The organism is Streptomyces sp. NPDC057287 (genome assembly GCF_042667905.1).
Taxonomy (GTDB): Bacteria; Actinomycetota; Actinomycetes; order Streptomycetales; family Streptomycetaceae; genus Streptomyces.
Genome location: NZ_JBHUYV010000007.1, coordinates 279,275 through 321,616, shown reverse-complemented (window position 1 = coordinate 321,616; position 42,342 = coordinate 279,275). Strand labels below are relative to the sequence as shown.

Annotated in this window: 39 protein-coding genes and 1 riboswitch (1 of these 40 running past the window's edge); of the genes, 14 read left to right on the top strand and 25 right to left on the bottom strand. The window is 71.7% G+C overall.

The window, feature by feature from the left end:
• Positions 1–121 precede the first annotated feature (121 nt).
• The 16 genes from ACFUNE_RS16635 to rsmH all read right to left on the bottom strand — a co-directional run bounded on the left by ACFUNE_RS16635 (position 122) and on the right by rsmH (position 18,114).
• Positions 122–1,276, bottom strand: a complete 1,155-nt coding sequence (locus ACFUNE_RS16635) for a DivIVA domain-containing protein (protein WP_383567588.1) — start codon at positions 1,274–1,276, stop codon at positions 122–124.
• A 49-nt stretch (positions 1,277–1,325) separates the two neighbouring features.
• A complete protein-coding gene (locus tag ACFUNE_RS16630; protein ID WP_014156754.1) occupies positions 1,326–1,622 on the bottom strand; it encodes a YggT family protein in 297 nt (98 codons plus the stop codon).
• 69 nt (positions 1,623–1,691) lie between these two features.
• Entirely contained in the window at positions 1,692–2,303 is a 612-nt protein-coding gene (locus ACFUNE_RS16625; protein ID WP_033303289.1) for a cell division protein SepF, read from the bottom strand.
• Between the two features lie 127 nt (positions 2,304–2,430).
• Complete coding sequence (locus ACFUNE_RS16620; protein ID WP_383567584.1) at positions 2,431–3,150, bottom strand: YggS family pyridoxal phosphate-dependent enzyme; 720 nt, start codon at positions 3,148–3,150, stop codon at positions 2,431–2,433.
• A 6-nt stretch (positions 3,151–3,156) separates the two neighbouring features.
• Positions 3,157–3,918: a peptidoglycan editing factor PgeF gene (pgeF, locus tag ACFUNE_RS16615; protein WP_383567581.1), complete on the bottom strand. Its 762-nt coding sequence runs from the start codon at positions 3,916–3,918 to the stop codon at positions 3,157–3,159.
• Positions 3,915–5,129, bottom strand: coding sequence for a cell division protein FtsZ (gene ftsZ, locus ACFUNE_RS16610; protein WP_383567578.1), 1,215 nt, complete (start codon positions 5,127–5,129; stop codon positions 3,915–3,917). The genes pgeF and ftsZ overlap by 4 nt, the downstream gene beginning before the upstream one ends.
• A gap of 276 nt (positions 5,130–5,405) precedes the next feature.
• The gene (locus ACFUNE_RS16605) at positions 5,406–6,200 is read right to left on the bottom strand and encodes a cell division protein FtsQ/DivIB (protein WP_383567575.1); all 795 of its coding nucleotides are present in this window, start codon (positions 6,198–6,200) and stop codon (positions 5,406–5,408) included.
• A 49-nt stretch (positions 6,201–6,249) separates the two neighbouring features.
• Positions 6,250–7,344 carry an undecaprenyldiphospho-muramoylpentapeptide beta-N-acetylglucosaminyltransferase gene (murG, locus tag ACFUNE_RS16600; RefSeq protein ID WP_383567572.1) on the bottom strand — a complete coding sequence of 365 codons (1,095 nt, stop codon included), beginning with the start codon at positions 7,342–7,344 and terminating at the stop codon, positions 6,250–6,252.
• Between the two features lie 6 nt (positions 7,345–7,350).
• Positions 7,351–8,811 carry a putative lipid II flippase FtsW gene (gene ftsW / locus ACFUNE_RS16595; protein WP_383567569.1) on the bottom strand — a complete coding sequence of 487 codons (1,461 nt, stop codon included), beginning with the start codon at positions 8,809–8,811 and terminating at the stop codon, positions 7,351–7,353.
• 130 nt (positions 8,812–8,941) lie between these two features.
• Positions 8,942–10,375, bottom strand: coding sequence for a UDP-N-acetylmuramoyl-L-alanine--D-glutamate ligase (gene murD / locus ACFUNE_RS16590; RefSeq protein ID WP_383567566.1), 1,434 nt, complete (start codon positions 10,373–10,375; stop codon positions 8,942–8,944).
• Positions 10,357–11,427 (bottom strand): phospho-N-acetylmuramoyl-pentapeptide-transferase, encoded by a 1,071-nt coding sequence (gene mraY, locus ACFUNE_RS16585; protein WP_383567563.1) that lies wholly within the window; start codon positions 11,425–11,427, stop codon positions 10,357–10,359. Before mraY ends, murD begins: the two co-directional genes overlap by 19 nt.
• On the bottom strand, positions 11,424–12,842 hold the full coding sequence (gene murF, locus ACFUNE_RS16580; RefSeq protein ID WP_383567560.1) for a UDP-N-acetylmuramoyl-tripeptide--D-alanyl-D-alanine ligase: 1,419 nt from the start codon (positions 12,840–12,842) through the stop codon (positions 11,424–11,426). Before murF ends, mraY begins: the two co-directional genes overlap by 4 nt.
• A 4-nt stretch (positions 12,843–12,846) precedes the next feature.
• Positions 12,847–14,574 carry a UDP-N-acetylmuramoyl-L-alanyl-D-glutamate--2,6-diaminopimelate ligase gene (locus ACFUNE_RS16575; protein WP_383567556.1) on the bottom strand — a complete coding sequence of 576 codons (1,728 nt, stop codon included), beginning with the start codon at positions 14,572–14,574 and terminating at the stop codon, positions 12,847–12,849.
• A gap of 16 nt (positions 14,575–14,590) precedes the next feature.
• A complete protein-coding gene (locus ACFUNE_RS16570; RefSeq protein ID WP_383567552.1) occupies positions 14,591–16,582 on the bottom strand; it encodes a peptidoglycan D,D-transpeptidase FtsI family protein in 1,992 nt (663 codons plus the stop codon).
• A gap of 4 nt (positions 16,583–16,586) precedes the next feature.
• Positions 16,587–17,099: a cell division protein FtsL gene (locus tag ACFUNE_RS16565; protein WP_383567549.1), complete on the bottom strand. Its 513-nt coding sequence runs from the start codon at positions 17,097–17,099 to the stop codon at positions 16,587–16,589.
• 49 nt (positions 17,100–17,148) lie between these two features.
• The gene (rsmH, locus tag ACFUNE_RS16560; RefSeq protein ID WP_383567546.1) at positions 17,149–18,114 is read right to left on the bottom strand and encodes a 16S rRNA (cytosine(1402)-N(4))-methyltransferase RsmH; all 966 of its coding nucleotides are present in this window, start codon (positions 18,112–18,114) and stop codon (positions 17,149–17,151) included.
• A gap of 411 nt (positions 18,115–18,525) precedes the next feature.
• On the opposite strand from rsmH, the gene ACFUNE_RS16555 reads away from it, so the two are divergent.
• The 4 genes from ACFUNE_RS16555 (at position 18,526) to ACFUNE_RS16540 (ending at position 24,110) form a co-directional block, all read left to right on the top strand.
• Complete coding sequence (locus tag ACFUNE_RS16555) at positions 18,526–19,089, top strand: beta-class carbonic anhydrase (protein ID WP_383567543.1); 564 nt, start codon at positions 18,526–18,528, stop codon at positions 19,087–19,089.
• Between the two features lie 190 nt (positions 19,090–19,279).
• Positions 19,280–20,323: an AAA family ATPase gene (locus tag ACFUNE_RS16550; protein ID WP_383567540.1), complete on the top strand. Its 1,044-nt coding sequence runs from the start codon at positions 19,280–19,282 to the stop codon at positions 20,321–20,323.
• A complete protein-coding gene (locus ACFUNE_RS16545) occupies positions 20,323–21,696 on the top strand; it encodes a DUF58 domain-containing protein (protein WP_383567537.1) in 1,374 nt (457 codons plus the stop codon). Before ACFUNE_RS16550 ends, ACFUNE_RS16545 begins: the two co-directional genes overlap by 1 nt.
• Positions 21,693–24,110, top strand: coding sequence for a DUF3488 and DUF4129 domain-containing transglutaminase family protein (locus ACFUNE_RS16540; protein ID WP_383567534.1), 2,418 nt, complete (start codon positions 21,693–21,695; stop codon positions 24,108–24,110). Before ACFUNE_RS16545 ends, ACFUNE_RS16540 begins: the two co-directional genes overlap by 4 nt.
• Before the next feature lie 305 nt (positions 24,111–24,415).
• Here ACFUNE_RS16540 and ACFUNE_RS16535 read toward each other — a convergent pair whose 3' ends face one another.
• The 3 genes from ACFUNE_RS16535 to ACFUNE_RS16525 form a co-directional block, all read right to left on the bottom strand.
• Complete coding sequence (locus ACFUNE_RS16535) at positions 24,416–24,820, bottom strand: DUF3040 domain-containing protein (protein ID WP_033303312.1); 405 nt, start codon at positions 24,818–24,820, stop codon at positions 24,416–24,418.
• A 301-nt stretch (positions 24,821–25,121) separates the two neighbouring features.
• Complete coding sequence (locus ACFUNE_RS16530; protein ID WP_383567531.1) at positions 25,122–25,880, bottom strand: methyltransferase; 759 nt, start codon at positions 25,878–25,880, stop codon at positions 25,122–25,124.
• A 102-nt stretch (positions 25,881–25,982) separates the two neighbouring features.
• Positions 25,983–26,522: an SAV_6107 family HEPN domain-containing protein gene (locus ACFUNE_RS16525; protein ID WP_383567528.1), complete on the bottom strand. Its 540-nt coding sequence runs from the start codon at positions 26,520–26,522 to the stop codon at positions 25,983–25,985.
• Between the two features lie 170 nt (positions 26,523–26,692).
• Between ACFUNE_RS16525 and ACFUNE_RS16520 the strand changes: the two genes are divergently transcribed.
• The 5 genes from ACFUNE_RS16520 (at position 26,693) to ACFUNE_RS16500 (ending at position 32,747) form a co-directional block, all read left to right on the top strand.
• Positions 26,693–27,541: an ATP-binding cassette domain-containing protein gene (locus ACFUNE_RS16520; protein WP_383567525.1), complete on the top strand. Its 849-nt coding sequence runs from the start codon at positions 26,693–26,695 to the stop codon at positions 27,539–27,541.
• Complete coding sequence (locus tag ACFUNE_RS16515) at positions 27,513–29,600, top strand: YhgE/Pip family protein (RefSeq protein ID WP_383567522.1); 2,088 nt, start codon at positions 27,513–27,515, stop codon at positions 29,598–29,600. Before ACFUNE_RS16520 ends, ACFUNE_RS16515 begins: the two co-directional genes overlap by 29 nt.
• A 29-nt stretch (positions 29,601–29,629) precedes the next feature.
• Positions 29,630–30,241, top strand: coding sequence for a TetR/AcrR family transcriptional regulator (locus tag ACFUNE_RS16510; RefSeq protein WP_329227821.1), 612 nt, complete (start codon positions 29,630–29,632; stop codon positions 30,239–30,241).
• Positions 30,242–30,598: 357 nt separating this feature from the next.
• A complete protein-coding gene (locus tag ACFUNE_RS16505) occupies positions 30,599–31,216 on the top strand; it encodes a DUF4126 domain-containing protein (protein ID WP_383567519.1) in 618 nt (205 codons plus the stop codon).
• A 31-nt stretch (positions 31,217–31,247) separates the two neighbouring features.
• Positions 31,248–32,747, top strand: a complete 1,500-nt coding sequence (locus ACFUNE_RS16500; RefSeq protein ID WP_383567517.1) for a phytoene desaturase family protein — start codon at positions 31,248–31,250, stop codon at positions 32,745–32,747.
• A gap of 69 nt (positions 32,748–32,816) precedes the next feature.
• Here the strand turns inward: ACFUNE_RS16500 and ACFUNE_RS16495 are convergent, their stop codons facing one another.
• The 6 genes from ACFUNE_RS16495 to ACFUNE_RS16470 all read right to left on the bottom strand — a co-directional run bounded on the left by ACFUNE_RS16495 (position 32,817) and on the right by ACFUNE_RS16470 (position 37,726).
• Positions 32,817–33,791 carry a hypothetical protein gene (locus tag ACFUNE_RS16495; protein ID WP_383567515.1) on the bottom strand — a complete coding sequence of 325 codons (975 nt, stop codon included), beginning with the start codon at positions 33,789–33,791 and terminating at the stop codon, positions 32,817–32,819.
• A 50-nt stretch (positions 33,792–33,841) separates the two neighbouring features.
• On the bottom strand, positions 33,842–34,759 hold the full coding sequence (gene metF / locus ACFUNE_RS16490; protein WP_383567512.1) for a methylenetetrahydrofolate reductase [NAD(P)H]: 918 nt from the start codon (positions 34,757–34,759) through the stop codon (positions 33,842–33,844).
• Positions 34,760–34,875: 116 nt separating this feature from the next.
• A complete protein-coding gene (thiE, locus tag ACFUNE_RS16485) occupies positions 34,876–35,526 on the bottom strand; it encodes a thiamine phosphate synthase (protein ID WP_383567509.1) in 651 nt (216 codons plus the stop codon).
• A gap of 163 nt (positions 35,527–35,689) precedes the next feature.
• Positions 35,690–36,055: an Rv2175c family DNA-binding protein gene (locus ACFUNE_RS16480; RefSeq protein WP_383567507.1), complete on the bottom strand. Its 366-nt coding sequence runs from the start codon at positions 36,053–36,055 to the stop codon at positions 35,690–35,692.
• 68 nt (positions 36,056–36,123) lie between these two features.
• On the bottom strand, positions 36,124–37,356 hold the full coding sequence (locus tag ACFUNE_RS16475; protein WP_383567504.1) for an NAD(P)/FAD-dependent oxidoreductase: 1,233 nt from the start codon (positions 37,354–37,356) through the stop codon (positions 36,124–36,126).
• A gap of 28 nt (positions 37,357–37,384) precedes the next feature.
• On the bottom strand, positions 37,385–37,726 hold the full coding sequence (locus ACFUNE_RS16470; RefSeq protein ID WP_383567501.1) for a hypothetical protein: 342 nt from the start codon (positions 37,724–37,726) through the stop codon (positions 37,385–37,387).
• Positions 37,727–37,777: 51 nt separating this feature from the next.
• A riboswitch (TPP riboswitch) is annotated at positions 37,778–37,890 on the top strand.
• Between ACFUNE_RS16470 and thiO the strand changes: the two genes are divergently transcribed.
• From thiO to ACFUNE_RS16445, 5 genes are all read left to right on the top strand, one after another.
• Positions 37,888–39,108 carry a glycine oxidase ThiO gene (gene thiO, locus ACFUNE_RS16465; RefSeq protein ID WP_383567498.1) on the top strand — a complete coding sequence of 407 codons (1,221 nt, stop codon included), beginning with the start codon at positions 37,888–37,890 and terminating at the stop codon, positions 39,106–39,108. It overlaps the preceding riboswitch by 3 nt.
• A complete protein-coding gene (thiS, locus tag ACFUNE_RS16460) occupies positions 39,105–39,335 on the top strand; it encodes a sulfur carrier protein ThiS (RefSeq protein WP_383567495.1) in 231 nt (76 codons plus the stop codon). The genes thiO and thiS overlap by 4 nt, the downstream gene beginning before the upstream one ends.
• 2 nt (positions 39,336–39,337) lie before the next feature.
• Entirely contained in the window at positions 39,338–40,132 is a 795-nt protein-coding gene (locus ACFUNE_RS16455) for a thiazole synthase (RefSeq protein ID WP_383567492.1), read from the top strand.
• 204 nt (positions 40,133–40,336) lie between these two features.
• Entirely contained in the window at positions 40,337–42,259 is a 1,923-nt protein-coding gene (gene pknB, locus ACFUNE_RS16450; protein ID WP_383567489.1) for a Stk1 family PASTA domain-containing Ser/Thr kinase, read from the top strand.
• A gap of 22 nt (positions 42,260–42,281) precedes the next feature.
• Positions 42,282–42,342 carry the 5' end (the start) of a deoxyribonuclease IV gene (locus tag ACFUNE_RS16445; RefSeq protein WP_383567486.1) on the top strand. It continues 797 nt past the right edge of the window, so 61 of the gene's 858 nt are visible here — the first part of the coding sequence; its start codon is at positions 42,282–42,284; the stop codon falls past the right edge of the window.

Sequence of the window (42,342 nt, the reverse complement as noted above, 5' to 3'; positions counted from 1 at the left end):
CCGGCCAAACCCCCACGCCCCCCCCGCCAACCGGCAACCACCGCGGGCGGGGCCCCGGGCACACCCCGGGGCCCCGGCCCTCTGCCTGCCGACGGCTACGCGCTCAGCGAGCGCGAAGCGATCAGTTGTCGTCCTCGTCGATCAGGAACCCGCGCATCGGCGACGGCGCCTGCTGCATCGGCTGCGGCGCCTGCGGCCGCACCGGTGCCATCGGCTGCGTCATCGCGGGCGACATCTGCTGCTGGCCGCCACCGTACGACGGGCCACCGCCCATCGACTGGTTGCCGCCGCCCATCTGCTGGTTGCCGTGGCCGCCGTGGTTGCCGCCCATGGTGTGCCCCATCGCACCCGCACCGGCCGGAGCCAGCGAGGGCGACGGCGGCAGCGAGGCCGCGGCGGGGGTACGCGGCGGAGCCAGCGAGTCGTCGGCCTGGGTCTCCAGCTGACGCAGCTGGCTCTCCAGGTAGGACTTCAGACGGGTCCGGTACTCGCGCTCGAAGCCACGCAGGTCCTCGACCTTGCGTTCCAGCGTCGCGCGGGCCGACTCCAGCGAGCCCATCGCCACGCGGTGCTTCTCCTGCGCGTCCCGCTCGAGGGCGTCCGCCTTGGCGCGGGCGTCACGCTCGAGACCCTCGGCACGGCTGCGCGCCTCGCCGACGATCTTGTTGGCCTCGGAACGGGCCTCCGCGATCGCCTGGTCGGCGGTCTGCTGAGCAAGGGAGAGGACACGGGCGGCACTGTCGCCGCCGGGGCCCTGACCGGGCTGCTGCATCTGCTGCTGCTGCTGCATCTGCTGCATCTGCTGCTGCTGGGGGGCGTGACCGCCCATGGGGCCGCCCATCGGGCCACCCATGGGACCGCCCTGCATCGGGCCGGGGCCGTGCGGGCCCTGCGGACCGGGACCGTGGCCACCCTGGGGGCCATGGCCGCTGGGACCGGCAGGCAGCTGGGGAGCGCCACCGGGCAGCTGGGGGGGACCCATCTGCGGGGGCTGCTGCTGCTGTACCGGTGGACCAGATATGGCGGCGGGCACCGGGGCCCCTGGCCGTTCCTGCTGCTCCGGCGGTTTACGCATTCCCTGCTGCTGCTGGTTCTGCGCGGCCGCACGCGTGGCGGCGGCCAGCTTGGCGCGCAGGTCCTCGTTCTCGCGGAGCAGGCGCGTCAGTTCCGATTCGACCTCGTCGAGGAAGGCATCGACCTCGTCCTCGTCATAGCCTTCTCGGAGGCGGACCGTCGTGAACTGCTTGTTCCGCACGTCCTCGGGGGTCAGCGGCATCTCTTCTTCACCTCTACGTAGTCGTCGGCAGTCGGCAAGACCGTATCGTTCACACGCTGCTCGCAAGCTTGCCCACAAGGCTGAGCAGAATGTAGACGATGATCATCAGAACGAAGAAGGACAGGTCAAGTGCCACGCCCCCGAGACGCAACGGCGGTATGAACCGCCGCAGAAGCTTCAGTGGTGGATCCGTGACAGTGTAAGTGCCCTCGAGAACGACCACCATCGCCTTGCCTGGCTGCCATGAACGTGCGAACTGGAAGACATAGTCCATGACCAGCCGGAAGATCAGCACGATGAGGAAACACATCAGCGCGATATAGACCACATCCAGTGCGACGCCCATGTCCCGCGCTTCCCTCTCCCCTGGCTCTCGTAGCCCCCGGCCTCCCGGCCGGGCTTGTTCCCGGTGTTCTCAGCTCTGGTTGAAGAACCCGCCCTCTGCGATGCGGGCCTTGTCCTCCGCCGTGACATCGACGTTAGCAGGCGACAACAGGAACACCTTCTGCGTCACACGCTCAATGCTGCCATGGAGACCGAAGACGAGTCCCGCGGCAAAGTCGACAAGTCGCTTCGCATCCGTGTCGTCCATCTCCGTGAGATTCATGATCACCGGAGTGCCCTCACGGAAGTGTTCCCCGATGGTACGGGCCTCGTTATAGGTCCTGGGGTGCAGCGTGGTGATCCGGTAGGGCTCCCGCTCGGACACGACCTTGGGCATGATCACCGGTGCGTTCTTCTCCATGTTCGGGCGGTCAGGTGTGATGGATGCCACGGGTGCGATTCGGGCGGGTCGTCCGCTTTCCGCCGGGAGCTGAACCGGCTCCCGCGGAGCGGGGGGCTGCACCGCTCGTACCGGTTCGTCCCGTTCCCGCTCGACCGGATGCGCGGGCTGATGCCGCCGCCGGTCGCGCTCGGGCTCCGGCTCGGGTTCGAATTCGTCGTCGGGGTCGAACCCCGGACCGTCGTACCCATCGTCCTCCACGAGGCCGAGGTAGACCGCCATCTTGCGCATCGCGCCGGCCATGCTCCGAGTCCTCCGCTCTGTGGTGGATCGGCATTCGTGTCACCAAGTGCCCGAGATCCACTCCGGCCCACCCGCATCAAGCGGGAATGACCATATTTTCTGCTGTGGTCCGACTTGCTTCGCGACGTTACCCGAGCCGGGGTCGGACTCCGAGTACCGCCGTACCGACGCGTACATGTGTCGCTCCGGCCGCGACCGCGTCCTCGAGATCCGCGCTCATCCCAGCAGAGACCATGTTCGCAGCCGGATGGTTCCTGCGCAGGCGGGATGAGAATTCCATCAGGCGGTCGAACGCGGCCCGTTGCCGTCCGGCGTAAGGGCCGGCGAGCGGGGCGACCGTCATCAGGCCGTCCAGCCTGAGCCCTTCGGCCGATGCGACCGACGCGGCCAACTCCTCGATCGCGTCCGGCGCGACGCCGCCCCGGTCTCCGCGTTCGCCGCTCTCCGCGTCCAGGGCGACCTGGATGAGGCAGCCGAGCTCACGCGCGTCCCTGACGGCCGCCGCGGACAGGGCGGTGACGAGCTTCACCCGGTCGACGGACTGCACCACGTCGGAATATCCGGCCACGGAACGGACCTTGTTGGTCTGCAACTGTCCGACAAAGTGCCATGTGAGAGACAGATCCGCACATGCCGCGGCTTTTGGCGCCGCGTCCTGGTCACGGTTCTCCGCGACATGGCGCACACCGAGTCCGTGCAGAATGCGCACGTCACTCGCGGGGTAGGTCTTGGTGACCACGATGAGGGTCACTTCTTCCCGCTTGCGGCCGGCCGAGAGACAGGCGGAGGCAATGCGTTCCTCCACCTGCGCCAGGTTCGCCGCGAGTTCAGTCCTGCGATCCGTCATGCCCTATCAGTCCAACCAGACATATCCGGCGAGCCGACCCGTGGTGCGGTCGCGACGGTAGGAGAAGTGGTCGCCGGATTCCAGGGTGCAGGACGGCGAGCTGTGCCGGTCCGTGACGCCGAGCTCGTCGAGCTGGGCGTGGACTCCGGCCGTGACGTCCACCGCCGGGGTGCCCCAGCTGGTCTCCGACCACGATGCCGGGACCACCTCGGCGACCTCCGCGCGCATCCGCTCCGGGACCTCGTAGCACCGCCCGCACACGGCGGGTCCGGTGTGGGCGACGATCCGGGACGGTTCGGCACCGAGCGTGATCATGGCCTCGACCGCGGCGGGAACGATCCCGGCGACCAGGCCGGGCCGCCCCGCATGGGCGGCGGCGACCACACCCGCCACCGGGTCGGCGAGCAGTACGGGGGTGCAGTCCGCGGTGAGCACAGCGAGCGGGAGTCCCCGCCGCGTCGTCACCACGGCGTCCACGGCGGGAATGCCCGAGGTGGCGGAGGCATCGGCCCAGGGGCCGTCGACCACGGCCACGTCCCGCCCGTGCACCTGGTTCATCCAGACCACGCGGTCCGGGTCGAGGCCGAGGGAACGGGCCGCACGCGCACGGTTCGTGCCGACGGCGGCGGGGTCGTCGCCGACCGCACCGCCGAGGTTGAGCTCCTCGTACGGAACGGCGCTCACTCCGCCCCACCTGTCGGTGAAGGCGAAGTGGGCGCCGCCCGCCGAAGACTCCGCGGCTTTCGCCGCGTGCTGCGGACCTATCACTTCAAGAAGTCCGGTACGTCCAGCTCTTCGGCCTGGTTGTCCTGGTAGGGACGGGCCGTCGGGACGTGCGGCGGGGAGACCTGCGGCAGCGAGGTCTCGTTGGCCACCGGCGTCGGCTCGGCCGGCGCCTGGGACTCCTCACGCGGAGGCACGGAGCCCAGTCCGCCGGACTGGCGCGCCGGCTCGGCGGTCCGGGCCGGCGGAGCCGGCTCCTCACGCTTGCCGGAGCTCGCCCCGAGGACGGTCTCCCGGCGGGCCGGCGGCTGTCCCCCGTCGAAGCCCGCGGCGATGACGGTGACCCGCACCTCGTCGCCCAGGGCGTCGTCGATGACCGCGCCGAAGATGATGTTCGCCTCCGGGTGGGCCGCCTCGCTCACCAGCTGTGCGGCCTCGTTGATCTCGAAGAGACCGAGGTCGCTGCCGCCGGAGATGGAGAGCAGGACACCGCGGGCGCCGTCGATGGACGCCTCCAGGAGCGGCGAGGAGATCGCCATCTCCGCGGCGGCCACCGCGCGGTCGTCGCCGCGGGCGGAGCCGATGCCCATGAGCGCCGATCCGGCCTCGGACATGACCGACTTGACGTCGGCGAAGTCGAGGTTGATCAGGCCGGGTGTGGTGATGAGGTCGGTGATGCCCTGGACGCCCGAGAGCAGCACCTGGTCGGCCGACTTGAACGCGTCGAGCACGCTGACCTGGCGGTCCGAGATGGACAGCAGCCGGTCGTTGGGAATGACGATGAGGGTGTCGACCTCTTCGCGGAGCTCGGCGATGCCGTCCTCCGCCTGGTTCGCGCGTCGCCGGCCCTCGAAGGTGAACGGGCGGGTGACCACACCGATCGTCAGGGCGCCCAGTGAGCGCGCGATGTTGGCGACGACGGGTGCGCCGCCGGTGCCGGTGCCGCCGCCTTCTCCGGCGGTGACGAAGACCATGTCGGCCCCCTTGAGGACCTCCTCGATCTCCTCACGGTGGTCCTCTGCCGCCTTACGACCGACGGCCGGGTTCGCCCCGGCGCCGAGGCCACGGGTGAGTTCACGGCCGACGTCGAGCTTGACGTCGGCGTCGCTCATCAACAGTGCTTGCGCATCGGTGTTGATCGCGATGAACTCGACGCCCTTGAGACCGACCTCGATCATTCGGTTGATGGCATTGACACCACCGCCGCCGACACCGATGACCTTGATGACTGCGAGGTAGTTCTGCGGTGCTGCCACGTCGAAGGCCTCTCGCCTCGAGTTACGTGTCGTCGCTTCGCGGTAGTCCCGCCGCGACGACGGATGCCGATTGGGTCGGTCCGGACGCCGACCCAAACCCTAACGTTGAAGTTTAGGGTTACCAGTGTGTCTGCTTCTTTGACTCTTCCGAACAGGACACTAAGTCGACAAGTGGCGCACGTTCAACGAACACGCCGAACCTCCCGTTTTTCTTTTCACCCTATGTGATCACCCGTAGCGCTGACCAACCAGGGGGCTGGCCAGGCCAAACGTGCGTCAACTCTTCGACACCGCAGGGGCGGTGGGGGCACTCACGTCGAAGTGTCCCGCTTTGGGAGACGCTTTCATGAGAGCGGTGAGCACCCGCGCCTTCACGGACCCCTCCTCACTGCTGCCCCACATCACCGTTCGCCCACCTGTCAGTTCCAGGACGGTGGAGTCGTACGAGGTGGTCCGCACGACCCTGGTCTCCCCGGCGATCCGTGCCGGGAGGTCCCCCGCGACGCGGACCGCCTCCCGCACCAGGCGGTCGCTGCCGAAGCGACGCAGGCTCGCCGACCGGTCGGGCGTCAGCTCCAGCAGGGGCACATGCGGGGGCGCTTTGTCCACGGTCGCGAATCGCACGCCCTTCGCGTCCACTTCGACGAACCTCTTGCCCTTCTCCACCAGCAGGACCGGCTTGCGTTCGGTCACTTCGAGGCCGACACCGTGCGGCCACGACCGTACGACGTCCACGGAGTCGATACGGGGCAGCTTGCGGCGCAGCCGGTCCGCGATCGCGTCGGTGTCCACCGAGATCAGCGGGGATCCGACCGGGGCCGCCGCCGCGGCCTCCACCTCGCTCCGGGTCAGGACGCCGGTACCGGTGGTCGTCACCCGCTCCAGCCTCAGCCAGGACGATCCGTAGAGGACCCAGACCGTGGCGGACGCGATCAGGACCAGGCCAAGCGCGGCCAGTACCAGTCGTGTACGGCCCGTCAGCCGTGGCCCCTCGGGGCCGATGTGCGGCGGGCGGGCCGGGGTGTCGGCCCGCCCGGCCTCGCCGCGCTGGGCGGTCGTCGGTCCGGCCACGCTCGCTCCTTCGCCGGACCCGGGGCGCACGCCCCGGGTCCGCACCGCCTCACGCCTGGCGGCGTGCGGCAATCGCCTCGTACACCATGCCGACGAGCAGGTCGTCGGCGTCCCGTCGCCCGAACTCCGCGGCGGCACGGGACATCTCGTACAGCCGGTGCGGATCCGAGAGCACCGGCAGGACGTTGCCCTGCACCCATTCCGGGGTGAGCGCCGCGTCGTCGACCAGCAGACCGCCGCCGGCGTTGACCACCGGCTGGGCGTTGAGCCGCTGTTCGCCGTTGCCGATCGGCAACGGGACGTACGCGGCGGGCAGCCCGACGGCGGTCAGTTCGGCGACGGTCATCGCGCCCGCACGGCAGAGCATCATGTCGGCCGCGGCGTACGCGAGGTCCATCCGGTCCACGTACGGTACCGGGATGTAGGGCGGCATCCCGGGCATGTTGTCGATACGCGGCAATTCGTTCTTCGGGCCGACCACGTGGAGGATCTGGATTCCGGACCGCTGCAGCAGCGGCGCGATCCGTGTGACGACCTCGTTGAGGTGGCGGGCGCCCTGCGAGCCGCCGGAGACCAGCAGCGTCGGCAGGTTGGGGTCGAGGCCGAAGGCGGCACGCGCCTCCGGGCGGACCCGGGCCCGGTCCAGGGTGGCGATGGTGCGGCGCAGCGGGATGCCGATGTAGCGGGCGCCGCGCAGCTTGCTGTCCGGGGTGGAGACGGCGACCCCGTGGGCGTACCGCGAACCGATCTTGTTGGCCAGTCCCGGCCTCGCGTTGGCCTCATGGACGACGATCGGGACACCGGCGCGCTTGGCCGCCAGATAGCCGGGCAGGGCCACGTAGCCCCCGAAGCCGACCACGCAGTCCGCCTTGGTGCGCTCCAGGATCTGCTCGGCCGCCTTGATGGTGCCGCGCAGCCGCCCCGGGACGGTGATCAGCTCGGGCGTGGGCTTGCGCGGCAGCGGTACGGCAGGGATCAGGGCCAGGTCGTACCCCCGCTCGGGTACGAGCCTGGTCTCGAGTCCGCGCTCCGTGCCGAGGGCAGTGATTCCCACGGCCGGGTCCTGCCTCCGCAGGGCGTCTGCGAGGGCAAGCGCGGGCTCGATGTGCCCGGCGGTCCCCCCGCCGGCGAGTACGACATGCACCGAAATTCACCGCTCTCCGGACGGACGCTTCATGACGCGCCGTCTCATCGTCTTCCATCTGACCCCGGGCCTCCGCATGGCCAGGGCAGCTCTCGCCGCAGGGTCCTCACGCGCGAAGGCGATCATGAGCCCGACAGCGAACATGGTCGGCAGCAGGGCCGACCCCCCGTAGGAGAACAGCGGCAGCGGGACACCGGCGATCGGCAACAGGCCGAGCACCGCACCGATGTTGATCACGGCCTGCGCCGTGATCCAGGTGGTCACGCCTCCCGCTGCGTACCTGACGAAGGGGTCCTCCGTGCGTCCGGCCACGCGGATACCCGCATAGCCTAGAGCCGCGAACAGGGCCAGTACCGACAGCGTCCCCGCCAGGCCCAGTTCCTCCCCGGTGATGGCGAAGATGAAGTCGGTGTGGGGTTCGGGAAGTTGACCCCATTTTTCCACACTCGCACCGAGCCCGGAACCGAACCATCCGCCGGATGCCAGGGCGTAGATTCCGTGCACCGCCTGCCAGCACGAGTCACCGGGGCCGGGCTCCGACGCGCCGATGCAGCCGAGCCGGGACATGCGGTTCGGACTGGTCTTGATGAGCACGAACCCGATGAGGCCGGCGAAGGCGAGCACGCCGGCGAAGAGCCGGGTCGGTGCGCCGGCCAGCCAGAGCAGCCCGAAGAGGATGGCCGTGAGAATGATCGCGGTGCCCATGTCGCCGCCGAGCATGATCAGTCCGAGCAGCATGAACGCCACCGGGACGAGCGGGACGAGCATGTGCTTCCACTGGGCCAGCAGCCGTTTGTCCTGTTTGCGGGCGAGCAGGTCCGCGCCCCAGAGGATGAGGGCGAGCTTGCCGAACTCGCTGGGCTGGAGCTGGAAGGGGCCCCCGAGATAGATCCAGTTCTGGTTGCCGTTGACCGACATCCCTATCCCCGGCACCTGGACCAGGACCATCAGGAAGACCGTGCCCGCCAGCAGCGGGTAGGCCAGCGCCCGGTGGAGCTTGAGGGGCATCCTGGAGGCCAGCAGCATCAGTCCGGCCCCGATCACGGCCGCCAGGAACTGCTTGCGGAAGAAGTACGTTCCGGGCCGCGCCAGCTCCAGTGCCTTGATCATCGAGGCGGAGTAGACCATGACGAGGCCGAGCACGGTGATCAGCAGGCTCGATCCGAGGATCAGGTAGTACGCGGTCAGGGGGCGGTCCCAGGCCCGTCGCGCCTGCTCGTACATCCGCCGCACCCCGGCGCCCCTGCGCGGCCCTGGCGGCGTACCGGTGCCCCCGGCGCCGCCACGGGGCGCGGGGGGCCGCCGGGAGCCGGTCGCGGGCCGGCTCCGCAGGACGAGTCCAGCGAGGGGGCCGGGGCCCGTCGGCAGCGGTCCTGCGGGCAGGGGCGGGGTGAGCGCCCGGCTGATCGCCGCTGCCGCCCGTGCGCGGTCGCCTCCGCGCGCGGCTGAGCTCTCGTCGGCCGGCATTGTCGCTGTCCCCTCCACTGCTCGTGCCCGGGGCTGCCGCCGGGCGCGGGGGCCCGCGGCGGTGCTGCTCGCGACCGGGCCCCGGACGGTTCCGGTCCTCCGGGACGGTACGACGCGGGGACCGGGCCCGTCAGGCGCTCTCGTCGGCGAGTTGGCGGACCGCGTCCGCGAACGCCTCGCCACGCTTGTTGTAGTTGACGAACATGTCCATCGAGGCGCAGGCCGGGGCCAGCAGGACGGTGTCACCCGGCAGGGCCAGCCGTGCCGCTTCGCGGACCGCTGCGGACATCGCCCCAGTGTCGGTCCGGTCGAGGTCGACCACCGGTACCTCGGGGGCGTGTCGCGCCAGGGCTTCGCGGATCAGCGCCCGGTCGGCGCCCATCAGCACGACACCCCTCAGCCGCTTCGCGGCCCCGCCCGCCAGCTCGTCGAAGCTGGCGCCCTTGGCGAGGCCGCCGGCGATCCACACGATCGGGTCGTAGGCCGCGAGGGAGGCCTCGGCGGCATGCGTGTTGGTGGCCTTGGAGTCGTCGATGTACGTGACACCGGCCACGTCGGCGACGTGCTCGATGCGGTGGGCGTCGGGGCGGAAGGCCCGCAGCCCGTCGCGGACGGCGGCGGGCTCCACGCCGAAGGCGCGGGCCAGTGCGGCCGCCGCGAGGGCGTTGGCGATGTTGTGGGGAGCCGGCGGGTTCACGTCGCCGACCTCGGCGAGCTCCTGCGCCTGCTTCTGCCGGTTCGCGACGAAGGCGCGGTCGACGAGGATGCCGTCGACCACCCCGAGCTGCGAGGGGCCCGGTGTACCGAGGGTGAAGCCGATGGCCCGGCAGCCCTCCTCCACGTCGGCCTCGCGCACGAGGTCCTCCGTCGCGCCGTCCTGCGCGTTGTAGACGCAGGCGACGGTGTTGCCCTCGTAGATCCGGCCCTTGTCGGCGGCGTAGGCGGCCATGGAGCCGTGCCAGTCGAGGTGGTCGGGGGCCAGGTTGAGCACGGCCCCGGAGTGGGCGCGCAGCGAGGGCGCCCAGTGGAGCTGGTAGCTGGAGAGCTCGACGGCGAGGACGTCGTACGTCTCCTCGCCGAGCACCGCGTCCAGCAGGGAGACACCGATGTTGCCGACGGCCGCGGTGCGCAGGCCCGCCGCTTCGAGGATCGAGGCGAGCATCCGGACGGTCGTGGTCTTGCCGTTGGTGCCGGTGACCGCGAGCCAGGGTGCGGCATCGGGCCCCCGCAGCCGCCAGGCGAGTTCGACGTCGCCCCAGACGGGGACGTCCGCCTCGGCGGCTGCCTGGAAGAGCGGCTTGCCGGGCTTCCAGCCGGGGGCCGTGACGACGAGCTCGGTGGACGGGGGCAGGGTGTCGCCGTCGCCGAGGCGCACGGTGATGCCGAGCGCCTCCAGTTCGGCCGCCTGGGCGCGGGAGCGCTCGTCGTCGCCGTCGTTGACGACGGTGACGAGGGCCCCCCGCTCGTGCAGGGCACGGGCGGCGGGGAGACCGCTGACGCCGAGCCCGGCGACCGTGACGTGCTTGCCCTGCCAGTCCACGTTGCTCACTTCTTGGCTGCCCATCCCGCGTAGAAGAGGCCGAGGCCGACGATCACGCACATGCCCTGGATGATCCAGAAGCGGACCACGACAAGGACTTCGGACCACCCCTTGAGTTCGAAGTGGTGCTGGAGCGGGGCCATGCGGAAGACCCGCTTGCCGGTCATCTTGAAGGAACCGACCTGGATGACCACGGACATGGTGATCATCACGAAGAGGCCGCCGAGGATGGCCATCAGGAACTCGGTGCGGGAGCAGATCGCGAGGCCGGCGAGCGCACCGCCGAGGGCGAGCGAGCCGGTGTCACCCATGAAGATCTTCGCGGGCGAGGTGTTCCACCACAGGAAGCCGAAGCAGGAGCCCATGAGGGCGGACGCGACGACCGCGAGATCGAGTGGATCACGCACCTCGAAGCAGGCACTGGGGTTGGTGAGGGTGGTGGCGTTGGCGCAGGACTCCTGGAACTGCCACAGCCCGATGAAGGTGTAGGCGCCGAAGACCATCACCGACGCGCCGGTGGCCAGGCCGTCCAGACCGTCCGTCAGGTTCACGCCGTTGGACATGGCGAGAATCATGAACAGTGCCCAGACACAGAACAGCACCGGGCCGATGGACCAGCCGAAGTCCTCGACGAACGAGAGCCGGGTGGAGGCGGGGGTGTTGCCGCGGAGGTCGGCGAACTGGAGCGAGAGCACCGCGAAGGCGATGCCGACGATCAGCTGGCCGGCCATCTTCGCCTTGGCCCGCAGACCCAGCGAGCGCTGCTTCACGATCTTGATGTAGTCGTCGAGGAAGCCGACGAGGCCCATCCCGGCCATCAGGAACAGGACGAGGACACCGGAGAAGCGCATCTCCTCGCCGGTGATCACCTTCGCCAGGACGTACGCGATGATCGTCGCCAGGATGAAGGCGATGCCACCCATGGTGGGCGTGCCCTTTTTACTGCCGTGGGTACGCGGGCCGTCGTCCCGGATGAACTGCCCGTAGCCCTTGCGGGCCAGAAGTTTGATCAGCAGCGGAGTGCCGACCAGGGTCAGGAAGAGCCCTATGGCTCCCGCGAAGAGGATCTGCCTCATCGGACGGCGACCTCGCCCTCGGTCGTCTCCAGCAGTGCCAGGGCGACCTTCTCCAGGCCGACCGACCGGGACGCCTTCACCAGCACGACGTCTCCCGGGCGCAGTTCACTGCGCAACAGGTCGACGGCCGCCTGTGCGTCGGACACGTGCACCGACTCCTCACCCCACGAACCCTCGTTATATGCGCCCAGTTGCAGCCAGGAGGCTTCTTGTCCTCCGACAGCGACGAGCTTGCTGACGTTGAGCCGGACGGCGAGCCGTCCGACGGCGTCGTGTTCGGCGAGCGACGTGTCACCGAGCTCGGCCATCTGACCGAGCACCGCCCACGTGCGCCCCCCTCCCGCCTGTCGGGCCTTGCCCATGGCGGCCAGCGCACGGAGTGCGGCCTTCATGGATTCGGGGTTCGCGTTGTAGGCGTCATTGACGACCGTCACACCGTCCGGACGCTCGGTGACCTCCATGCGCCAGCGGGAGAGGGTGCCCGCCTCGGAGAGCGCCTCGGCGATCTCGGTGACGGACATGCCCAACTCATGGGCGACGGCGGCCGCGGCGAGCGCGTTCGACACGTGGTGCTCACCGTACAGGCGCAAGGTCACGTCGCTGCACCCGGTGGGTGTGTGGAGCGCGAAAGCGGGGCGGCCGTCGTCGGTGAGCCGCACGTTCTCTCCCCGTACGTCCGCATCCGGGGCCTCGCCGAAGAGGAGCACCCGGGCTTTTGTGCGGGACGCCATCGCCCGCACGAGCGGGTCGTCGGCGTTGAGGACGGCGGTGCCGTCCTCCGGGAGGACCTCCACGAGCTCGCCCTTGGCCTGGGCGATCGCCTCGCGGCTGCCGAACTCTCCGATGTGGGCGCTGCCCACGTTCAGGACCAGACCGATCTTCGGTGGTGTCAGGTCGGCGAGGTAGTGGATGTGGCCGACACCCCTCGCCCCCATCTCCAGTACGAGGTGGCGGGTCTCCGCGGTCGCGCGCAGCGCGGTGAGCGGCAGACCGATCTCGTTGTTGAGGGAGCCGGGCGTCCAGACGGTGGGGGCCTTGCGCTCCAGCAGCTGGGCGATCAGGTCCTTCGTGGACGTCTTGCCCGCGGATCCGGTCAGCGCGACGACGGTGGTGCCGAGGCGTTCGACGGCGGCGCGGGCGAGGGCGCCGAGCGCTCCCACGACGTCGTCGACGACGATCGCCGGGACGCCGACGGGGCGGGCGGCGAGCACGGCCACAGCGCCGGCCTCGACGGCACGGCGCGCGAAGTCGTGGCCGTCCACCCGCTCGCCCGCGAACGCTGCGAACAGGGAGCCCTGGCGCACCTCCCGGGAGTCGATGACGACGGGTCCGGTGACGACGGCGGACGGGTCCGGCACGTCGTGCGGCTGCCCGCCGACGATTCCGGCGATCTCGGCGAGGGAAAGGGCGATCACTTGGTCATCCCTGACTGTTGTTCTGGGTGTGTACGAGGTCCTCGGGGGCGCGCCCGGCGCTCGCGCTCCCCAAGGAGCGCTCGATGGCCTCGCGAAGGACCTGGCGGTCGTCGAAGGGACGTACCACTCCGTGGATGTCCTGGCCCTGCTCGTGTCCCTTTCCGGCCACCAGCACGGTGTCGCCGGGCTCGGCCCTGGCGACCGCGGCGGCGATGGCGGCTGCCCTGTCGGCCTCCACGATCACCTCGCCGCGCTCATGGACGGGCACCTCGGCCGCACCGATGAGCATGGCGGCGAGGATCGCGAGAGGGTCCTCGGAGCGTGGGTTGTCGGAGGTCAGCACGGCGGTGTCGGCGAGCCGTGCGGCCGTGGCGCCCATGGGACCGCGCTTCGTCGTGTCGCGGTCGCCGCCGCAGCCGAGCACGATGTGCACCCGGCCCTCGGTGACCTTCTGCAGGGAGCGCAGGACCGAATCGACGGCATCGGTCTTGTGCGCGTAGTCGACGACGGCGAGATACGGCTGTCCGGCGTCGATGCGTTCCAGCCGGCCCGGGACGCCGGGGACGGCCGCGACGCCGTCTGCGGCGGTCTGCGGGTCGACGCCCGCGACGGCCAGGGTGACGATCGCGGCGAGGGTGTTGGCGACGTTGAACGGGCCGGGCAGCGGTGCCCGGGCGGTGATGCGCTCGCCCTTGGGGCCGATCACGGTGAAGGTGCTGTCCTGCGGGCCGACCTCCACGTCCTCGGCCCTCCACTCGGCGTCCGGGTGGCCCTCCGCGGAGAAGGTGACGACCGGGACGGACGCCTCCTCCACGAGCCTGCGGCCGTACTCGTCGTCGAAGTTGACGACACCGAGCTTGCTGCGCTGCGGGGTGAACAGCTGCGCCTTGGCCTGGAAGTAGTCCTCCATCCCGGAGTGGAACTCCATGTGCTCCGGGCTGAGGTTGTTGAACACGGCGACGTCGAAGACGCAGCCGTCGACCCGGCCGAGCACCAGGGCGTGGCTGGAGACCTCCATGGCCACCGCCTCGACACCGCGTTCGCGCATGACGGCGAACAGGGCCTGCAGGTCGGTGGCTTCCGGGGTGGTGCGCTCCGACTTGATGCGCTCGTCGCCGATCCTCATCTCGACGGTGCCGATGAGTCCGGTGCTGCGTCCGGCGCCGCGCAGCCCGCCCTCGACGAGGTAGGCCGTGGTGGTCTTGCCGGATGTTCCGGTGATCCCGATCTGGAGGAGGCCGACACCCGGCCGTCCGTAGATCTCGGCGGCGATCTCGCCCATCCGGCCGCGCGGATTGCCGGTGACGAGGACCGGGAGGCCGGTGGCGGCGGCGCGCTCGGCGCCCGACGGGTCGGTGAGGATCGCCGCGGCTCCGAGGCCGGCGGCCTGGGCGGCGAAGTCGGCGCCGTGGAAGCGGGCACCGGGCAGGGCCGCGTACACGTCCCCCGGGCGCACGGCCCGGGAGTCGTGGGTGATGCCGGTGACCTCACCGGAATCCTGCGGTCCGGCACCGAGCCGGGCTGCCAGCTCTCCGAGGGACGTCGGCCTGAGCCGGTCCGGTCGGGGCGCTCCCGGGTAGTTCACAGGCGCGTCCTTCTGAGTGGTTTGGCACTGATCAGCGTGGGGCACGGCGGTGAGCGTACCGGGCGGACCCGGCCTCTCGCGAAGTGAGGGGCCGGGGTTGCGGTACTTCTCGTTCCGTTTCCCGGGATCAGGGGTGATGGTCGTCACTGAGGGTTCCCCCGAGTTACTCGCCGGGCTTGAAGGACACCGGCAGCCTGGCTGGATCGCTGCCGGAGGGAGGTGTCTGGAGTGTCTTCAGGGCGAACTCCATGACCTTCTTGTAGATCGGGCCGCAGATCTGGCCGCCGAAGTAGCTGCCCTTGGTGGGGTTCTGGATGGCGCAGTAGACGGTGATCTGCGGATCGTCGGCAGGGGCGAAGCCCGCGAAGGACGCGGTGTACCCCTTGTAGACGCCGCGTACGGGGTCGACGCGGTTGGCCGTGCCGGTCTTGCCCGCCACCCGGTAGCCCTGGATGTGGGCCTTGGTCCCGGTGCCCTCCCTGTCGTCCACCACGGACTCCAGCATCTTCGCCAGGGTCCCGGCCGTCTTCTCGCTGACCACCCGGGTGCGCTCGGGCGCCTCGGACGCCGCGTAGCGGCCCCCGGCTTCCCTGGTGCCCCGGACCAGGGTCGGCTCGACCCGGACCCCGCCGTTGGCGATGGTCGAGTAGACGGATGCCGCCTGCATGGCGTTGAGCGAGAGTCCCTGTCCGAACGGGATCGTGTACTGCTGCGAGGTCGACCAGTCCTGGGGCTTGGCGACGATGCCGGGCGACTCGCCCGGGTAGTCGAGCCCCGTGGTGCTGCCGAGGCCGAATTTCCGCAGGTAGGAGTAGAGGACCTTGTTGGCCTCGGCCTGGGTCTTCCCCAGCTGTCCGGTGGCCAGGATGGTGCCGATGTTGCTCGATTTGGCGAGTACGCCGTTGAGCGTGAGGTACCAGGTGGGGTGGTCGATGTCGTCCCTGAAGAGCCGGTCGCCCCGGTGCAGCCTGTTGGGCACCGTGACGTGCGTTCCGGGCGTGGCGGCTCCCTCCTCCAGCACGGCGGCCATGGACATGACCTTGCTGGTGGATCCGGGTTCGTACACGTCCTGGAGGGCCGCGTTGCCCAGGGCGGCCGAGTTGCTCTGCGCGAGGTCGTTGGGGTCGTAGCCGGGGGCGTTGGCCATGGCGAGCACCTCGCCGGTCTTCGTGTTCTGGACGATCACGTAGCCGCGGTCCGCGTCGGACTGCTCGACCTGGTCGGCGATGGCGCGCTGGGCCGCCCACTGGATGTCGCGGTCGATCGTCAGCTCGACGTCGGTGCCGGCGACGGCCGGGATCTCCGTGGAGCCGGCGGTCGGCACGGGACGCCCGCCGGCCTGGGCGTAGCGGATCTTGCCGTCCTCGCCCTGGAGCTGCTTGTTCAGCTGTGCTTCCAGGCCGCCGCCGCCCTTGCCCTCGGCGTTCACGAAGCCCAGTATCCCGGCGGCCAGGTCACCGTTGGGGTACACGCGCCTGGTGGTGGGTTCCTGGAGGACTCCGGCCAGCACGTCGGCTCCGGGCCCGCCGTTCGCCCTGTCCTCGGCGGCCTTCTCCGCGAAGACGGACTTGAGGTCCTTGATCTGCTTCCAGACCTGCGGGGTCTGCCGCCGTGCGAGCACCGTGTAGCGGCTCTTGGGGGTCGCGAGCTTCTTCGCCAGCTCCGCCTCCTCCTTGCCGAGGATCGGGGCGAGGAGGGCGGCCGCCTGCTGAGGGGCGTCCGGGGCCTTGCTGTCCTCGGGTGTGAACAGCTTCGGGTCGGCCGTGATGTCGTGCGCGTCGACGCTCGTGGCCAGGGCGATGCCGCCGCGGTCGGTGATCTCCCCGCGTTCGGCGGCGATCGTGTACTCCAGGTAGCGGTTCTTCTCGGCCTTGGCGGCGTAGGTGCTCGCGTCGACCGCCTGGACCTGGAGGAGCCGCACGACGAACGCCAGCATGACGAGGGTCAGGCAGAGGCTGATCAGGCGCAGCCGGGGGCGCGGGCTGCCGAGGCGGATGGACTGCGGGGAGCCGCCGCGCCGCTTCCCGGCCGCCGGGCGCCGGGGGCGGCGCCCTTCGGGTCGGGCGGTGGGGCGGGGGCGCCCCGATCCGCCGGCCGCGTTGCGGGGACGCGCGGGGCCGGGTACGCGGCGGCGCGGCGGTTCCTTGGACGGCACTGCGTCACCTGCCGGAGCTCGTCGGAAGCGGTGTGGTCGGAGTCGTGGACGGCGTCCCGGGGAGTGCGGACGGCGAGGAGGATCCGGACGGCGAAGCCGGCCCGGCCGCGCTCGCCCCCGGTTCGGGGGCCGCGACGGGGGGCGGCTGGGCGGTGGCCCTTTCGGGCACTCCGCGCACCGTGCCGTCCGGGTCCAGGAAGGCGGGGCTGCCGCCGGGCACCATGCCGAGCTCTCTGGCACGGCGCTCCAGGGCGTCGGGTTCGGCGTAGCCGTCGACGTCCCGCTGCAGTGCCTGCTGCTCGTCGGTGAGCTCGGTGGTCTCCCTCTTGAGCTTGCTCAGCCTGAACGATCCTTCATTGAGTGCCGAGTTCAGCAGCAGCAGCGAGATCAGGCCACCGGTGAGCAGCAGCACGACCAGCAGGACGAAGGGGGTACGGGCGGCGGTGCTCGGCCCCGACGGCATCAGCCGGGCGAGCCGGCCGGCTCGCCCCTTCATCGGCTCGGCCGTTCCGGTCACCTCGGTGCCACCGTCCCGCTCTGCGTCCGGCCGGTCCGGCGGGGCCCGCTCATCGCTCCTCCTCGCGGATCCGCTGGGCGCCTCGCAGCCTGGCGGGGGCGGCCCGCCTGTTCTCGGCGACCTCTTCCTCCGTGGGCAGTTCGGCTCCGCGGGTCAGCAGCTTGAGCCGCGGCTGGTAACGCTCGGGGACGACGGGCAGTCCGGGCGGCGCGGTGTTGGCCGCGCCCGCCGCGAAGACCTGCTTGACGAGCCGGTCCTCCAGGGAGTGGTACGAGAGGACGGCGATCCGGCCACCGACCGCGAGGCTCGCCACCGCGGCCGGAACGGCACGCTCCAGGACGGTGAGTTCACCGTTGACCTCGATGCGCAGCGCCTGGAAGGTGCGCTTGGCCGGGTTGCCGCCGGTGCGCTTGGCGGCCTGGGGCAGGGAGTCGCGGATCAGCTCGACCAGGCGGGCACTGTTGCTGAAGGGTTCCTTCTCGCGTTCGCGCACGACGGCCGAGACGATGCGCTTGGCCTGCTTCTCCTCGCCGTACGCGCGCAGGATCCGCACCAGTTCGCCCGGCGGGTACGTGTTGAGCACCTCGGCCGCGCCGATGCCGGTCGTCTGGTCCATGCGCATGTCGAGCGGCGCGTCCTGCGCGTAGGCGAAGCCGCGGTCGGCCTCGTCCAGTTGCATGGAGGAGACGCCGAGGTCGAACAGGACGCCCTGGACCTTGGGGATTCCCAGGCGGTCCAGCACCTCGGGCAGTTCGTCGTAGACGGCGTGCACCAGCGTGGCGCGGTCGCCGTAGGGGGCGAGGCGCTCGCCCGAGAGCCGCAGCGCTTCCTTGTCGCGGTCGAGAGCGACCAGCCGGGCCGCGGGGAAGGCGGCGAGGAGGGCCTCGCTGTGTCCGCCGAGCCCGAGGGTGCAGTCGACGACGACCGGTGGCTGAGGCCCTGTCGCCTCCAGAGCCGGGGCCAACAGGTCCAGGCATCGCTGGAGCATCACCGGGACGTGTCGGGTCTGGCTCAAAGCGCCCTCTCAGGCTCTGCCCCGTGTGGCCGCACGTGCGGTCCGGTCCCCGCCCGCCCGGAAGGGGAGGTCCGCCGGCGCCGGAGAAAGGAGGCGTCGGCCGACCGGCGAGCGGGAGAGGGCCGGGCCGCACGTACGCCGCACATCACGGGGGAAATCGAAATGTATAAAAATATGCAGAATGCGCTGGCGTGTCGGTAACTTCGCGTCACTTTAGTCCACCCTGCCATTCGATCCATTCCCGATCAACGAACCGCGCAGCGCGTCGCAGCGCCGCAGCGGTGCGACGCGCTCACTCGACCGGACGCCGGGACGTGAGGCTTGTGGGGTACCTCACAACAAGCCTCGTTGGCGTTCTTTGTCCCCTTCCACAGCACGCCGGGAGCGGTTGTGACGGCTAACGTCGTATCCATGTCGACTTCTGCGCAGCCTTCCGCCGAGACCGATTCCGCCATCACCTCCGAAGCCGGTTCCGGAGGATCAGTCACCGACCGGCTGGTCGACCTGAACACGCGTTACGCGGAGGCGTTCAGCGACCCGGGCATGGGCGCGCGTCCCGTGCTGAAGGTCGCCGTGGTCGCCTGCATGGACGCCCGCCTCGACCTCCACCGGGCACTCGGGCTCGAGCTCGGCGACTGCCACACCATCCGCAACGCGGGCGGCGTGGTCACCGACGACGTCATCCGGTCGCTGACCATCAGCCAGCGGGCGCTCGGCACCCGGAGCGTCATCCTCATCCACCACACGAACTGCGGCATGGAGTCGCTCACCGAGGACTTCCGGCAGGACCTGGAGCGAGAGGTCGGGCAGCGCCCGGCCTGGGCGGTCGAGTCCTACTCCGACGCCGACCAGGACGTGCGGCAGTCGATGCAGCGCGTGCGCACCTCGCCGTTCCTCCTGCACAAGGACGACGTCCGCGGTTTCGTCTTCGACGTGAAGACGGGCAAGCTGCGCGAGATCCTTCCCGCCTCCTGAACTCCTCCCGACATACGGCCCGCATCCGGCATTTCACTCCCACTTGTCCACAGCCGAGTGACACGAAGCGGTAACGGCAACAAGAATGCGGGTGTGACATCTCTCCGGGTCCTCCGGAGAGTGTCCGTATTTCGGGGCGGGCAGGGCGCTTTGTGCGCCGGCCCGTGTACAAGGGGCCGAGGAGGGCCGGGTGACGACCTATGACGATCGAGCGAGCCTCACGGATCTGACCACCACAGCTGAGCGGGTGCGCAGGTCGATCGAGGGTGTGATCGAGGGCAAGCCCGAGGTCGTACGGCTTTCGCTGACCGTGCTGCTCGCCGAGGGGCACCTCCTCATCGAGGATGTGCCCGGCGTCGGCAAGACGATGCTGGCCAAGGCGCTGGCGCGGTCCATCGACTGTTCGGTGCGGCGCATCCAGTTCACGCCGGACCTGCTGCCCTCGGACATCACCGGTGTCTCCATCTTCGACCAGCAGCGCCGGGACTTCGAGTTCAAGCCGGGCGCGATCTTCGCCCAGATCGTGATCGGCGACGAGATCAACCGCGCGTCGCCCAAGACCCAGTCGGCGCTGCTGGAGTCGATGGAGGAACGCCAGGTCACGATCGACGGCCAGACCTACGAGCTGCCCGATCCCTTCATGGTCGTGGCCACCCAGAACCCGGTGGAGATGGAGGGGACCTATCCCCTCCCCGAGGCGCAGCGCGACCGCTTCATGGCCCGTGTGTCGATCGGGTACCCCAGCGCCGAGGCCGAGCTCCAGATGCTCGACGTGCACGGCGGGGCCTCGCCGCTGGACGACCTGCAGCCGGTGGCGCACGCCCACGACATCGTGAAGCTGATCGACGCGGTGCGGAAGGTCCATGTGGCCGAGGCCGTCCGCCGGTACGCCGTGGAGCTGGTGGCCGCCACCCGTCAGCACCCCGATCTCAGACTCGGGGCCTCACCGCGCGCCACGCTGCACCTGCTGCGGGCCTCCAAGGCGTCGGCCGCGCTGGCAGGGCGGGACTACGCCCTGCCGGACGACGTCCAGGCCCTCGCGGTCGCGGTGCTCGCCCACCGGCTGCTGCCGACGGCGCAGGCGCAGCTCAACCGCCGCACGGCCGAACAGGTCGTACTGGACATCCTGCAGCGGACACCGGTGCCGACGTCGGGCGGAGCGGCCGCCCCCGCCCAGCAGCAGCGGCCCGGCAGCCCGGTGTACGGCCGTCAACCCGGCGTCCGGCGCCTGTGATGGCGGCCGGGGCACCCGGCCCCGTGGACCACAGCGACAACAAGGGCGGCCTGCGGGCGGCTCTGGGCGGACTGACGACGCGGGGGCGGTCCTTCCTCGCCGCCGGCCTGGCGGCGGCGGTCTGCGCCTACGTGCTGGGGCAGGGCGACCTGCTCCGCGTCGGGCTGCTGCTCGCGGTGCTGCCGCTGGTCTGCGTCACCGTGCTCCACCGCACCCGCTACCGGGTGGCCGGCAGCCGGCGGCTGTCGCCCTCCCGGGTCCCGGCGGGCTCGGAGGCGCGGGTCCACCTGCGCATGGACAACGTGTCCCGGCTGCACACCGGCCTGCTCATGCTCCAGGACCGCGTTCCCTACGTTCTCGGCCCCCGGCCCCGGTTCGTGCTCGACCGGGTCGAACCGGGGGGCGTGCGGGAGGTGTCCTACCGGGTCCGGTCCGATCTGCGGGGGCGCTATCCGCTGGGGCCGCTGCAGCTTCAGCTGAGCGATCCGTTCGGGATGTGCGAGCTGACCCGGTCCTTCAGCGCCTACGACACCCTCGTCGTCATCCCGCGCACCGAGCCGCTCCCGGCGCTGCGGCTGGCCGGGGAGGCTTCCGGATACGGCGACGGCAGGCAGCGTTCGCTGGCGCTGGCCGGTGACGACGACATCATTCCGCGCGGCTACCGCCACGGGGACGACCTGCGACGCGTGCACTGGCGCTCCACCGCGCGGTACGGCGAGCTGATGGTGCGCCGGGAGGAACAGCCGCAGCGCGCCAGGTGCACGGTGCTGCTGGACACCCGGCGCATCGCCTACCAGGGTGCCGGACCCGAATCCGCCTTCGAGTGGGCGGTGTCGGGGGCGGCGTCCGCCCTGGCCCACATGCTGGAGCGCGGCTTCGCCGTCCGGCTGCTCACCGACGAGGGGAGCGCCGTACCGGGCGAGACCGCCGACGGCTTCGCCGGCTCGGCCCAGGAGTCCGCGGAGTCGACGGGCCTGATGATGGACACCCTCGCGGTCGTCGACCACTCGGACGGCGGCGGCCTCTCCCGCGCCCACGACGTGCTGCGCGGGAGCAACGAGGGCCTTCTGGTGGCGTTCTTCGGCGATCTCGACGAGGAGCAGACAGCGGTGGCAGCCAGGATGCGGCAGCGGAGCAGCGGGGCCGTCGCCTTCGTACTGGACGGCGAGGACTGGGCTCGCGGTGGCGAGACCGTGTCGCCCGCGCCCGCCTCCGACCGTCTGCGGCTGCTCCGCGAGGCGGGCTGGACGGCGATGGCGGTGCGGCCCGGTGCGGAGCTCGCCCGGCTGTGGCAACAGGCCGGCACGGAGGGCTCCGGTGCGCAGTCCTCCGTGGCCGGAACGACGACGGGGCTCTCCGGGGGATGGTCATGAGCGGGCGCAGCCGACTGGCGCTGTGCGCCTTCGCGGCCACGATGCTGGCGGCGGGGGCCCTGCTTCCCCTGGTCGAGACGTCGAAGTGGGTTCTGCAGGCCGCGTTCCTGCTGGCGATCCAGAGCGGTGTGGGGGTGCTGGCCCGCCGGATGCGCCTGGCACGGGTCCTGACGGTCGCCCTCCAGGTGGCCGTCACCCTGCTGACGCTGACCGTGGCGTTCGCCAGGGAGTACGCCCTGTTCGGTGCGGCGCCCGGCCCCCAGGCGGTCCAGCGGCTCGCCGAGCTGCTGACCGCGGGCGCCGACGACGTGGGCAGGTACGCCATCCCCGCGCCGGCGACGGACGGCATCCGGCTGATGCTGATCGGCGGTGTGCTGCTGATCGGGCTCGCCGTGGACGTCCTGGCGGTGACCTTCCGCGCGGCGGCTCCGGCCGGTCTGCCGCTGCTCGCGCTCTACTCGGTCGCGGCAGGACTCTCCGACGGCGGGGCGGGGTGGATCTGGTTCCTGCTCGCGGCCTGCGGTTACCTCCTTCTCCTGCTGGCCGAGGGCCGGGACCGGCTGGCCCGGTGGGGCCGGGTCTTCGGTGGTGTGTCCCGGACGTCGGGCGGCCTCACGGCCGGCCTGGACGGTTCAGGGCACCCCGTGGCGTCGGTCCGTACGGGGCGGCGCATCGGCGTGATGGCGCTGGGCATCGCACTGGCCGTGCCCGCCGCCCTTCCGGCACTGGACGGCGGAATGCTGGGCGGCACGGGCGGGTCGGGCAGCGGCAGCGGCGGGGGCACCATCTCCGCGGTGAACCCACTGGTCTCGCTGCAGAACGATCTGAACCAGCCGGAGAACCGGGAGGTGATGTCGTACCGCACCAACTCCGGTGACCCGCAGGGCTTCTACCTGCGCATCCAGGCCCTGGACCAGTTCAACGGCAGCGAGTGGCGTCCGTCGACCCGCCGTCTGAGCGATGTCCCGGACAGGCTGCCGCAGCCGGCCGGACTCGCCGGCGACGTCGCCGTCACCGAGATCCGGACGAACATCTCGGCCTCGCGCTCCTACCAGCAGACGTACCTGCCGCTCCCCTACCCGGCGAGCGAGGTGGACATCCAGGGCCGCTGGCGCTACGAACCCGAGGGCCGCACCCTCGTCGGCGACGACGGCCAGACGACGCGCGGTGCCCGGTACGAGGTCAGCAGTCTGGTGGTGGAGCCGACGGCCGCACAGCTCGCCGGCTCGATGGCGCCGCGCTCGGACGTGACCCGTGAGTACACGCGCGTCCCCCCGTCCCTGCCCGATGTCGTCGAGGAGACCGCCGAGCGGGTGACCGAGGGCTCCGCCAACGACTACGAGCGGGCCGTGAAGCTCCAGGACTGGTTCGCCTCGGAAGGCGGTTTCCGCTACGACACGACGGTGACGTCGGGTACGGGCACCGCTGCGATCGAGCGGTTCCTGAAGGACAGGGAGGGCTTCTGCGTCCACTTCTCCTTCACCATGGCCGCGATGGCCAGGACCCTGGGCATTCCGGCCCGGGTCGCGGTGGGCTTCACCCCCGGCACGGTCCAGGCGGACGGTTCCGTGTCCGTCGGGCTGCGGGACGCTCACGCCTGGCCCGAGCTGTACTTCGAGGGTGTGGGCTGGACCCGCTTCGAGCCGACGCCGTCCCGGGGAAGCACCCCGGCGTACACGCGGCCGGACGTGCCCTCGCAGAATCCGAGCGACCCCGCGCTGCCGACGGACGGCGCCTCCGCGGCGCCCACCGCCGCACCCTCGGCCTCGGAGTCCTGCCCGGCCCAGATGCGCCGCCAGGGTGAGTGCGGCGCGTCCGCGGCTCCCGGCGCGGCGGATCCCACCGATCCGGGGACCCCGGTGGGCACGGTGGTGCTGTGGGTGCTCGGCGCCCTGCTGGTGCTCACGCTTCCCCTGGTGCCGATGCTCTGGCGGATGAGGGTCCGCGGCCGGCGGCTGGGCTCCTCGCAGGGACGTACGGCCGTGGACGCGTCGGCCAGGGTGATGTCCGCCTGGCGGGAGATCACCGACACGGCGTGGGACCACGGCATTGCGCCGGACGAGTCGCAGACCCCTCGCAGGACCGCCGCCCGCGTCGTACGGCTGGGCGGCCTGGACGGCCCGGCGGTGGCCGCGGTCCACCGGGTGGCGGGGGCGGTGGAGCAGGTGCTGTACGCACCCGGGCCGGGTGCGGCCTCCGCAACGGCCGAGGATGTCCGGGCGGTCAGGGCAGGGCTGTGGGAAGCGGCGGGCCGCTGGGGCAGGCTGCGGGCGACGCTCGCGCCTCGTTCGGCTGTTCGGGTGATCTGGACGGCCTCGGACCGCTGGACGGAGCTCGGCCGCCGGTGGTCGGAGCGTGTGGGACGTGATCGCTGGGCGGCGCGGCTGCGCCGGCCGTCACGGCAGCAGGGCTGATTCCCCCGGGATCCGGGGACCGGCGTCGGCCGGCGTCCCGGGATCCGGGGGACCGGCTTCGGCCGGCCCCGGCTTCCGGGAGCTGCTTCGAACCCCTCCGGGTCCCGCCTACAAGGGCTGGAGCCCCGGCCTCCGGACGTCCTGGTCTGTCCGTGGTCCGGGCCGCCCGTCAGGGGCGGACGCGTGAGGGGCGGTCGCTGCGAAGCGACCGCCCCTCACCCGTGAGGTCCAGCGTCAAGTTCTCTGTGTGCGCATTCCGCGTCCGGAGGCCGGGGCTGCCCGCCGCCGGCCGGGACACGGAACGCTCACTGGCCCTGTTCGTCGCGGCGGCGCTGCCACCGCTGTTCGATCCGGTTCATCATCGACCGGCGCTGCCTGGGATGTCGGCGTTCGCCTCCGCCCCCGCTCGCACTCCCCGCCGGCTGCTGCTCACCGGGCTTCGGCGCCTTGCGCCATCCGGTGACCGCCAGCACGGCACAGCCCAGCATGACGAGGAATCCCGCCACGCTGACCCAGGTCTGCTGGAAAACCATTCCGGCCATGAGGAGCGCGATACCCACCAGAAAACCGGCTACCGCCTGGTAGACCCGTCGCCGGGTGTACCTGCGCAGCCCGCTTCCCTCAAGCGCTGTAGCGAACTTGGGATCTTCGGCGTACAGCGCTCGCTCCATCTGCTCGAGCATTCGCTGCTCGTGCTCCGAGAGCGGCACGGAGTCCTCCTCGTCGTCGGCCGCGGGGGCGACCGGTATGCGGCCCTTCCAGGATAGGCAGGGATTCGCCCCCGTGAAACCCGCCCTCTAGCCATAGCCAGTCCGGACCGCCAATTCGGCTCGGCTGCTGAGGCGTAGATTCCCCGACCTCCGATCCGTCATGCCGGATGGTGTCACCCGATCATACGGGGCTCCCGGCCCGATCGGGTGTTCTCAGCGGTACTCCGTCTGCAGCTGCGTTGCTGATCAGCCGGGCTCCGGCCGCCCGGCGCGCTTACTCCACCAGTGTCCCCCGCAGCGCTCAGGGGCGCTTCTCCCCGAGAACGTGCAGCTGGGTCGCCACCGAATGGAAGGCCGGCAGCTCCGCGACGGCTGCCTCCAGCCTGAGCAGCTCCTCCATCGCGCCCGGTTCGGTGTCCACGAGTACGCCCGGCACGAGGTCGGCGAAGACCCGTACGCCGTGGACCGCGCCGACCTCCATACCCGCGTCGGCGACCAGTGCGGTCAGCTGGTCGGCGGTGAACCTGCGGGGCACGGGGTCGCCGTCGCCCCAGCGCCCCGCGGGGTCCGTCAGCGCCTGACGGGCCTCGGCGAAGTGTCCGGCCAGCGCCCTGGCCAGGACGGCGCCGCCGATGCCGGCGCCGAGCAGGGAGAGCGCACCGGACGGGCGGAGGGCGTCGACCGCGTTCCGTACGCCTTCGGCGGGGTCGTCCACGTACTCCAGGACGCCGTGGCACAGAACCGCGTCGTAGCCGGTGCGCTCCACGACCTCGAACAGGCCGAGGACGTCACCCTGGACACCGCGGACGCGGTCGGCGACGCCTGCCTCCTCGGCCCGGCGCTCCAGCGCGAACAGGGCGTTCGGGCTGGGGTCGACGACGGTGACCCGGTGGCCGAGCCGGGCGACGGGCACGGCGAAATTGCCGGTGCCGCCGCCGGTGTCCAGCACATCCAGGGCTTCCCTGCCGGTCGCCTTGACCCGGCGCTCGAGAGCGTCCTTGAGGACCTCCCAGACCACGGCGGTACGGAGGGAGGCACGGGGGCGCAGCTGGTCCGACACGGCAGTTGACTCCTCGGCACGGTGCCGCCACGGACGGCGGAGCGTGAACGGTGCAGGTGGTACGGGTGCTCTCCACCCTATTGCCTCGCACCGCCCTCGCGGTCACTCCGCTTCGGGCCGCCGCCCGGTCCCGTCCCTCCGGGGCTGCGGAAGGACGGGCTGGAGGGACAGCAGCCGCTCGACCAGGCGCAGGAACATGGCCGCGTCGCGCAGCAGGTCGTCGGCGTCGCGACCGGTGGCCGCGCCGGGTATGCCCGCCTCCGCCCGGGCCCTGCGGGCGGCTCCGGAGGCGAAGAGGGCGCTCCACTCGGCGAGTTCCGGCGCGATGTCCGGAAGGACCTCCCAGGCGCTGCGAATCCGCTCCTTGCGGCGGCTGCCGGTCTCGGGCCGGCCGCGGGCGGCGAGCACGGCGGCCGCGGTGCGCAGCGCCGCGAGGTGCGCGGTGGCGTACCGCTCGTTGGGCACGTCCAGTACGGCGGCCTCGTCCAGGCCCGCGTGGGCCTTGGCGAGCAGGTCGAGAGCGGCGGGCGGCGCCGTGGTGCGGCGCAGAACGGGGTGGACGTCGGTTGCCGGACCGGTCGGTGAGGGGGCAGGGCTGCCTGTGCGGCGCCGCGGGGCGGCGGCTGCGGACGAGCTGGCCATGACGAGCCTCCTGTCGTCGCGTGACGGCTCCGTGGCCGTATGTGTCCATCGTGACGGCCGCCACTGACAATCCCTCAGAGCCTGCCCCCGATCAGGCACTTTGCTTCGAGCGCGAGTTCGGGTTAGCTTTTTGCACTGACCAGTCAGTGCAAAAAAAATGGGGTGGGGATGTGAGCAGCCCGCACGGGGCGGCGCTGAGCGCCGACGGCTTCGGACTGAAGGGACCGCGCGGGTGGGCCTTCCGGGGCGTGGGGTTCACCGCCCCACCCGGATCGCTCGTCGCGGTCGAGGGCCCCTCGGGCTCGGGCCGCACCTGTCTGCTCCTCGCGCTCACCGGCCGGATGCGCTCCACGCAGGGCCACGCCGAGGTGGGTGGCGAGCACCTGCCCGGCCGTCTCGCCGCCGTACGCCGATTCAGCGCACTGGGACCGGTCCCCGGGGTCAGCGAACTGGACCCCTCCCTCACCGTCGCCGAACACCTGCGGGAGCGGGCCCTCCTGCGGCGCCGCTTCGACGGCTCGCTGCGCTCCCTGCTGCGCCCCCGCGCCGAGCGGGCCGCCACGGCCCGGGCGACGGTGGACGGCGCGCTGGAGGCCGCGGGTCTGGACACCGCGACCCTGCCCAAGGCCGAACGGACCTCCGTGCGGGACCTGGAGCGCCTGGAGGCCCTCCGCCTCTCCGTCGCCCTGGCCCTGATGAGCCGTCCGCGGCTCCTCGCCGTCGACGACACCGACCTCAAGCTCTCCGTCACGGACCGCGCCCTGGCCTGGGAGCTGCTGCGCGGCCTCGCCGCGGACGGGACCACGGTGCTGGCCGTGTGCAGTGAGGCTCCGGAGGACGCACTCACCGTCCGTACCCGCCCGGCGGCAGGTGAAGAACCGGCCGAGGAGGAACCGGCCGGGAAGGAACCGCCGGGCGACGAACCGCCCGGAGAAGAACCCGCCGCGGCTGCACCCGGCGACGACACGACCACCGGAAAGGGGACGGCCGATGCGATCGCCGAAGCTGGCCGCGCTTGAGCTGCGACGGTTCGGCAGGGGCCGGATGCCGCGCGCCGCGCTCGTGGCACTCCTCCTGCTGCCCCTGCTGTACGGAGCGCTGTACCTCTGGTCGTTCTGGGACCCCTACGGGCGGCTCGACCGCATCCCCGTCGCGCTCGTCAACAACGACAAGGGCGCCGGCGCCGGGGGCGAACACCTCGCGGCCGGTGACGAGATCACCGGCCGGCTGCTCGACTCCAAGGTCTTCGACTGGCACCAGGTCGGCTCCGCCGAGGCCGAGAGGGGCGTCGAGGACGGGACGTACTACCTCTCACTGACCATGCCGTCGGACTTCAGCGAGCGGATCGCTTCGAGCGCCGGGGACTCCCCCGGCACCGGCGCCCTGCGGGTACGTACGAACGACGCGAACAACTACATCGTCGGGCAGATCTCCAGGACGGTCTTCGCCGAGGTACGCAGCGCCGCGTCGGCCAAGGCCTCGCGAGGATTCCTGGACCGGATCTTCATCAACTTCTCCGGCCTGCACGACGCGACCGCGAAGGCCGCCAAGGGGGCCGACGACCTGGAGAGCGGCCTCACCAAGGCGAAGAAGGGCTCCGAGGACCTCGCGGACGGGCTCAAGGACGCCAAGTCGGGCAGCGGCCGGCTCTCCACCGGAATCACCCGTCTGAACAAGGGCGCGGGCGACCTCGAGACGGGGTCCCGGCAGGTCGCCGGCGGCACCCAGCTGCTCGCCGACAAGGTCAACGCGGTCGCCGAGGACGTGCGCCCGTTCCTGAAGGACAACGGCAAGGCCATCGGGGACACCGCCCGCCTGGTCTCCGACTCCTCGAAGGCCGTACGGGACAACCTCGACCTGCTGGCCGAGGCGGCGCCCACCGCCTCGGCCGCCGCCCACGCGGCCTCCGACGACCTGGACGAGGTCTACCGCCTCCGCTGCGAGGAGCAGGCCCTGCCCGACCCCGGCGTCTGCCCGCAGCTGAAACGCGCCAGGACCGCGGCGGCGGATGTCGCCGAGGTCTCCGACGACGTGAACGCCCTGGTCACGAACCAGAAGGGCGACCTGACGAAGCTGCGCGCGCGGCTGACCACCCTGCAGAAGCAGGCCGACGCCCTGGCGAAGCGTTCACCGCACCTGGACACGGATCTGGAGTCGGCCGTCGCCCGGATCAACGCGCTCAACACCGGGGCGCACAAGGTCGCCACGGGTGCCGACGCCCTCCACACCGGCCTCGGGACCGCGAAGACGGGAGCCGGGGACCTGGACGCCGGCGTGACGAAGCTCAAGTCGGGCGCCACGACCCTGAAGAGCGGCCTGTACCGGCTGGGTGACGGCTCCGCGACGCTCGCCCAGGGGCTGAACGACGGTGTCGGCAAGATCCCCGACTACGACGAGGAGGACCGCGACGCCCGTACCGGGGTCATGTCCGATCCCGTGCGCCTGGCCTCCTCCTCGCTGCACGCCGCACCCAACTACGGCACCGGCTTCGCCCCGTACTTCATCCCGCTCTCGCTGTGGGTGGGCGCGATGGTGGCGTACATGCTGATCCAGCCGCTCAACCGGCGTGCGCTGGCGGCCGGAGCTCCGGCCTGGCGCATCGCTCTCGCGGGCTGGCTGCCGGTCGCCGCCATCGGCCTCCTCCAGGTCGCCGCGCTGATGTCCGTCCTCCACTGGCGGCTCGGTCTGCAGATGACGCACGCCGCCGGCACGATCGGCTTCCTGGCGCTGGTGACCTGCTGTTTCGCCGCGATCGTGCAGTGGCTCAACGCCCGCTTCGGCGCGGCGGGCAGGATTCTCGTCCTCGCGGTGCTGATGCTCCAGCTGACCTCGGCCGGGGGCACGTACCCCGTCCAGACCAGCCCGGGGTTCTTCGGGGCGATACACCCGTACCTGCCGATGACCTACGTGGTGGACGGACTGCGCCGGCTGATCACGGGCGGCGGCCTGGGCCCGGCCTGGCAGGGCTGCGCCGTGCTGCTGGCCTTCACCGCCGGCGCGCTGGCTCTGACCGCCGTATCCGCCCGCCGCAAGCAGGTGTGGACCCTGGACCGGCTCCACCCGGAGCTGAGTCTGTGACCGCTCCCGGACCTGTGAGAATCGGGGGCATGGACAGCAGTAGCACCACGCGCCGCCAGGTCACCCGGCAGAAGCTCTACGAGGCGGCGGTGACCCTCATCGCCGAGAAGGGGTTCTCCGCGACGACGGTGGACGAGATCGCCGAGCGCGCCGGGGTCGCCAAGGGCACGGTCTACTACAACTTCAAGAGCAAGACCGAGCTCTTCGAGGAACTGCTGCGCCACGGGGTGGGGCTCCTCACCCAGTCGCTGCGGTCCGCCGCCGACTCCACGGAGGCGCGGGGCGGCACCCGCGTGGAGGCGCTGGACGCGATGATCAGGGCCGGTCTCGTCTTCATCGACCGCTACCCGGCCTTCACCCAGCTCTACGTCGCCGAGCTCTGGCGCACCAACCGCGCCTGGCAGTCGACCCTCCTGGTGCTGCGTCAGGAGGCGGTCGCCGTGGTCGAGGGGGTGCTCCGGGAGGGCGTCGCCGCCGGTGAGCTCAGCGAGGAGATCGACATCCAGCTGACGGCCGCCGCACTCGTCGGCATGGTCCTCGTCGCCGCCCTCGACTGGCAGGCGTTCCAGCCCGAGCGGACGATCGACGACGTCCACTCCGCCCTCTCCCTGCTGCTGCACGGCCGGGTCAGCGGACGCTGAGCCGCCGTTCCGGCGAGGCCCGCGGACACGGGCACGCCGGCCGGGTGGAATTCGATCCCCCCGAATTCCACCCGGCCGGCGTGCCGTACCGCCGCGGAGCCCTCCCCCGTGACCCCGTGTCCCCCGTGGTCCCGGAGCCCCGCGTCGTGCGCCCCCGTTACGTCAGGGGTGCCGTGCCGTTCCGCCGCCCCGTGCCGGCGGTCCTGGCGCCGCGCCCCTTCCGTGGTCACCACTCTTCCGTCCCCGCAGGTGGGGGCCCATCCGCATCCCTACTCATCTCCCGCACTAGGTAGGGATACTCAGCCCTGTGCGTCAGGGCCCACCCACGCCCGGCACCGACTGGTTACGATCGCGTCCGTGTCCGTACTCCCCCTGGTGTTCACGAGTGGTTGGGCGAGCGGGATCAACGCCTACGCGGTGGTCCTGCTCTTCGGCATCTTCGGAGCGACGGGCCTCACCGACGAGGTGCCCGAGTCGCTGCAGCGCACCGATGTGCTCGTGACCGCCGGGGTGCTCTTCCTGTTCGAGGCGGTGGCCGACAAGATCCCGTACGTGGACTCGGCGTGGGACACGGCGCACACGGTGGTCCGGCCCGTGTCCGGGGCGGTCGTCGCGGCGCTGCTCGCCGGTGAGAGCGGATCGCTGCCGGAGCTCGCGGCGGGCGCCGTGGGAGGGTCCACCGCGCTGCTGAGCCATCTGGTGAAGGCCGGCACCAGGATGGCGGTCAACACCTCCCCGGAGCCGTTCAGCAACATCGGGGTCAGCGTGGCGGAGGACCTCGGCGTCGCCGGGATCATCACCTTCGCGGTCTTCAACCCGGTGGCGGCGGCCGTCGTCGCCGGGGTCCTGCTCCTGCTCGGCCTGGCGATACTGGCCTTCCTCGCCTCCCGGATCCGCAGGTTCCGGCGCCGCAGGGCACAGCGGCGCGAGGAGAGACGCCTGGCCGGAGCGGGCAGGCACCGGCCTCACGAATGAACTGTCGGTGGCACCCCTTAGGGTCACTGACATGGCACGAATTGCGGTGATCGGCGCCGGCACCGGCGCGATGGCGGCGGCAGCCCGGCTCTCCGTGGCAGGCCACCGGGTGACGGTGTACGAGCGCTCGGAGACCCACGGCGGCTCGCTCGGCCGGTATGCCCGTGAGGGCTTCGTCTTCGACACCGGCCCCGGCCTGCTGCACCTGCCCGCGGTCTACCGCGACCTGTTCGTGAAGACGGGCAGGGAGAGCCTGGAGCAGTGCGTGACGCTCACCCAGGTCGACCCGGCGAGCCGTCACCTCTTCGCCGACGGCACCGCGGTGTCGCTGCCCAACGCCTCGCGGGCCGGGGTGGTCACCGCGCTGGACCGGTCGCTCGGTGAGGGCGCGGGAGCACGCTGGGGGGACTTCCTGGACCGGGCGGGCACCGCCTGGAACCGGTCGCGCAGGCCGCTCCTGGAGGAGCCGCTGCCCGAGGACCGGCAGCCGCTGGGCCGCGACCCCTACCCCGCGGTGCGCCGGCGCAGGCTGCTGCGCGCCGCCCGGCAGGCGGGGACGCCGGCGGAGGTGGGTGCCTGGGAGCTGGCCGACCCCCGCCTGGCCGCCCTGCTCGACGGGTACGCCCTGTCGTACGGGCTCGACCCGCGCCGCGCTCCGGCGGCCGCCGCCCTCCTGCCGTACATGGAGGAGACGTTCGGCAGCTGGTACGTCGCCGGGGGCATGCGCGCGCTGGCCGACGCGGTGTACGAGCGCTGTCTGGCCCGCAAGGTGGAGTTCGTCCTCGGCGCCGAGGTGGTCCGGGTCTCCGAGAAGGACGGCAGGGCGGCAGGGATCGAGCTGGCGGACGGCACGAGCGTGGAGGCCGATCATGTGGTCCTGGGCGCGCAGCCGGCGCCCGGCCTCCTGCCGGTCCGGGAGGAGCCGCCCGCGGGGGCGTCCCACACTGCCCCGGTTCCGGGCCGCTTCCTCGTCCTGCTGTCGTTGCGCGGCGCCCGGGAGGCCGGCGCGGTGCACCGGACGGTGGTGCACACCGGGGATCCGGGTGCGGAGCAGGAGGCGGTGTTCGGCGGACGGACGGCGGAGCGGCCCACGGTGACGGTGCTGCGCCCGGACGACCCGGCCACCCGCCCCGACGAGGAGCACGAGGCCGTGACCCTGGTGGTGACGGTGGCACCCCACGGTCCGGTCGACTGGACGGACGGGGCTCTGCGCGAGCGGTACGCGGACACGGTGATCGGCCGTGCGGCCGAGGCCGTTCCCGGGCTGCGTGAGCGGATCCTCCACGCCGAGGTGCGTACGCCCGCCGAGACCGCGGCCGACACCGGCGCGGAGGGTGGCTCGGTGCCGGCTCCGGCCCTGGCCGGAGCCGGGGGCGCGTATCTGCACTCCGGGAACCGCAGCCCGCTTCCGGGCCTGTACCTGGCGGGCGGCTGGTCCCATCCGGGCGGCGGGACGGCCCACGCGGGGATGTCGGGCGCCCTGGTCGCCGGACTCGTCGTGGAGGGTGACGACTTCCGTGGCTCCCGGTAAGAGCCCTGCGGACGGCACGCCGTGCCGTCCGCCGGTGCAGCCGGGCGGTGGGCCGCTGGAGCGGTCGGCTCAGTAGCGGTACTGCTCGTTCTGGCCGGTGTCGTAGCCGTTGCCGTTGCCGTACGGAGCGGGCTGGACGGGAGCCTCCGGTGGCAGCGGGGGGTGGTACTGGTCGCTCTCGCGCTGCTGCGGGACCCAGACCCCGCCGGGCGGGGTGTCGGTGTACTGCCCGGCGTACGGATCCGCGGGCTGCTGCCCGCTGCCGTACGAGGCGTCGTGGCCGTTGCCGTCGCCGTAGGTGTTGTCGTAGGCGGTGTACTGCCCGGTGCCCGTGGTGGTGTTCGTGCCGATGTAGGGGTCGGAGTAGGCGGCGTAGCCCGCCTGGTCCGTGCCGTAGTCGTACTGCGCCGCGTAGGTGCCCTGATCCTGATAGCCGCCCTGATCCTGGTAGCCACCCTGGTGCTGGTAGCCACCCTGGTCCTGATAGCCGCCCTGAGCGGCGTAGGGGTCCTGGGCGGCCGGCTGGCCGTAGCCGGTGTGCGGGTCGTAGGCGGCGTACTGCGGCTGCTGCTCGCCCTGCTGGTGGTCGTCGCGGCCGGCCGGTGCGGGGTCGGTGTAGATGCCGTACTGGCCGGTGTCGTCCGGCATCGGCTCGGGTTCGTAGACCGCCGAAGGACCGGCCTCCGCGTCCTGGGCCTCGGTCTGTGCAGCCCCCTCGTACTCCAGGCCGGAGACTTCGAGGGTCGGCTTCCGGCCGCCGGCCCCACGGCGACGGCGGCTCTCACCGGGGCTGCCGCCTATGGCCCATCCCGTCGAGAAGCCACGCCTGAAGGAGAGCGTCACATACGTCTGGCCCGTGGCGAAGGCGATCGCGCCCAGGGCGATCACCAGCACCGAGGGGATCAGGACACCGAGGACCACACCGAGGAAGCCGCCGAAGGCGAGGAGCCGCCAGCGCAGGCGTGCCTTGTACTGCAGCAGCACCTCGCCCAGCAGCCACAACGCCACTATGCCGAATGCGATGTAGAGGACCGTCCAGCCCACGCCCGCCCCCTCCTACGGCCACCGCCCCGGTTGGTGGCGGGTACGGCCGGTCACGACTGCTTGTGCAGTCCGAGATTCTCGTAGATCTCGAGTGTCGCCGTCGAGTTGTTGAGCGTGATGAAGTGCAGCCCCGGGACACCCTCGGAGAGCAGTTTCGCGCAGAACTCCGTGGCGAACTCGATGCCAATGGAGCGTACAGCGGCCGGGTCGTCCTTCGCGGCGTGGATACGCTCTTTCAGCGAGGAAGGCAGGGACGCGTTGCTGAGCTGCGCGAAACGCTCCAGCTGTTTCACGCTGGTGAGCGGCATCACCTCGGGAATGACCGGGGTGTCGCAACCCGCAGCGACCACCCGGTCACGCATCTGCAGATAGCTCTCCGGCTGGAAGAACATCTGGGTGATCGCGTAGTCGGCACCGGCGCGGCACTTGTCCACGAAATGGGCGATGTCCGAGTCCCAGTCGGCCGACCGCGGATGCATTTCGGGAAATGCCGCGACGCCGACGCAGAAATCACCGGCTTCCTTGATCAGCCGGACGAGATCCGCCGCGTACCGGACGCCCTGGGGATGCTCGACCCACTCGCCCATCGGGTCGCCGGGCGGGTCGCCCCGCACCGCGAGGATGTTGCGGATACCGGCGTCGGCGTACTGCCCCACCATGTTGCGCAGCTCGGCGACGGAATGGTCGACCGCGGTGAGGTGCGCGACCGGGGTGAGAGTGGAGTCCGCGGCGATCTGCTGGGTCGCCCGGACCGTCCCCGCACGGGTGGAACCGCCGGCCCCGTACGTCACGGAGACGAAGCTCGGTCCCACCGCCTCGACCCGGCGCAGGGCGTTCCAGAGATTCCGCTCGCCCTTCTCGGTCTTGGGCGCCCAGAACTCGAACGAGAACGACGTCTCGCCGGTCGCGAGCAGCTCACGCACGGTGCGCGCGTGATCTGTCCTGGTGGAAGGTGTGCCAAGGGCCATACTGGGAGGTTAACCAGGGCCCGGCGGTACCCCAACCACACGGGGCGGATTGACCGGAATGAGGTGGATTTTGTCCACCCCTCGGACAACCGCCCGACGGACACCGTCCGCCCGGTTCAGAGTGCGCGGTCCCGGATGCGTCGCGCCAGCGAGGCCGCCGCCCCGGCCGGGTCCGCCGCCTCGGTGATCGCCCGGACGACGACGACCCTGCGCGCACCGGCGTCCAGCACCTCGTCGAGGTTGCCCGCGTCGATCCCGCCGATGGCGAACCACGGCCGCGTGGTGCCGAGCGACGCGGCGTAGCGCACGAGGCCCAGGCCCGGGGCGTGCCGGCCGGGCTTGGTCGGGGTGGGCCAGCAGGGACCCGTGCAGAAGTAGTCGACGCCCTCCTGGGCGACGGCGGCGTCGACCTCTGCCTCGGCATGGGTGGAGCGCCCGATCACCACGTCGCCGCCGACGACTCCGCGGGCGGCGGGCACGGGCAGATCGCCCTGGCCGAGGTGGAGCACGTCGGAGCCGACGGCATGGGCGACGTCCGCCCTGTCGTTCACCGCGAGGAGCGCGCCGTGGCGCTTGCAGGCGTCGGCGAACACCGCGAGGTGTTCCAGCTCCTCGGCCGCCTCCATGCCCTTGTCGCGCAGCTGCACGATGTCCACTCCGCCGGACAGCGCGGCGTCGAGGAACTCGGGGAGGTCTCCCTGCCGCTTACGGGCGTCCGTGCACAGGTAGAGCCGGGCGCCGGAGAGCTGGGAGCGAGGAGCGGACATGGTGATTTCCCCCGTCGGTACGTCGATGGATCACTGATGCGGCGAAGCGTCGCTCGTACGGCGCCCCGCCCGGTACGTGGATGAGCCGCCGTGCCCGCGGACACCGGTGACGCGGAGTGCGGGCCGTGTGTGCCACGGCCCGCACCCGCTCACGGCTCTCCCGTCAGACGGCGAGCGCCTGGGCCCGGCGCTTCACCTCCGTACCGCGATTCTCGCTCAGGGCCTGCGCGGGGGTGCCGGGCAGGGTCGGGTCGGGGGTGAAGAGCCAGTCCAGCATCTCTTCGTCGTTGTAGCCGTCGTCCCTCAGGAGCGTCAGGGTCCCTGCGAGACCCTTGACCACCTTGTCGCCGTCGATGAAGGCGGCAGGCACCTGGAGCGTCCGGTTCTCACCACGGCGTACGGCGATGAGCTGGCCTTCCTTGACCAGCTGGCGTACGCGCGTCACCTCGACATCGAGCATTTCCGCGATGTCGGGAAGGTGGAGCCAGGCGGGGACGAGAGCATCGATCTTTGCGTCAATTCCGGTCACAAGGACAAGCGTGCCATCCCGGACCGACAGTCGGTAGCCGGGCCGGGCGCACGAGGCCGTGCCTGACCCTAGAGGGCCGTCGATTTCAGCGGTACGGAGGAGTCCGCGGCCCGCTCCGGATCGATTCGCGCGCCCGCTTCGACCAGCTTGCGCCCCTGTGCCAGGTCGCGCGGGCGGCCGACGGCCAGCAGCGCCACCAGGACCCCTCCGCGCAGCCAGCAGACCGTCCAGGAGGGCTCCTGCGGGTCGCCGCGCCACAGCAGGGTGTCGGCACCGGCGTGATGGCCGGCGTACTGCACGAAGCGCCCGAACTGCTCGGACCAGAAGTAGGGCACCGGGTCGTACACCCTGGCCACTCCGTCCGCGAGCGCGGCGGCGACCGTCCGGGGCCCCTGGAGGGCGTTGTCCCAGTGGTGGACCATCAGCCGCTCCCCGTAGCGGGCGGACGGGAAGGAGGCGCAGTCACCCACCGCGTAGACGTCGGGCAGCGAGGAGCGGAGGGAGCTGTCCGCGATGACCGAGCCGTCCGGGCCGAGCGCGATGCCCGAGTCCGCGAGCCAGGCGGTGGCGGGCCGGGCTCCGATGCCCACGACCACCGCTCCGGCGGGGACCACCCGGCCGTCCGTGAGGTGGACGGCGCCCTGTTCGACCCGGGCGACCCGAGCGCCGGTGAGGAGCTCGGCTCCGCTTTCGGCGTACCAGGCCGCCATCGGAGCGGCGACCTCGGCGGGCATGGTGCCCGCCAGGGGGCGGTCGGCGGCCTCGACGACGGTCACCGCGCAGCCGACCGCGCGCGCGGCCGTGGCGAACTCGGCCCCGATCCAGCCCGCCCCGACCACGACCACGTCGTGCTGCCGCTCCAGGACGGGCCGCAGCCGCGCGGCGTCGTCGAGGGTGCGGAGCAGGTGCACGCCGGGCACGCCCTCGGAACCGGGCAGACCGACGGGTTCCGCTCCGGTGGCGAGGACCAGCACGTCGTAGGCGACGGGCCCCTGCTCGGTGTCCAGTTCGTGCGCTCCGGCGCGCAGGCCGGCCACGTCGAGCCCCAGGCGCAGCGTGATGCCCAGCGCCTCGAAGTCGACGTCGAAGGCGGAGTCCTCGGCCTTCCCGAGCAGGACCGCCTTGGACAGGGGCGGTCTGTCGTACGGCTGGTGGGGTTCGGCGCCGATCAGGGTGACCGGTCCCGTGAAGCCCTGTTCGCGCAGGGCCACGGCCGTCTGCACGCCGGCCATGCCCGCGCCCACGATCACGACTCCGCGCGACGCGTGTTCCGTCGCCTCGTCCTGCGTCTGCTCGCTCACCCGTCCACCCTAATCACCTGACGCGAGGTCAGTCGGCGAGCTCCTCCACCACGCTCGTCCCGCTGCCCTCCCGGGACTCCCACTCCCAGCTCTCGTCCAGGCGGACACGGCCGTCGGCGAGGTCCGTGACGGCCGATACGCAGTGCCCCGAGGAGGTCGTCCCGTCCGGCTTCAACTGGACGTAGCGGAAGTCCAGGGTGTCCGCCTCCCGGGTGCCCACGAGATGTCCGCGGACGATGTCGCCGCCCTCGTACTCGGCCCAGATCCGGCCGTCCTGCTCGTGGTAGGTGAAGCGGGTCCGGGTGCCGACCTGTCCGGGGGCCTGGTCGGCGACCGGGGAGAGGACGAGTCCGTCGAGCGAACGGGCCATGGGGGCGGCTCCCTTACTGACTGCGGCCGGCGGGGTCTAGGCTGGCCACCGTAAGACACTCGCGGGAGTCCGGACGCACCGGGCTGAGAGGGAGGCTGACCGGCCTCCGACCGTACGAACCTGATCCGGGTCATGCCGGCGAAGGGAGGGGCTGGACGCCCATGCGCATCTCCGCACAGAGTTCCGACGTCCTTGTCGTCGGGGGCGGCATCATCGGTCTGGTGACGGCCTGGCGGTCCGCCCAGCGCGGCCTGGGCACCACACTGGCCGATCCGGACCCCGGCGGCGGGGCCGCCCAGGTGGCGGCCGGGATGCTCGCCGCCGTCACCGAGCTCCACTACGGCGAGCAGATGCTGCTCGGCCTCAACGTGGCGTCCGCGGCGCGCTATCCGGAGTTCGTGAGCGAGCTGGAGGAGGCGAGCGGGCAGGAGACCGGCTTCCGCGCCTGCGGCACGCTCTCCGTGGCGCTGGACTCCGACGACCGCGCGCATCTGCGGGAGCTGCACGCCCTGCAGCTGCGTTCGGGGCTGGAGTCCGAGTGGCTCACCGGCCGTGAGTGCCGGCGCCTGGAGCCGATGCTCGCACCCGGCGTGCGCGGCGGGCTCCGCGTCGACGGCGACCACCAGGTGGATCCGCGGCGGCTGGCCTCGGCGCTGGTGACGGCGTGCGAGCGGGCGGGGGTGGTGTTCCGCCGCGCCTGGGTCCAGCGGCTCTCCGTCACCGGCGGCCGTGCGACGGGAGCGGTCCTGGCGGACGGTACGGAGCTCGCGGCCGGCCAGGTGGTGCTCGCCGGAGGCAGTCTGAGCGGCCGGCTGGAGGGGATACCCGAAGCGGTCGTGCCCCCCGTACGCCCGGTCAAGGGGCAGGTCCTGCGGCTGACAGTGCCTCCGGCGTACGCCCCCTTCCTCAGCAGGACGGTGCGGGCCGTCGTGCGCGGCAGCCACGTCTACCTCGTGCCGCGGGCCAACGGTGAGCTGGTGGTGGGGGCGACCACGGAGGAGCTGGGCTGGGACACCACCGTCACCGCGGGAGGGGTCTACGAGCTGCTGCGGGACGCCCACGAACTGATGCCCGGCATCACCGAGCTGCCGCTGACCGAGACGCGGGCCGGCCTGCGTCCCGCCTCCCCGGACAACGCGCCGCTGCTGGGCCCCACAGCGCTGGCCGGCCTCCACCTCGCCACCGGGCACCACCGCAACGGGGTGCTGCTGACCCCCGTCACCGGAGACGTGATGGCCCACGTGCTCACCACCGGTGAGCTGCCCGAGCTGGGCCGTCCCTTCGCACCGCGCCGCTTCGCCCCGGCCGGTGCCCTCCCGGGGCACTCCCCGGCCCCGTCCCCCGAAGACACCGACCCCGCGCAGCAGGAGCAGCCCGCATGACACAACCCGCGCCTTCCGCAGACCCCGTCCAGGTCTCCGTCAACGGGGACCACCGCACCGTCCCCGCCGGCACCTCGCTGGACACCCTGGTCGCGGCGCTGACCAGAGCGCCCTCCGGGGTCGCCGCCGCGGTCAACGAGGCCGTCGTCCCCCGTGGCCAGTGGTCGGCCACCGCCCTCCTCGACGGCGACCGCGTCGAGGTCCTCACCGCCGTCCAGGGAGGCTGACCATGTCCGACGATCTCTTCACGCTCGGGTCCACCGCGTTCACGTCCCGGCTGATCATGGGGACCGGCGGGGCTCCCAGCCTCGACGTGCTGGAACGCTCCCTGATCGCCTCGGGCACGGAGCTGACGACCGTGGCGATGCGCCGGCTCGACCCGACCGTGCAGGGCTCGGTCCTCTCCGTACTGGAACGCCTCTCCATCCAGGTCCTGCCGAACACCGCGGGCTGTTTCACCGCCGGCGAGGCCGTGCTGACCGCGCGGCTGGCCAGGGAGGCGCTGGGCACCCACTGGATCAAGCTGGAGGTGGTGGCCGACGAGCGGACCCTGCTGCCCGATCCGATCGAGCTGCTGGACGCCGCCGAGATCCTCGTCGACGACGGCTTCACGGTCCTGCCGTACACCAATGACGACCCGGTCATGGCCCGCAAGCTCCAGGACGTGGGGTGCGCGGCGATCATGCCGCTGGGCTCGCCCATCGGATCCGGGCTCGGCATCCGCAACCCCCACAACTTCCAGCTGATCACCGAGCAGGCCGAGGTCCCCGTGATCCTGGACGCGGGCGCGGGGACCGCGTCGGACGCGGCGCTGGCGATGGAGCTGGGCTGTGACGCCGTGATGCTCGCCTCGGCGGTGACCCGGGCGCAGGAGCCCGAGCTGATGGCGGCCGCGATGCGGTACGCGGTGGACGGCGGACGGCTCGCCCACCGGGCGGGGCGGATCCCCCGCCGCCATTTCGCCGAGGCCTCCTCCCCCACGGAGGGCCGCGCGGTGCTGGATCCGGAGCGTCCGGCTTTCTGATCCGGAGACCGGCGGGCGTAGCCGGTCACGGCACGTGCGCCCTGACACCGGCGGGCGTCCCCGGGTCACAGCGCGCGCATCCCGACACCGGCGGGCACCCCCCGGTCACAGCACGTGCATGCCCCTGTCACGGCTCCGCACCGGATCGGCCCCTGGGAGCCCCGGCCCATCCGTGGTGTCCGTGGCAGCTCGTAGACTCGCCCCGTGGACACGACCCTCCAGGACCCCTTGGTCGGGCAGCTGCTCGACGGCCGCTATCGCATCGATGCGCGCATCGCCGTCGGCGGTATGGCCACGGTCTACCGGGCCGTGGACACCCGGCTCGACCGGGTGCTCGCCCTCAAGGTGATGCACCCGGCGCTGGCGACCGACGCCGCGTTCGTCGAGCGCTTCATCCGCGAGGCCAAGTCCGTCGCCCGGCTCGCCCACCCCAACGTGGTGGGTGTCTTCGACCAGGGCGCCCAGGGCGCGTACGTCTACCTGGCGATGGAGTACGTCGCCGGGTGCACCCTGCGTGACGTCCTGCGCGAGCGGGGGGCGCTGCAGCCCCGTGCCGCCCTGGACATCCTCGAACCGGTGCTGGCCGCCCTCGGCGCGGCGCACCGCGCGGGATTCGTCCACCGCGACATGAAGCCGGAGAACGTCCTGATAGGGGACGACGGCAGGGTGAAGGTCGCGGACTTCGGACTCGTACGCGCCGTGGGGACCGCCACGGACACCACCGGCTCGCTGCTGGGCACGGTCTCGTATCTCGCCCCGGAGCAGATCGAGCAGGGCACGGCCGACACCCGCTCCGACGTCTACGCCTGCGGTGTGGTGCTCTACGAGATGCTGACCGGCGGCAAGCCCCACGCCGGGGACACGGCCGCCCAGGTCATCTACCAGCACCTCAACCAGGACGTCCCCGCGCCGTCCGGTGCCGTCCCGGGCCTGGCCGCCGGTCTCGACGACCTGGTGGCCGTCGCCACGGCGCGCGACCCCGAGCTGCGTCCGGCCGACGCGGTGGCCCTCCTCGCGAGGTCCCGCGAGATACGCGCGGACCTCACCGAGGAGCAGCTCGACGCGGTTCCCCCGCAGGCGATCGCGGAGGTGCACGACGCCGCCGAGGACCGTACGAGCGTGATCCCCAGGGTGATCCCGGCCGGCCAGGGCACCGCGCACCACACCAGCCGGCTGGAGATGCCTCCGCCCGGGGCCGGGGAGCCGGGGCGCCGGCGACGTGGGTCCTTCGCGGTCCGCGGCCGGCGCGGGACGGTCGCCGTGCTCGTCGCCGTCCTGCTGGTCCTGGGGCTCGGAGCGGGTGTCTGGTACATCAACTCGGGTCAGTTCACCCGGGTCCCCTCGCTCCTGGGCCGGACCCAGAGCGCCGCCGAGCAGCGGCTCTCGGACGAGGGCCTCGACCTGAAGGGCGTCGAGCGCGCCTACAGCGACACGGTGGAGCGCGGCACGGTCATCAGCAGCGATCCGGGCTCCGGCGAGCGGATCCGGGGCAACGACGCGGTGAAGCTGGTGATCTCGCGCGGCCCGGAGATCGTGAAGGTGCCCGACGTCGAGGGCCTCGCCCTCGCCGACGCCCGGCGCGAGCTGAAGAAGACGGGCCTCGCGCCCGGGATGGTGACCCGGGAGTTCAGCGAGGAGATCGACCGGGGCAAGGTGATCCGTACGGATCCGCGCGTCGGCACCGAGCGGCACCCCGATTCCGCGGTGGCCCTGGTCGTCAGCAAGGGCAGCCCGGTCGACGTTCCCGACGTCACGGGACTCTCCGTCGAGGACGCCAGGGCGGCGCTGGACGAGGCCGGTCTCGAGAGCGAGGTGCTCACCGAGCGGGTCGATTCGGCCGAGGCCGCCGGCGAGATCGCCCGGCAGGCGCCCGGGAGCGGTGCCGAGGCCGCCGAGGGCGACACGGTGGAGCTGACGGTCTCCAAGGGCCCGCGCATGCTCCAGGTCCCCGACGTGACGGGGAAGGACGTCGACGAGGCCAGGAGCGCGCTGGAGGACGCGGGGTTCGAGGTCGAGGTCGACCGCCCGTTCCTCTCCTTCAGCGACACGGTCGGGAGCCAGTCGGTCGAGGGCGGCGAGAAGGCCGCGGAAGGCTCCACCATCACCATCAGGACCAAGGCCCTGTAGATCCACCGAGGACAGGCGGAACATGCGCAACCCTGTAGGCGGCCACGTCCCCGTGGCCGGCGGACTGGCCAAGGTCGGTCTCG

Bases quoted from the DNA above. Each gene is read 5' to 3' on its own strand.
- ACFUNE_RS16635 (WP_383567588.1), bottom strand. From the start codon at position 1,276: ATGCCGCTGACCCCCGAGGACGTGCGGAACAAGCAGTTCACGACGGTC.
- ACFUNE_RS16630 (WP_014156754.1), bottom strand. From the start codon at position 1,622: ATGGGCGTCGCACTGGATGTGGTCTATATCGCGCTGATGTGTTTCCTC.
- ACFUNE_RS16625 (WP_033303289.1), bottom strand. From the start codon at position 2,303: ATGGCCGGCGCGATGCGCAAGATGGCGGTCTACCTCGGCCTCGTGGAG.
- ACFUNE_RS16620 (WP_383567584.1), bottom strand. From the start codon at position 3,150: ATGACGGATCGCAGGACTGAACTCGCGGCGAACCTGGCGCAGGTGGAG.
- ftsW (WP_383567569.1), bottom strand. From the start codon at position 8,811: ATGCCGGCCGACGAGAGCTCAGCCGCGCGCGGAGGCGACCGCGCACGG.
- murD (WP_383567566.1), bottom strand. From the start codon at position 10,375: ATGGGCAGCCAAGAAGTGAGCAACGTGGACTGGCAGGGCAAGCACGTC.
- mraY (WP_383567563.1), bottom strand. From the start codon at position 11,427: ATGAGGCAGATCCTCTTCGCGGGAGCCATAGGGCTCTTCCTGACCCTG.
- ACFUNE_RS16555 (WP_383567543.1), top strand. From the start codon at position 18,526: ATGTCGACTTCTGCGCAGCCTTCCGCCGAGACCGATTCCGCCATCACC.
- ACFUNE_RS16545 (WP_383567537.1), top strand. From the start codon at position 20,323: ATGGCGGCCGGGGCACCCGGCCCCGTGGACCACAGCGACAACAAGGGC.
- ACFUNE_RS16540 (WP_383567534.1), top strand. From the start codon at position 21,693: ATGAGCGGGCGCAGCCGACTGGCGCTGTGCGCCTTCGCGGCCACGATG.
- ACFUNE_RS16525 (WP_383567528.1), bottom strand. From the start codon at position 26,522: ATGGCCAGCTCGTCCGCAGCCGCCGCCCCGCGGCGCCGCACAGGCAGC.
- ACFUNE_RS16515 (WP_383567522.1), top strand. From the start codon at position 27,513: ATGCGATCGCCGAAGCTGGCCGCGCTTGAGCTGCGACGGTTCGGCAGG.
- ACFUNE_RS16510 (WP_329227821.1), top strand. From the start codon at position 29,630: ATGGACAGCAGTAGCACCACGCGCCGCCAGGTCACCCGGCAGAAGCTC.
- ACFUNE_RS16500 (WP_383567517.1), top strand. From the start codon at position 31,248: ATGGCACGAATTGCGGTGATCGGCGCCGGCACCGGCGCGATGGCGGCG.
- metF (WP_383567512.1), bottom strand. From the start codon at position 34,759: ATGGCCCTTGGCACACCTTCCACCAGGACAGATCACGCGCGCACCGTG.
- thiE (WP_383567509.1), bottom strand. From the start codon at position 35,526: ATGTCCGCTCCTCGCTCCCAGCTCTCCGGCGCCCGGCTCTACCTGTGC.
- ACFUNE_RS16470 (WP_383567501.1), bottom strand. From the start codon at position 37,726: ATGGCCCGTTCGCTCGACGGACTCGTCCTCTCCCCGGTCGCCGACCAG.
- thiO (WP_383567498.1), top strand. From the start codon at position 37,888: ATGCGCATCTCCGCACAGAGTTCCGACGTCCTTGTCGTCGGGGGCGGC.
- thiS (WP_383567495.1), top strand. From the start codon at position 39,105: ATGACACAACCCGCGCCTTCCGCAGACCCCGTCCAGGTCTCCGTCAAC.
- ACFUNE_RS16455 (WP_383567492.1), top strand. From the start codon at position 39,338: ATGTCCGACGATCTCTTCACGCTCGGGTCCACCGCGTTCACGTCCCGG.